Annotated in this window: 48 protein-coding genes and 2 pseudogenes (1 of these 50 running past the window's edge); 33 read left to right on the top strand and 17 right to left on the bottom strand. The window is 43.1% G+C overall.

Going from position 1 to position 57,671, the window contains the following annotated elements:
• Window positions 1-38, bottom strand: the 5' portion of a protein-coding gene (locus LYNGBM3L_RS22555; protein ID WP_009149154.1) for a hypothetical protein. Its footprint begins 388 nt before the window's first position; the window shows 38 of its 426 coding nt (coding positions 1-38); it begins with the start codon at window positions 36-38; its stop codon lies beyond the left edge, outside the window.
• Window positions 39-582: 544 nt separating this feature from the next.
• Here LYNGBM3L_RS22555 and LYNGBM3L_RS22550 point away from each other — a divergent pair.
• Together LYNGBM3L_RS22550 and LYNGBM3L_RS22545 are read left to right on the top strand one after the other, a co-directional pair.
• Window positions 583-2,802 carry a pentapeptide repeat-containing protein gene (locus tag LYNGBM3L_RS22550; RefSeq protein WP_009149153.1) on the top strand — a complete coding sequence of 740 codons (2,220 nt, stop codon included), beginning with the start codon at window positions 583-585 and terminating at the stop codon, window positions 2,800-2,802.
• A gap of 681 nt (window positions 2,803-3,483) precedes the next feature.
• Entirely contained in the window at window positions 3,484-4,002 is a 519-nt protein-coding gene (locus tag LYNGBM3L_RS22545; protein ID WP_009149152.1) for a hypothetical protein, read from the top strand.
• A 219-nt stretch (window positions 4,003-4,221) separates the two neighbouring features.
• Here LYNGBM3L_RS22545 and LYNGBM3L_RS22540 read toward each other — a convergent pair whose 3' ends face one another.
• Both LYNGBM3L_RS22540 and LYNGBM3L_RS44105 read right to left on the bottom strand, forming a co-directional pair.
• Window positions 4,222-4,677, bottom strand: coding sequence for a hypothetical protein (locus LYNGBM3L_RS22540; protein ID WP_009149151.1), 456 nt, complete (start codon window positions 4,675-4,677; stop codon window positions 4,222-4,224).
• 221 nt (window positions 4,678-4,898) lie between these two features.
• Window positions 4,899-5,042 (bottom strand): hypothetical protein, encoded by a 144-nt coding sequence (locus LYNGBM3L_RS44105; RefSeq protein WP_154659880.1) that lies wholly within the window; start codon window positions 5,040-5,042, stop codon window positions 4,899-4,901.
• A 64-nt stretch (window positions 5,043-5,106) separates the two neighbouring features.
• On the opposite strand from LYNGBM3L_RS44105, the gene LYNGBM3L_RS22535 reads away from it, so the two are divergent.
• Both LYNGBM3L_RS22535 and LYNGBM3L_RS22530 read left to right on the top strand, forming a co-directional pair.
• Complete coding sequence (locus LYNGBM3L_RS22535) at window positions 5,107-5,979, top strand: S-methyl-5'-thioadenosine phosphorylase (protein ID WP_009149150.1); 873 nt, start codon at window positions 5,107-5,109, stop codon at window positions 5,977-5,979.
• A 414-nt stretch (window positions 5,980-6,393) separates the two neighbouring features.
• On the top strand, window positions 6,394-6,945 hold the full coding sequence (locus tag LYNGBM3L_RS22530; RefSeq protein ID WP_009149143.1) for a chorismate--pyruvate lyase family protein: 552 nt from the start codon (window positions 6,394-6,396) through the stop codon (window positions 6,943-6,945).
• On the opposite strand, the gene LYNGBM3L_RS41490 is transcribed toward LYNGBM3L_RS22530, so the two are convergent.
• Window positions 6,902-7,114: a hypothetical protein gene (locus tag LYNGBM3L_RS41490; RefSeq protein ID WP_131826887.1), complete on the bottom strand. Its 213-nt coding sequence runs from the start codon at window positions 7,112-7,114 to the stop codon at window positions 6,902-6,904. The genes LYNGBM3L_RS22530 and LYNGBM3L_RS41490 overlap by 44 nt on opposite strands.
• 13 nt (window positions 7,115-7,127) lie before the next feature.
• Here LYNGBM3L_RS41490 and LYNGBM3L_RS22525 point away from each other — a divergent pair, with 13 nt between their 5' ends.
• From LYNGBM3L_RS22525 to LYNGBM3L_RS46025, 6 genes and pseudogenes are all read left to right on the top strand, one after another.
• Window positions 7,128-8,219 carry an effector-associated domain EAD1-containing protein gene (locus tag LYNGBM3L_RS22525; protein WP_009149141.1) on the top strand — a complete coding sequence of 364 codons (1,092 nt, stop codon included), beginning with the start codon at window positions 7,128-7,130 and terminating at the stop codon, window positions 8,217-8,219.
• Window positions 8,220-8,585: 366 nt separating this feature from the next.
• On the top strand, window positions 8,586-10,205 hold the full coding sequence (locus tag LYNGBM3L_RS22520; protein ID WP_009149140.1) for an effector-associated domain EAD1-containing protein: 1,620 nt from the start codon (window positions 8,586-8,588) through the stop codon (window positions 10,203-10,205).
• 46 nt (window positions 10,206-10,251) lie between these two features.
• Window positions 10,252-11,754 (top strand): VMAP-C domain-containing protein, encoded by a 1,503-nt coding sequence (locus tag LYNGBM3L_RS22515; protein WP_009149139.1) that lies wholly within the window; start codon window positions 10,252-10,254, stop codon window positions 11,752-11,754.
• Window positions 11,751-12,722, top strand: coding sequence for an AAA family ATPase (locus LYNGBM3L_RS22510; RefSeq protein WP_009149138.1), 972 nt, complete (start codon window positions 11,751-11,753; stop codon window positions 12,720-12,722). Before LYNGBM3L_RS22515 ends, LYNGBM3L_RS22510 begins: the two co-directional genes overlap by 4 nt.
• Window positions 12,723-12,727: 5 nt before the next feature.
• Window positions 12,728-14,296, top strand: a pseudogene (locus LYNGBM3L_RS50515) (SAV_2336 N-terminal domain-related protein); the annotation flags it as partial.
• A gap of 222 nt (window positions 14,297-14,518) precedes the next feature.
• Entirely contained in the window at window positions 14,519-18,181 is a 3,663-nt protein-coding gene (locus LYNGBM3L_RS46025; RefSeq protein WP_207554331.1) for a CHAT domain-containing protein, read from the top strand.
• A gap of 258 nt (window positions 18,182-18,439) precedes the next feature.
• Here LYNGBM3L_RS46025 and LYNGBM3L_RS41480 read toward each other — a convergent pair whose 3' ends face one another.
• Both LYNGBM3L_RS41480 and LYNGBM3L_RS22500 read right to left on the bottom strand, forming a co-directional pair.
• Window positions 18,440-18,691: a hypothetical protein gene (locus tag LYNGBM3L_RS41480; protein ID WP_131826888.1), complete on the bottom strand. Its 252-nt coding sequence runs from the start codon at window positions 18,689-18,691 to the stop codon at window positions 18,440-18,442.
• An 18-nt stretch (window positions 18,692-18,709) separates the two neighbouring features.
• Window positions 18,710-18,943 carry a hypothetical protein gene (locus LYNGBM3L_RS22500; protein WP_009149134.1) on the bottom strand — a complete coding sequence of 78 codons (234 nt, stop codon included), beginning with the start codon at window positions 18,941-18,943 and terminating at the stop codon, window positions 18,710-18,712.
• 273 nt (window positions 18,944-19,216) lie between these two features.
• Here LYNGBM3L_RS22500 and LYNGBM3L_RS22495 point away from each other — a divergent pair, with 273 nt between their 5' ends.
• Window positions 19,217-20,119, top strand: coding sequence for an Rpn family recombination-promoting nuclease/putative transposase (locus tag LYNGBM3L_RS22495; RefSeq protein ID WP_044494368.1), 903 nt, complete (start codon window positions 19,217-19,219; stop codon window positions 20,117-20,119).
• A 125-nt stretch (window positions 20,120-20,244) separates the two neighbouring features.
• Here the strand turns inward: LYNGBM3L_RS22495 and LYNGBM3L_RS22490 are convergent, their stop codons facing one another.
• Both LYNGBM3L_RS22490 and LYNGBM3L_RS22485 read right to left on the bottom strand, forming a co-directional pair.
• A complete protein-coding gene (locus tag LYNGBM3L_RS22490) occupies window positions 20,245-21,678 on the bottom strand; it encodes a 16S rRNA (cytosine(967)-C(5))-methyltransferase (RefSeq protein WP_009149128.1) in 1,434 nt (477 codons plus the stop codon).
• 198 nt (window positions 21,679-21,876) lie between these two features.
• Window positions 21,877-22,128 carry a hypothetical protein gene (locus tag LYNGBM3L_RS22485; RefSeq protein WP_009149126.1) on the bottom strand — a complete coding sequence of 84 codons (252 nt, stop codon included), beginning with the start codon at window positions 22,126-22,128 and terminating at the stop codon, window positions 21,877-21,879.
• Between the two features lie 71 nt (window positions 22,129-22,199).
• Between LYNGBM3L_RS22485 and LYNGBM3L_RS22480 the strand changes: the two genes are divergently transcribed.
• A complete protein-coding gene (locus LYNGBM3L_RS22480) occupies window positions 22,200-22,652 on the top strand; it encodes a SufE family protein (protein ID WP_009149117.1) in 453 nt (150 codons plus the stop codon).
• A gap of 410 nt (window positions 22,653-23,062) precedes the next feature.
• Here the strand turns inward: LYNGBM3L_RS22480 and LYNGBM3L_RS48880 are convergent, their stop codons facing one another.
• On the bottom strand, window positions 23,063-23,194 hold the full coding sequence (locus LYNGBM3L_RS48880) for a hypothetical protein (protein WP_009149116.1): 132 nt from the start codon (window positions 23,192-23,194) through the stop codon (window positions 23,063-23,065).
• Between the two features lie 241 nt (window positions 23,195-23,435).
• On the opposite strand from LYNGBM3L_RS48880, the gene LYNGBM3L_RS44100 reads away from it, so the two are divergent.
• From LYNGBM3L_RS44100 to LYNGBM3L_RS35040, 19 genes and pseudogenes are all read left to right on the top strand, one after another.
• Window positions 23,436-23,603, top strand: coding sequence for a hypothetical protein (locus LYNGBM3L_RS44100; protein WP_154659879.1), 168 nt, complete (start codon window positions 23,436-23,438; stop codon window positions 23,601-23,603).
• 47 nt (window positions 23,604-23,650) lie between these two features.
• Window positions 23,651-24,641: pseudogene (locus tag LYNGBM3L_RS22475) on the top strand (hypothetical protein).
• 196 nt (window positions 24,642-24,837) lie between these two features.
• Window positions 24,838-25,914 carry a coiled-coil domain-containing protein gene (locus tag LYNGBM3L_RS22470; protein WP_009149110.1) on the top strand — a complete coding sequence of 359 codons (1,077 nt, stop codon included), beginning with the start codon at window positions 24,838-24,840 and terminating at the stop codon, window positions 25,912-25,914.
• Window positions 25,915-26,305: 391 nt separating this feature from the next.
• Entirely contained in the window at window positions 26,306-27,037 is a 732-nt protein-coding gene (locus LYNGBM3L_RS22465; RefSeq protein ID WP_081431833.1) for a response regulator transcription factor, read from the top strand.
• A gap of 166 nt (window positions 27,038-27,203) precedes the next feature.
• Entirely contained in the window at window positions 27,204-27,437 is a 234-nt protein-coding gene (locus LYNGBM3L_RS41470; RefSeq protein ID WP_131826889.1) for a hypothetical protein, read from the top strand.
• A 415-nt stretch (window positions 27,438-27,852) separates the two neighbouring features.
• Window positions 27,853-28,473: a hypothetical protein gene (locus LYNGBM3L_RS35045; RefSeq protein WP_052308473.1), complete on the top strand. Its 621-nt coding sequence runs from the start codon at window positions 27,853-27,855 to the stop codon at window positions 28,471-28,473.
• 129 nt (window positions 28,474-28,602) lie between these two features.
• Window positions 28,603-28,932 carry a hypothetical protein gene (locus LYNGBM3L_RS22455; protein ID WP_009149104.1) on the top strand — a complete coding sequence of 110 codons (330 nt, stop codon included), beginning with the start codon at window positions 28,603-28,605 and terminating at the stop codon, window positions 28,930-28,932.
• A 5-nt stretch (window positions 28,933-28,937) separates the two neighbouring features.
• Window positions 28,938-31,745, top strand: coding sequence for a putative type IV secretion/conjugal transfer ATPase (locus LYNGBM3L_RS22450; RefSeq protein WP_009149102.1), 2,808 nt, complete (start codon window positions 28,938-28,940; stop codon window positions 31,743-31,745).
• 223 nt (window positions 31,746-31,968) lie between these two features.
• Window positions 31,969-32,676, top strand: coding sequence for a hypothetical protein (locus LYNGBM3L_RS22445; RefSeq protein ID WP_009149100.1), 708 nt, complete (start codon window positions 31,969-31,971; stop codon window positions 32,674-32,676).
• Between the two features lie 417 nt (window positions 32,677-33,093).
• Window positions 33,094-33,300 (top strand): hypothetical protein, encoded by a 207-nt coding sequence (locus LYNGBM3L_RS41465; RefSeq protein WP_131826890.1) that lies wholly within the window; start codon window positions 33,094-33,096, stop codon window positions 33,298-33,300.
• Between the two features lie 7 nt (window positions 33,301-33,307).
• Window positions 33,308-34,306, top strand: coding sequence for a hypothetical protein (locus LYNGBM3L_RS22440; RefSeq protein ID WP_009149099.1), 999 nt, complete (start codon window positions 33,308-33,310; stop codon window positions 34,304-34,306).
• Window positions 34,307-35,104, top strand: a complete 798-nt coding sequence (locus LYNGBM3L_RS22435) for a hypothetical protein (protein ID WP_009149098.1) — start codon at window positions 34,307-34,309, stop codon at window positions 35,102-35,104. It abuts the gene before it with no gap.
• A 131-nt stretch (window positions 35,105-35,235) separates the two neighbouring features.
• The gene (locus LYNGBM3L_RS22430) at window positions 35,236-37,050 is read left to right on the top strand and encodes a TrbI/VirB10 family protein (protein WP_009149097.1); all 1,815 of its coding nucleotides are present in this window, start codon (window positions 35,236-35,238) and stop codon (window positions 37,048-37,050) included.
• Window positions 37,051-37,323: 273 nt separating this feature from the next.
• The gene (locus tag LYNGBM3L_RS22425; RefSeq protein WP_009149096.1) at window positions 37,324-38,178 is read left to right on the top strand and encodes a hypothetical protein; all 855 of its coding nucleotides are present in this window, start codon (window positions 37,324-37,326) and stop codon (window positions 38,176-38,178) included.
• Complete coding sequence (locus LYNGBM3L_RS22420; RefSeq protein WP_009149095.1) at window positions 38,168-39,553, top strand: hypothetical protein; 1,386 nt, start codon at window positions 38,168-38,170, stop codon at window positions 39,551-39,553. Before LYNGBM3L_RS22425 ends, LYNGBM3L_RS22420 begins: the two co-directional genes overlap by 11 nt.
• A 137-nt stretch (window positions 39,554-39,690) precedes the next feature.
• On the top strand, window positions 39,691-41,637 hold the full coding sequence (locus LYNGBM3L_RS22415) for a type IV secretory system conjugative DNA transfer family protein (protein WP_131826891.1): 1,947 nt from the start codon (window positions 39,691-39,693) through the stop codon (window positions 41,635-41,637).
• 582 nt (window positions 41,638-42,219) lie between these two features.
• Window positions 42,220-42,552, top strand: a complete 333-nt coding sequence (locus LYNGBM3L_RS22410) for a hypothetical protein (RefSeq protein WP_009149093.1) — start codon at window positions 42,220-42,222, stop codon at window positions 42,550-42,552.
• Between the two features lie 4 nt (window positions 42,553-42,556).
• Complete coding sequence (locus tag LYNGBM3L_RS22405; RefSeq protein ID WP_009149091.1) at window positions 42,557-44,080, top strand: hypothetical protein; 1,524 nt, start codon at window positions 42,557-42,559, stop codon at window positions 44,078-44,080.
• Between the two features lie 406 nt (window positions 44,081-44,486).
• Window positions 44,487-46,181 (top strand): ATP-binding protein, encoded by a 1,695-nt coding sequence (locus tag LYNGBM3L_RS35040; RefSeq protein WP_009149089.1) that lies wholly within the window; start codon window positions 44,487-44,489, stop codon window positions 46,179-46,181.
• Window positions 46,182-46,566: 385 nt separating this feature from the next.
• Here the strand turns inward: LYNGBM3L_RS35040 and LYNGBM3L_RS22395 are convergent, their stop codons facing one another.
• A complete protein-coding gene (locus LYNGBM3L_RS22395; protein ID WP_075873593.1) occupies window positions 46,567-47,373 on the bottom strand; it encodes a hypothetical protein in 807 nt (268 codons plus the stop codon).
• A gap of 336 nt (window positions 47,374-47,709) precedes the next feature.
• On the opposite strand from LYNGBM3L_RS22395, the gene LYNGBM3L_RS22390 reads away from it, so the two are divergent.
• Entirely contained in the window at window positions 47,710-48,600 is an 891-nt protein-coding gene (locus LYNGBM3L_RS22390; RefSeq protein ID WP_009149086.1) for a DUF6753 family protein, read from the top strand.
• Between the two features lie 100 nt (window positions 48,601-48,700).
• Here the strand turns inward: LYNGBM3L_RS22390 and LYNGBM3L_RS22385 are convergent, their stop codons facing one another.
• From LYNGBM3L_RS22385 to LYNGBM3L_RS22365, 5 genes are all read right to left on the bottom strand, one after another.
• The gene (locus tag LYNGBM3L_RS22385) at window positions 48,701-49,783 is read right to left on the bottom strand and encodes a tetratricopeptide repeat protein (protein WP_009149084.1); all 1,083 of its coding nucleotides are present in this window, start codon (window positions 49,781-49,783) and stop codon (window positions 48,701-48,703) included.
• Between the two features lie 894 nt (window positions 49,784-50,677).
• On the bottom strand, window positions 50,678-51,553 hold the full coding sequence (locus LYNGBM3L_RS22380) for a 6-carboxytetrahydropterin synthase (RefSeq protein ID WP_009149082.1): 876 nt from the start codon (window positions 51,551-51,553) through the stop codon (window positions 50,678-50,680).
• A gap of 90 nt (window positions 51,554-51,643) precedes the next feature.
• Window positions 51,644-52,345 carry a J domain-containing protein gene (locus LYNGBM3L_RS22375; protein WP_009149080.1) on the bottom strand — a complete coding sequence of 234 codons (702 nt, stop codon included), beginning with the start codon at window positions 52,343-52,345 and terminating at the stop codon, window positions 51,644-51,646.
• A 133-nt stretch (window positions 52,346-52,478) separates the two neighbouring features.
• The gene (gene cysK, locus LYNGBM3L_RS22370) at window positions 52,479-53,429 is read right to left on the bottom strand and encodes a cysteine synthase A (protein ID WP_009149078.1); all 951 of its coding nucleotides are present in this window, start codon (window positions 53,427-53,429) and stop codon (window positions 52,479-52,481) included.
• Window positions 53,430-53,577: 148 nt separating this feature from the next.
• Window positions 53,578-55,488: an iron uptake porin gene (locus tag LYNGBM3L_RS22365; RefSeq protein WP_009149075.1), complete on the bottom strand. Its 1,911-nt coding sequence runs from the start codon at window positions 55,486-55,488 to the stop codon at window positions 53,578-53,580.
• Between the two features lie 226 nt (window positions 55,489-55,714).
• Here LYNGBM3L_RS22365 and LYNGBM3L_RS41460 point away from each other — a divergent pair, with 226 nt between their 5' ends.
• Window positions 55,715-56,014: a hypothetical protein gene (locus tag LYNGBM3L_RS41460; RefSeq protein ID WP_131826892.1), complete on the top strand. Its 300-nt coding sequence runs from the start codon at window positions 55,715-55,717 to the stop codon at window positions 56,012-56,014.
• Window positions 56,015-56,178: 164 nt separating this feature from the next.
• On the opposite strand, the gene LYNGBM3L_RS22360 is transcribed toward LYNGBM3L_RS41460, so the two are convergent.
• Window positions 56,179-56,460, bottom strand: coding sequence for a 4a-hydroxytetrahydrobiopterin dehydratase (locus LYNGBM3L_RS22360; protein WP_009149074.1), 282 nt, complete (start codon window positions 56,458-56,460; stop codon window positions 56,179-56,181).
• Between the two features lie 512 nt (window positions 56,461-56,972).
• On the bottom strand, window positions 56,973-57,671 hold a 699-nt coding region (locus LYNGBM3L_RS22355; RefSeq protein ID WP_044494365.1), incomplete at its 5' end, for a photosynthetic reaction center family protein.

The following is a 57,671-nucleotide window of genomic DNA, read 5'->3' as shown; positions in this document are numbered from 1 at the left end:
ATCGGAACAATCATCCACTGTGGGAATAGTTTAGTCATTGTCATCCCCTAAAGTCTTGTGATCTATTACTAATACACTTGTCCTAGATTACTTGACTATCTAGAATTAAATTTGTTTCGGGTAAGCTATCAGCTATCAGTTATCAGCTATCAGCTATCAGCTATCAGCTATCAGCTATCAGTTATCAGCTATAAGCTATAAGCTATAAGCTATCAGTTATCAGCTATCAGCTATCAGTTATCAGTCAAAGGCTGACGGCTGACGGCTGACGGCTGACGGCACCTCAAGTAGCTTGCGCGTAGCGCATATGCTTACTCTAGTCCCATTAACCCCAAGGGCGGGGTACCTCACCCAATTGAAAACTGCTATATAATAATGAGGCTGATTTCATAGCGGATCAGTGCTCTCGCCGGTATTCAACCGGTTGAGTCTGGACGTACTTATATATAGTCATCAGGTGTTTGCCCCAAAAAATGGTATGAAGCAAAATCTGCGATAATCTCGCCCTTATTTGCTTACTGATCCTTGAAATCAGTGTTCACAGTCATTAAAAAGCCAAAAATCGCAGCCTGAGTATTAAATATGGCTAGCCCCACTCTAAAAACAGGTCAACACCGAGAAGGTAGCTGGTATTTTCCGCTGCGACTGAACTTGGTTCTGCCACTGGTGACTAGGCGTTGCGTGGCAGCGCTTTTGGAAGTATCGCTGGTAACTACTAGTGCATTGCTCCCTTACGGGATTGGTTTGTATGCAGAAAAATACTCGAAGGCAGAACCGGTTCCCCTTAACCCAGTTTTGGGGGCAACCCAGAATGCGATCGCAAAAACTCTAGCTTACCCCCGCCTACAACTAACCAAGCGAGTCACTCCCCTGACCAATTTTTTTTGGTGTGCTTCGTTAGTGATGCCAGTAGGAGTAACCCTATGGCAACTTTATCTGCTGGGAAAAACTGGTCAAACTACTCCCAAAGGTTGGTTTGGAGTGCGAGTGGTTACCGCTTCGGGAAAACCCCCTGGTTTGATCGGTGCGGTGTGGCGTGAGGCAGTGGGACGCTGGGGATTACCACTCGGAAGTGCTTATTTACTCTGGCGCTACACTGGAGCGTTTCCTGACTTGTTAATTTTGTTGGGATTGGCAGGATTGATGCTATTGGCAGAGAGTTTTTGTTCTGTATTAAATCCTCAACATCGCAGCCTCCACGACTACATAGCCGGAACTTATGTCTCGGATTCCTCTCGGTTGCTCTTACCGTACTGGTCAAGTTTTGAATCCTCCCCAACACCCGAGTATGAAGAGGTTGAGCTAGAGGAGGAAACTGATGGGCAATGGTCTAATCACCAGGAAGCTACCTCGGGTTACCGTAGCGCAACAGTTAATCCCATTACCCTGATCTCATTATCGCAACAGCACTCCCCCAATCTTTGGTTGTGGATGCGCCGACATCCCGGTCTTACTCTGCTAATTGTTACCTTTGGCGGGATGGGTTCTGTACTGGGCACGTTTGTGGGAACCCAAATCTATATTCAAAGTCAGGCCAATTGGCGAGCGTTCAATCAGCAGAAAAATGAGGTCTTTCTGACCTTAGTGAAACAATTAAGCTCTACTGATAGCACTGCTCAAGAAAAACGTTTGGGATCAATTCTGGCTCTAGGTAGGATAGACGACCATCGTGCTGTACCGTTTCTGGTGGATTTGCTGGGTCAGGAAAATACCCCTAGCTTGATTGATACCCTCCAACAAACTTTGGTCAGTAAAGGTGTTCAACCCCTTCCCCATCTACGAATATTGAATCAATCTTTGGCAAACGACCAGAAAACCCTAACCAGGGAAGGTAAACCAGGGGTTGGGGGAGTGCTAGCGGTGCGGCACCGAGCAACTAAGCAAGCTATCTCGAAAATTCTGACTATCTACGACGGTCAAGTGCATAATGCTAACCTGAGCTATATTAACCTCAGTAAGGTTAATCAGGGTTATGGCTATTTTAATCCAATTCTGGACAACCTGAATTTGTCGGGCATTAATTTCCGCTACGCTAATTTGTCCGGTGCTAATTTGCAGGGTAGTCGCTTCTATGGCCCTGGTGAGGATCAACATTTTGGCACTTTTGATGATTGGGTCAGCGACTTCAGCGGAGCTGATCTGAGGGCAGTTAACCTCACTGGTGCTATTCTCGATAATGTCTTGATGAATCGCACCAATTTAATCGGGGCAACCCTGAACCGAGCTAGATTTTATAACAGCAGCCTGATCGGTGCCAATCTCAGCAGTGCCCAGTTGATTAATGCTGATTTCCGTAGAGCTATCTTAGAAAATGCTAGCCTGACAGGAGCCAATTTGGGGGAAGCAAAATTCAGTCTCTCTAGTCTCCATGGTGCTCGTTTGGGCAAAGTTAGTGCTGTGAGGAGTGATTTCTCTTCTGCTGATTTAAGTCAATCAAGCTGGCAAGGAGCGAATCTTTCTAGGGCAAATTTGAGTAATGCTAATCTCAAAAATGTTGATTTCAATTCAACCCAATTGGTAGGGGCTAATTTACGCAATGCTAAGCTGTACAATGCTAAGCTACGTTACGCTAATCTCAGTGCTGCGGATTTGCGAGGGGCTAATTTAGCTGGAGCAGATTTTAAGGGAGTTACCTTTGCTATGGCTAAACAGACTAAGGCTAATCAATTTATTACTTTGCCTCCACCTAAATCGAATTTAGCCCGGATCAAGGGGGTTGATTTTGCTAATGTTAAAAATTTAGATGAGCAGCAACTTCGATATATTTGTACCTATGGTGGACTTCATCCTCGATGTTTGTGACACTCTTTTAGAGTAGGGAACAGGGAACAGGGAATCGGGAATCGGGAATCGGGAGTCGGGAATCGGGAATCGGGAGTAGGGAGTAGGGAGTAGGGAGTAGGGAGTAGGGAGTAGGGAATCGGGAGTAGGGAATCGGGAGTCGGGGTAAGCTATCAGCTATCAGCTATCAGTAACGGGCAAGATGCCCGTTCCACCCACCGGGTCAAAAAGCTTTTAGGAGATGCACCCAACAAGGAAGAAACAAGTGGTAATAAACAAGTGGGAAAAAATCAAGTAGGCTAAAGTTTTTAACAAGAGAAAAAATTAGCGATGCTCGGTAAGATCCGCTACGCGATGCTCGGTAAGATCCGCTACGCGATCGCATAAATTCAAAAGTTACTGAGTCGATTCACTATCTTCGAGTTGACTTCAGTTTAAAACCCGCTTAACCACCATAGTTATTGCTTAATTGATTGCGTTTGATGTCAAGTTAACTATCAACAGTAAAAAAAACAAACATCAACCTGTATATTAGGTTTGTATAGCGTTTTTCATAGCTATGAGGTATATTCAATTTTATTACCTCTGTTCCCTGTTCCCTATTCCCTGTTGCCTTTGCTATATTAGTTTCACCGCAGCAATTAAGCTAAGATAAGCGAGAAAGCAGCCATCATTAGAATTAGGTATTGAGGAGTTGAGGAAATGGGTAATGCTATTGGTTTATTGTCCACACTAGGAACGCTAGTGCTGGTGAGTCTGGCTAGTTTAATGATTAAGTCGCAACCAGCATTTGCTCAAGCTGCCTACGGAAGTTATGTGGGAATCGGTCCTACGTTTGGTATTACAAAGGATGATGATGGAGAAGGTCAGCAAATTGGTGGATTAATTGCGTTTCGCTACAAATTCCTAGAAATCCCCATTTCCTTCCGGACACAAGCCCTGATTGGTGCTGGCACTGCTATTGTGCCAACAATTTCCTACGATTTCCCCCTTAACTGGCAAACCGATGCTTACGTGGGAGCAGGGGCTGTATTTGCTAGCGGTCACTCTCCCTCACCAGTAGGAGATAAGACAAGTTTTGCTATACAACCTGGTATTGATTTTATGATTCCTAATAGCCAAACGGTTTTGTTTGGTAATGCGATTATTGCTTTTGATGCCTATCGGGAGGGTGGCGGCGTGGCTGCCTCTGTTCAAGGTGGATTTGGTTTAAGATTTTAGTTTGAATCGTCGGGAGTCGGGAGTCGGGAGTCGGGAGTCGGGAGTCGGGAGTCGGGAGTCGGGAATATTTGCTCAGAAATGTTGAATCGAGTAGTAAACGATTACCAACATGGCTGATGTCTGTCTATCGTTGTTGTCAACACAGACATTCTTCCCCCTGTTCCCAGATCCGCTGTTCCCTATTCCCTATTCCAAAGTTCAACAAGTCTGCTTTTTACTTCAATTCAAAATAGCCCCGTCCGGTATAGTTTCTTGTTTCATTGTCCAAAATTGGCTCAGTACATGAATTTGCTTTAATCCCACAATTAAATTCAAACCAGGTATGAAAATCCACCACACTACCAGAGGTTCTGTGAGTCCTTCTTGTCGATACAGTTGGTTAACTGTGCGGTAAAGCCTGAACTGCACAATGTAAATCCAAACGATACCGACCAGGGAAAACCAACCAAACCACCCAGGCACATCGGGATCTAATATCCATAAGGCTTGTGGAACGGCGACACCTAAAAGGAACGGTAGTAAACACAGGTTACCGGACCAACCAGAATTGTTATAGTCTCGCAACTCTTCCTGAATGATCCACTTGTACCAACCGTAATACAGCGTTAATGTGGCTACGGATAGCAGCATCACTTTTACCAGAGGACGGGGTTTCCCAAGAGGTTGGTCAGACATAAGGCAAAACTATTGGATCGGAACATCACTCTGTATTTTAAAATCCCTTAACGTAAGCATTCAGCTATCAGCCTAAGCGCTACGCGCACGCTACGCGAACAGCTATCAGCTATCAGCCTAAGCGCTACGCGCACGCTACGCGAACAGCTATCAGCTATCAGCTATTAGCGAACAGCGATTAGCGCTACGCGCACGCTACGCGAACAGCTATCAGCTATCAGCTAATGCACTACAGATGGTGCACTACAGATGGTGCTATCAGCCATTCGCGTAGCGTGGCCTTGGCCTTTGGCCACGCTACGCGAATGGCCAAGGCTTGTGGCTGACGGCTGACGGCTGACGGCTGAATGCTTACCCCTTAACAAAAATTAATACAATTTAAGGTAGAATGACTAAACGTTGGACTGAGGCAGAGTAAGAACAAACACCATGGTGAAAGCACAAATTGGGATTATTGGCGGTAGCGGACTTTACAAAATGGCTGCTCTCAAAGATGTGCAGGAGGTACCCATTGACACCCCCTTTGGTCCTCCGTCCGATGCGATGATGGTGGGAACCTTAGAAGGAACTACTGTAGCTTTCCTAGCTCGTCATGGTCGCAATCATCATTTGATGCCTTCGGAGTTACCCTTCCGAGCCAATATCTATGCCATGAAGCAGTTAGGCGTAGAGTATATCATCTCTGCCTCAGCAGTGGGTTCTCTCCAGGAAGAGGTCAAACCCTTGGATATGCTGGTACCGGATCAGTTTATTGACCGCACCAAGAATCGGGTTTCCACCTTTTTCGGGGACGGGATTGTGGCTCATATTGGGTTTGGACACCCGGTGTGCAACCAACTGGCGGGAATTTTAGTGGATGCGATCGCAAGTTTGGAATTACCAGAGGTGACTGTACATAACGGTGGCACTTATCTGTGCATGGAAGGGCCAGCATTTTCCACCATGGCCGAATCTAATCTCTACCGCAGTTGGGGCGCAAAAGTAATTGGCATGACCAATTTGCCAGAGGCCAAGTTAGCACGGGAGGCCGAAATTGCCTATGCTACCCTAGCCCTAGTCACCGATTATGATTGCTGGCATCCAGAGCATGACCATGTCACGGTGGATATGATAATTGATAATCTACAGCGCAATGCGATTAATGCTCAGAAGGTGATTCAAGAGACAGTGCGCCGGTTAGTTGATAATCCACCCGTTTCTAAAGCCCACTCTGCCTTAAAGTATGCTATTTTCACTCCCTTAGATCAGGCTCCAGAAGCAACTAAGGAGAAGTTGGAGTTGATATTGCGGAAGTATTTGTAAAATCGCCAAGAGCTAAAGGTGGCGCTGGATATATATAGCAATTCTCTTTCCCATGAGGTACAAAGGGATCCCCCTAAATCCCCCTTTTTAAGGGGGACTTTGAGGTTGATAAGTGTACCTGATACATGCAATAAACGCTATATATAGCGTTTCTATCAAGGAAGCAGGGACTGAGGCCGTGGGCCACGCTACGCGAAGGGAACAGGGAAAAGTAGGAAAGAGCTTGGATAATTTTTTCCCACTCCCTCGGTGCGCTTGACCCGTAATTAAATTCGCCACGGGTCGCACCGCTCCCGATTCCCGATTCCCGATTCCCGATTCCCGACTCCCGATTCCCGACTCCCGATTCCCGATTCCCGATTCCCTAAAAACCAAATAATTAACACCTCACCCCAATAATAATTGCTATTAAAAATGAGGAATGATCTACAGCAATCCCTAACTCGAAGTTATATAGACCCCTCGAATCTGAGTATTTTCCAAAGAATTCTGTTAACGACAGATGGCACAGTAACCGATATGTTGGAAGCCTATCTGTTTGAACAGATTCGTCTAGTTAAGTTGTCGGAAGAATTGGTGACAACAACTGATGATATAGAGCCAATGGAATTAGATAAAGGAAGCTCAGTACTTGATAGAAAAATACTGTTACAGGGGAAAATAAGTCGTAAAAATTATATCTATGCTGAGTCAATAATTGTTATTGATCGCCTAGATGATTACTTTCAAAAAGATTTACTTAAAACTAAAACCCCTATCGGCAAAATCTGGCGAGAGCAGAGATTCGAGACCTTTAAAGAAATTGTGGATACTGGAAAAAAGCCAGCTAACCAATTAGCTGATTATTTCCAGATTGAACCGGAAGCAAATTTACTGTTTCGTACCTATTGCGTCTTTTCTAATCGCCAATCGGTGATGATGATTAGTGAACATTTTCCTGAAAGTTATTTTTTGAATAGACTATAGGGAGTAGGGAGTCGGGAGTCGGGAGTCGGGAGCAGGGAGTCGGGAGGGTGGGAAGTGTGGGGAGGGTGGGGAGCTTGATTAACTCTTGCCTTTTGCCTTTTGCCTCTTGCCTTTTGCCTTTTGCCTTTTGCCTTTTGCCTTTTCCTAAGGGATTCTGTTCACAACTCAAATGGAAATTCTAAATGAAACTAACTGGACAGCAATATCAACAATTAACGAATGCTTTACTTGATGCTTTCCCATTAAAAATAAGACTTGCTGAATTAGTTGAATATAAATTCAGCAAAAATCTAGATTCTATTGCGATGGGAGATGACTTAAAAGAAATTGTATTTAAGTTAATTAAAGCTGCTCAAGCAGAAGGATGGGTTGATAAATTAATTGCAGGTGCCCGTGAATCGAATCCAGGTAACCCAGCGTTATTCGCCTTTGCCCAGGAGTTTAATATTGCGATTGCTATGCCGCAACCGCTATTAGCAAAAGGTCGATTAGAAAGACTGATTAAGAAAACTAATTCTTTTTTAGATGTAAATCAGTGGCGGGAAAAGTTAGGTCAAATTGAAGGGCAAGTCTGTCGTGTAGAAGTTACGAATAAGGATAATAGTCTGGAATTTGGGACAGGTTTTCTGATTGCTCCCAATGTGGTTATTACTAATTACCATGTGGTGGAATCGGTAATTTTAAAACAAGCAACGTCTAGTAATGTTATCCTGCGTTTTGACTACAAGCAGTTAGGGGATGGTAAAGTTATCAATCCTGGTAAGGAGTATCGCTTAGTAGAGGATGACTGGCTAATTGATCAAAGTCCTTATACCAACAATCCATTACCAACCCCTGAGCAATTGGATTATGCCTTGCTGAGAGTAGATGGAGTTCCTGGGGAAGAACCGATTGGGAAAAATCCCGATCCCAATTCTCCAAAGCGCCAGTGGATTGAGTTACCCCAACAGCCATATTATCAGTTTGTGCCCAATACTCCACTGTTTATTGTGCAGCATCCCCAGGCCGAACCCTTAAAATTGGCCTTTGACACCGAGGCTATTATTACTATTAACGAGAATGGTACAACGGTTAAGTATAAAACCAATACCGAACCCGGTTCCTCTGGTTCTCCATGTTTTGATATTAACTGGAATTTAGTAGCCCTGCATCATAGTGGTGACCCAAGCTGGAATCCTAGTTATAACGCTGGCAGTCCTTTCAGTGCTATTTGTGAGCGGTTAGAGAAGCAAGGGTTATTGACAGATTTACTTAAAGGTGAAGCAATGTGGTGAATGGTTGTCTGTAAGCTATCAGCATTCAGCTATCAGCATTCAGCTATCAGCATTCAGCTGATGCGCTACGCGCTGCATCGCTACTTGAGGTGCTTTTGAATACAACAGGTAAGCATTTGTTTAATCTGAGTTAACTCCCAGGGTCGAAGCCTGTGCCACGGCTGACCGCTGACCCCTGACCGCACCTCAAGTAGCGTGCGCGTAGCGCATATGCTTACGGTTGTCTGAACCTGTAAACCACCACCAGGTTGCCAAATGCCAGGAAATCAAGGAAAATTTACGGAACTCGGTCTAATCATAGTATAGATACTTAATTAGAGTCAGAATATCAAGTTCTATTTTTCACAGGTATTGAAGTAACCATCAATGAATGCTGGACATACCCCTGGTTATCTACTCGCGCAAATAGAGTCAGCACTGTGTAGTGCTTTCCCTAGTAAAACTAAATTAGAAATGATGCTAGGACATCAATTAAATACAAATCTGGAAGAGGTTGCTAGTGGTGGCAATTTGAAGGAAATTGTTTACAAAGTAGTACAAGATTTTAAGAGTAGCAATAAGAGTTTAGCAAAATTAATTAATAAAGCTCTTCAAGAAAATCCATATAATCCTGACTTAAAGGCAATCAAGGAAAAATTTAAAGTTACGACTAGTTTAGTCAATATCTTGCTTCCTTTAGAAAACAACTTGATGAAGCAAATGCAACAGGCTTATAGAGGTTGTTGTGCTGATAACTTATTAGATGATTCGGCAGAGGAAATCCCTGAAAGTTTAGAGGAAATTCTAGAGAGTTTAGATAAAATACCTCAATACTACAATGATCAGGAAATACCTATTATACAATTTGGCGCTCGTTTATTAGAAACTGAAGATATTCCCAACCCAATTGGTGTTCAACTAAAGCAATGGTTATACGAAAATGCCAAGCATGATTTGAGCCCTGGGACGGGGAGGACTGGGAAAAAATCCTGTCAAACCACCCATATCCTCCACCTCTCGGACCTCCACATCACCACCCCTAAGCAAGCTACCCTTTGGTCAAACCAACTCGCCCAAGACCTCAGCTACGAACTTCAAATCCCTGACCTTGATGCTCTGATCCTATCGGGTGATATCGCTAATTATTCCACTCCAGAAGAATACCAGGCTGCACAACAGTTTCTCGACAACCTCGGCAAAGACTTCCCCCTAGACCCAGAGAAAATTGTTATAGTTCCGGGTAACCATGACCTCAATTGGGAACTAGCAAAGCGGGGTTATCAGTTATTGGATCTCGAAGACTACGATGGTAAACCCAAAGAGGGTCACTACATCGAAGAGAGTCCAAATGTAATTCGAGTCCGAGATGAAGCCAAATACCAACAACGGTTTGCTCACTTCAGCCAATTCTATCAAGCTATCAAAGGTCAACCCTATCCCCTCGACTATGACCAGCAAGCCATTATCGACCATTTCCCAGAGCAAAACTTGCTGATCCTAGGACTAAACTCCGCTTGGGAACTGGATCATCACTTCAAAACCCGTGCTAGCATCAAATCCGGTGCTCTGGCCAACGCCCTGACCAAGATTCGCCGTAACCCAGACTACCGCAACTGCCCCTTGAAAATAGCGGTTTGGCACCATCCCCTCAATAGTGACGGAAGCGATCGCATTATTGACAAAGGCTTCATCGAACAACTGGCCGTTGCTGGATTTCGCTTGTTCCTCCACGGACACATCCATAAAGCCGAAACCAGTCTTTTCCGTTACGACCTCAGCCCAGGTGGACGGAAACTCGACCAAATTTGTGCTGGTACCTTTGGCGCACCGACCTTTGAACTACGATCTGCTTATCCCTGGCAATATAATCTACTGACATTTGAAGGTAATCAGCTCACTGTCCACACTCGCCGTCGCGAAGAACCCAATGGTGCTTGGAAACCTGATTCACGGTGGAGTCAGGGCGCGGGAAAAAATTCTTTGGATTATTATCGTATTGAGTTGTAATCAATTTTTGGCAAATCTATCCCTTAAACTATTGAAGTAACCGTAAATGAATGCTGGACATACCCCTGGTTATCTCCTCGAAAAGATAAACGAAGCACTGTGTAGTGCTTTCCCTGATCAAGGGAAATTAGAAATGATGGTGCTTTATAAATTAAATATAAAGCTGAACAAGGTTGCTAGTGGTGAAAATTTAAAGCAAATCGTTCACAGTTTCCTAACTTATTGTGATGCTCACAATAAGTTAGGAAACTTACTTGATGGAGCACTTAACGAAAATCCAGGTAATTATGAATTAAAACAGCTCTATTCCGAAGAATTTAAAATTCCGCCTAGTTTACTTTCCATATTATTTCCTTTACCAAACAATATTATCGAAGCAATGCAACAGGCTTATCAAGCTTGTTGTCCTAATAACTTATGGGATGATTGGGAAGATGAACTCCCTGACAGTTTCTATGAAATTCTAAAAAACTTGGATGATATACCTCAAGCAACTAATGATGAAAAACGTATTGTCAAATTTGTAGCTCGTTTATTAGAAACTGGAGATATTCCCAAGCCAATTGGTGATCAACTCAAGCAATGGTTAGAAAAAAATGCCAAGAGCTATTCTGATTTATTATCTCAGACTAGCAGTCACTCTCAAAATGATCAGCAACAAAATGTTGCACAACCTTATCTGCTTGTCAAGCTGGATTCCAGTAAGCAATATCACCAACAACGTCAACCTAATTATTTAGTCTCAGCTTGGTTCATTGCTGACCTAAGTAATTATGATTATTCACAAAAGAAAAAGGCTATTTTGTTAGGGACTCCACCAGCTCATGGAGAATCTGAAGGAAATGTCTTCTCTCTTAAAGATTTAGAAACTTTAATGGAGTTTTTTCTAACGCGGCAAATTTACAAAGACTATTCCTATGATCCAATTATTGTATTTTTATTGCCTGATCAACTATTGAACCATGATTTTGAAAGCATTAAGATTAAAATTAGGTTTTCTGAACGTACTATTGGTAGCAAGTATTACGTATATATTCGATCGCTGGAACGTTTTAAACATTTTTTTAAAGATATTCATCATAATCCTGAAGAAAAATATGACAAGCCTTACAACACACAATGCATCGAAAACTGGAAACTACTAAACTCTAGTTGTGAAATTCAATGCCATGATTTTTTTGTTGATGTTAGTAATTTTAATAATTACAATAAATTGCTTGCTGATTTAGAACAAAGAAGAAGTAAAAAAAAAGCTATAGCATTAAAATTAAATACCCCCCCATGTGTTAATATAATAAAAGTAATTAACGAGAGTGCAATCCCAGTTGCTTTATGGCTGAGAAAGAATGATTTTAAAACTATAAATTGTCAAGAGGAACTCGATAAAATACTCAATTGTAAAATAAATCAGCTTCCCGAAAAGGTAAAACAACAACGTTTAGACGCTTTTGGCGAAGGGAATCAACAAGAACATATTGGACACCATCTTGCTCTTTTGTGGGAAGACCCCGATCTACTACCACCCCAGATTGACTATACAACGCTATGAGTAATAAATCTTGGAAAATCTTTCGCGGAACTCCCGAACAACCCCACAATGGCATTGAACGCCTTCCTGATCCTCCTAGCTGGCGGAAATTTGACAAAAAAGAACGGGGTACAACCTATCAGACTAGGCCAGAGGAAATAGAGTTAGTCAATGCAGCGTTGTATCTGCGTCGTCCTTTATTAGTAACGGGAAAGCCAGGCACAGGAAAAACATCTTTGGCCTATGCAGTTGCTCAAGAGTTACAATTAGGAGAAGTGTTACGCTGGAATATTACCACTCGCTCCCATTTACAGCAAGGACTTTATAGTTATGATGCCATTGGTAGATTACAAGATGCTAAAGGCAGCAGCAAGGATAATTTAGGGGAAATTGGTAAGTATATTCAATTGGGTCCCTTGGGAACAGCGTTACTTCCCTCAAATTATCCCAGGGTATTATTAATTGATGAAATGGATAAAAGCGATATTGATTTACCCAATGATTTATTGACTATTTTTGAGGAAGGAGAATTTGAAATCCCGGAATTAACACGAATCAGTGACCAGTTTCCAGACATTGTTGTCAAAACCTGGGATAATCAAATTACAACCATATCCAACGGAAAGGTCACCTGTCAAGTCTTTCCCTTTGTAGTTCTGACCAGTAACGGAGAGAGGGAATTTCCCCCGGCTTTTTTACGACGCTGTTTACGATTAGATTTACGGGAACCAACTCCCGAGGAATTAGAAGCAATTGTCAAAGCTCATTTAGGGGATACTCTTAAACAAGCAGAAAAGATTATTGAAAAATTTCTCAAGCGACGGGATAAAGGAGACTTGGCTACAGACCAATTGCTCAATGCCATTTATCTGTTAACTAACACAGTTAATACAGAGGATTCTCCCATGGGTGACTCTCAAGAAGAAGACAAAGACCATAAAAAAGCAAGGTTAATTGACCGATTACTCCAGTACCTCAGTAGTACCTAAGGGCTATGGTTGAAGAAGCGATCGCTATTCTACAACAAGCAGGATTTGATTTAACTGCTCGGGAAATAGCAGAAATTTTTTGGTTGGCTATTCATCTAGATCAGCCCATAGACCAGTCAGAGGAACCAGAGCAGCCATTACCACAGCAGCCATCCCAATCATCAACGGTATCTCAAGACCAATCACAGCAACCACAAAAGCGATCGCCACCATCAACGGTATCCCAAGACCAATCACAGCAACCCCCAAATAAAACTCCAGATATCCAAGCAGATACCCAAGAATCACCGTTACCTGAAGTCACAAAACCTGGTGCTGATGTTTATCTACGCTCTTCCAAACCTAACAAGACTAAAGAAAGTAGAGAAGCAATTCCGATTAAAGTACCAGCAGCGGTAGCATTGAGAAATAGTCTGGCGTTGGGACGGGCACTTCGTCCGTTAATGCGGAAAGTCCCATCTGCTACAGAAACGATATTGGATGAAGAAGCTACTGTTTACCAAATTGCCGAATCAAACATTTGGCTGCCAGTTCTGAAACCTGCTTCCGAACGATGGTTAGAGTTAGCGTTGGTGGTTGAAAAAACTAGTTCAACTGCGGTTTGGAAACAGACAATTACTGAACTTCAACATTTAGTGAAGCATCATGGAGCGTTTCGAGATGTACGCACCTGGGAATTAAGGATTACTGAAACAAAAGTCAACTTATTTCCTCAAACTAGCACGGGTCGGTATGATTCCACTCCCCATCCTCCCCAGGTATTAATTGACCCCAAGAAACAACGTTTAATTCTATTGGTTAGTGATTGTATTTCTGTGGCTTGGCGCAGACAATTAATTCAGCCAGTGCTAGAGTTGTGGGGACGCAATGGTTTACTGACTATCCTTCAGCTACTTCCTGAACGGCTTTGGGAACGCACGGCTTTAGGTTCAGAAACACCAGTGCAATTGCATTCTCTTAGTCCTGGAGTTGTCAATTCTCAGTTGATTGTTAAACCTTGGGATGAAGATGACATTGGACTTCTTTTAGAAGTCGGGAACAGGGAACAGGGAACAGGGAACAGTAAGTCTATTCAGAATAAATCCTCTATAAATGTTCCCGTGGTTACGTTAGAACCCTACCCCCTACTGGCGTGGTCACAGGTAATAGCTGGTCAGGGGAATGTTAGTACAGTGGGGTTTAACTTTGATGTATCCGAAAAGCCCCAAGCACAGAGAATAGCAGTAGATGGTGAACTTACTCAAGCCCAACTCACAGCACCAGCATTAGTTAGTCGATTTCGTGCTACGGCTTCTCCGATGGCGCGTCGGTTAGCTGGATTAATGGCAGCTGCTCCGGTTAGTTTACCTGTAGTGCAACTCATTCAGCAAACCCTGCTACCAAAATCCGCCCAAATTCATGTAGCGGAGGTGTTTATGAGTGGACTGCTCCAGTCTATAAAACCTGTAGACCAAGATTCAAATCCCGATTATATTGAGTACGACTTTAAGCCAGGGGTAAGGGAATTATTAGTAGATTCTGTACCCATTAGTAAAACCGTTTCAGTTATTGATAAAGTATCTGAGTTTGTCGCTAATCAATTAGGCTTATCAGTACAGGACTTTGAAGGGCGTTTACTTACACCGAAAACTGCAAGTAATGATGGGTTAGAAGCAAAAATTCGTCCCTTTGCACACCTAAAGGCTCAAGTATTACGGCGATTAGGAGGGGAGTATGCTCGTTTGGCTGAAGAACTCCTAATCTCAGAAACTCCTACCTCAGCTAATCCTTCATCCCAAGACTATCTGCAATTCTTGATGGAGGTATTTCAGGCAACCGTAGATAGCAATAGCGACCCCACAGTCGTCTACCCACTCCTGCAAGCCAACCTAGACAAACTCGATGATAACTTGATTGATATCCTGCAAACCTGGGCAAGTGCTAGATTCTCAGAATTGGAACCAGAAATAGCAGAAGACATCGCTAATACTATCTGGGAATTCAGCAACCTGATCAAAGATTTTCCTCTCGGGAATAAAGCCAGTAACATAGAAATCGCCATTGCTGGTTACGAACAGTTGCTAATAGTTTTTACCCGTGAAGTTTTTCCTGTTGATTGGGCAACGACTCAAAACAATCTCGGTAGTGCTTACTATGACAGAATCACAGGTCAGAAGGCACAAAACCTAGAAGAGGCCATCGCTTGCTACCAATCCGCTTTAGAAGTACGCACCCGTGAAGGGTTTCCTATTGATTGGGCATCCACTCAAAACAATCTCGGTATTGCTTACTCAAACAGAATCACAGGGGAGAAAGCACAAAACCTCGAAGATGCGATCGCTTGCTTCCAATCCGCTTTAGAAGTACGCACCCGTGAAGCTTTTCCCATTGATTGGGCAATGACTCAAAACAATCTCGGTCTTGCTTACTCTGAGCGAATCACAGGGGAGAAAGCACAAAACCTCGAAGATGCCATCGCTTGCTACCAATTGGCTTTATCAGTTTTCACCCGTGACGCTTTTCCTATTGATTGGGCAACGACTCAAAACAATCTCGGTCTTGCTTACTCTGAGCGAATCACAGGGGAGAAAGCACAAAACCTCGAAAATGCGATCGCTTGCTACCAATCCGCTTTAGAAGTAGGCACCCGTCAAGCTTTTCCCTATGATTGGGCATCCACTCAAAACCATCTCGGTAATGCTTACTTATACAGAATCACAGGGGATAAAGCACAAAACCTCGAAGATGCCATCGCTTGCTACCAATCCGCTTTAGAAGTACGCACCCGTGAAGGGTTTCCTATTGAATGGGCAAGGACTCAAAACAATCTCGGTAGTGCTTACCATGAAAGAATCACAGGTCCCAAAGCACAAAACCTCGAAGAGGCCATCGCTTGCTACCAATTGGCTTTATCAGTTTACACCCGTGACGCTTTTCCTATGGATTGGGCATCGACTCAAAACAATCTCGGTAGTGCTTACTTACAAAGAATCACAGGGGAGAAAGCACGCAACCTAGAAGATGCGATCGCTTGCTACCAACAGGCTCTTAGAGTCACAACCTTTGAGGCATTTCCTTATGAATGGGCAACGACACAAACTAATCTCGGTAATGCTTACCGTAACAGAATCAGAGGTGAGAAAGCACAGAATATTGAAGAGGCCATCGCTTGCTACCAACAGGCTCTTAGAGTCACAACCTTTGAGGCATTTCCTTATGAATGGGCAACGACACAAACTAATCTCGGTAATGCTTGCCGTAACAGAATTACAGGTCAGAAGGCACAAAACTTAGAATATGCGATCGCTTGCTACCAACAGGCTCTTAGAGTCACAACCTTTGAGGCATTTCCTTATGCATGGGCAACGACACAAACTAATCTCGGTAATGCTTACCGTAACAGAATTACAGGTCAGAAGACACAAAACTTAGAAGATGCGATCACTTGCTACCAACAGGCTCTTAGAGTCACAACCTTTGAGGCATTTCCTATTGAATGGGCAACGACACAAACTAATCTCGGTAATGCTTACCGTAACCGCATCAAAGGTGAGAAAGCACAGAATATTGAAGAGGCCATCGCTTGCTACCAACAGGCTCTTAGAGTCACAACCTTTGAGGCATTTCCTATTGAATGGGCAACGACACAAACTAATCTCGGTAATGCTTACCGTAACAGAATTACAGGTCAGAAGGCACAAAACTTAGAAGATGCGATCGCTTGCTACCAACAGGCTCTTAGAGTTTATACCTATGAAGCATTTCCCCGAGAGTATCTAGATACTCAAAATAAACTTGCTTTCGCATACCAATATACTCAAAATTTTCCTGAAGCTTACAAAACTTTTGATGCTGTCATTAAAACAGTAGAATCCTTGCGTGAGGAAATTATTTTTGGTTCTGGAGTGGAAGAATACAAGACCAAACTAGCTGAAGAATGGAATAAAGTCTATCGAGGGATGGTGGAAGTCTGTTTAGAATTAGGTAACATCAGAGAAGCAATTGAATATGTTGAACGGAGCAAAACCCGCAATTTAGTTGAACAGATCCTCAGCCGTGACCTGAAAACCATCTTTCCTCCAGATGTTGTCACTCAATTAGAACAATATAGGGATGAAATAGCAGCAGGTCAATATCAAATCCAACATGGTAAAGCTGACAATCCAACCGCCCTGGCACAACATCTCCAAGAATTGCGACAGCAGCGGAATGATTTACGAGACCAATATTTACCTATTGGTTATAGCTTTAACTTTGATAAATTTCAGAACAATTTAGATGACCACACTGCCGTTGTAGAGCTTTACATTACAGGGGATAAGCTGCTCACTTTCATCTTCACTCGTCAAACTAAGCAGCCAATAGTTTGGCAATCTGCTCCACAAGACTTAGACGAATTGGTAAATTGGAGAAATGAATATCTTCAAAGCTATCACACCAATAAATCTGATTCGCAAAATGACCTGAATAACCGCCTACAGTTGCTGAGTCAAATTATTCATATTGATGACATCATTCAGCAAATTCCAAGAAATTGCGATCGCTTAATTTTAATTCCTCATCGATATTTACATTTGTTCCCGCTTCATGCTTTACCTATCAACAGTCACCAGGGAGAAGCAACATCTGGAATTCTGATGGATTGCTTTCCAGCAGGAGTAAGTTATGCCCCTAGCTGTCAACTACTCCAACTTCTCCAAACCAGAAGACGTCCGGACTTTACCCACCTGTTTGCAGTTCAAGACCCCTTAAATGACTTGAGTTACAGCAAGATGGAAGTAGAAGTCATCAAAAGCTACTTCAATCCACCACCAGATACAGAGGTTCTTGTGGAAAAAGCTGCGACCAAAGCCGCCATAGATCACAAACCTCTCAACACTTACCACTGTTTACATTTTAGCTGTCAGGGTTATTTTAATTACCAAGAACCACGTAAATCAGCTCTCATCCTGGCAAATCCTCTACTTAGCCGTGCATCGGCTGAACTTGATCCAGAACAACATCTAGTTTTGAATAACGATAACGTAATTGACTTAGACAAATGCCTCACCTTAGATGACATCTGTGCCCTGAAATTAGACCAATGTCGCCTTGTCACTCTTTCTGCTTGCGAAACAGGATTAATAGATTACACCAACACCAGCGATGAATACATTAGTTTTGCCAGCGGTTTCCTAGTTGCGGGTAGTCCAGCGGTAGTTAGTAGCTTGTGGACGCTAAACGATCAATCTACTGCGTTGTTGATGATTAAATTTTATCAGAATCTGCTCAACCAGATGTCTTTAGCAGTTGCCCTTAACCAAGCGCAACTTTGGCTGCGGAATAGTACCGTGTCTCAGTTGTTAGCCTGCAGTAGGCAGTTACCTCTAGACAAATCTTCGATCAGAAACATTGAACAATCACTGGATTGGTTTGACCCCGATGAGCAACCCTTCCAAAGCCCCTACTACTGGGCAGCTTTCTTTTTAATTGGAGAGTAAAATCATGATTTCTGACAACACTTAGGCAAAAAAAGGCAATAGGGGAAAGAGTGTAACAAGCTCCCTACTCCCTAAAACCCAAGACAAAGTTACCTCACCCAATTAATAATTATACATACCAATAAAAAAAATCGGTCAAGTTGTGGTTAACCCCAATCATTGACCGAATTCTATAGTGTAAGCCACCAGAAATACAGCGGAGCTCAACTCAAATTTAGATACTGCTGATCAACTAATACATTCCTCAGTGGTCAGTGGTCAGTGGTCAGCTTTGTGGCACAGGCTTCCAGCCTGTGACCTAACCCATAAGCTGATAACTGATAGCTGTTCGCGTAGCGTGCGCGTAGCGCTTAAGCTGATAGCTGATAGCTGTTCGCGTAGCGTGCGCGTAGCGCTTAAGCTAATAGCTGATAGCTTAAACATAACCGCCACAATTCCTAGCCGCCAGGGCGTCAAAACCCTGTCTTGATGCAGTCGCTCATGGGGGAAACCCCCAAGACCGCGCTGCATCGCTGGCAAAACCCTATCCTAGTCTACATAGAAATATCGAATCAAAAAAGTCATAACCTCACCAGGCTTTTCAGTAGGTTCTGGAGTGCTCCACTCGTCGGGATAAGCGTATTTCAGGCCATAGATGGCATTAATCGTATTCCGAACTTGTTCAGGAGAACCGATCAAAACGTACTTGACTTTCTTAGGTTTACGACCAGGGTTTTCAGGAGTCTGATTGTCATCGGAGTTAGGCGGAATGTTTTTAGTCATGATCAACAGTAGTTTTAAATGCTGTACATTATTAATATATAAATAAATTAATTAAATGTCAAGGGGTTTAGGATTTTTTTTATTAGGAAAATTGAAAATAGCTATAATAGTAAATAGGGCATAAGTAAGATATTATTTTTGTAAGTGCGGGGATGGTATTCAGGGTGAATAATGTTAACAAAAAATTACCCAATTACAAAAGCAATTCCTTTTAATCCCTGCTTCCTACTCCCTACTCCCTGCTCCCTGCTCCCTATATCAACCTGTAAAACCATGAGATTCATCAGCCCAAAAACTGACTTTGCTTTCAAAAAAATCTTTGGCTCAGATCAGAGTAAAGATATTCTGATTTCCTTCCTCAATGCCATGATATACTCTGGTAATTCCGTCATCCAGGATTTAGAAATTATTGATCCCTATAGCGCCGGGGATGTAGTAGATTTAAAAGACACTTTTCTGGATGTTAAGGCAGTATTAGAAGATAAAACGACTGTCATCATTGAGATGCAACTCTGGAATGTGGAGGCTTTCGAGAAGCGAGTAGTTTATAACTTGTGCAAAACCTATGGGAATCAACTGAAATCGGGACAGGGGTATTTCGATTTAAATCCGGTTATTGCTTTAACTATCACAGATTTTAAGTTATTCCCCTCAAGCCAGAAAGTAATTAGCTGTTTTTACTTTCAAGAAGAAGAAGACCACTTGCCTTATCAGGAGAACGAATTAAAGTTGGTGTTTGTGGAACTACCCAAATTTACTAAGCAACTGGAAGAATTAGAAAGTGTGATAGATAAGTGGATATTTTTTATCAAAGAAGCGCCCAACTTAGAAATCATTCCTGACAAGCTCAGGGAAATACCACAGCTAGAACAAGCCTTAACCATAGCGAATCAAGCGGGGTTGAGTGTCTCAGAAGTGGAAAAACTCCGCAAACAGGAGATGGCCTTGGAGGACGCGCGACGTGCATGGAGTTTCGCGAAAAGGGAAGGACGAGAAGAAGGTAGACTAGAAGGCAGACTTGAAGGACGAGAAGAAGGAAGAATAGAAGGACGAGAACAAGGTAGACTTGAAGAAAAACAGCAGATTGTTAAACAGATGAAGGCCGCTGGGTTACCCCTGAATGATATTGCTCAATATACGGGGTTGACTATCGATGAAATTAATCAGTTGTCCTAACAGAGTAAGAAAACGTTAAAAAAAATACCAATTAAAGTAGGGTGGGCAAAGTAATATAATCATTAATACTCAACAAAACCAAACTGTTTTTGCCCACCCTACAAGCTCCCGACTTCTGACTTCTGCTATATCATTCGTTTCAAGCGCACCATAAAAAAACCATCCATCTGGTCTCGATAGGGCACAACTTTCAGCCAACCTTCCGGTGTTGAAAACTCCTTAAGAAACGAAACAGTAGGGGGTTCAATTTGCCACTGAGAATGACCTTCCAGAAACCATTGTATTACCGCCTCATTTTCTTGAGGATTTAAGGTACAGGTAGCATATACTAAAACACCTCCGGGCTTGACCCAAGTTGCGGTATGCTCTAACAATTCTTTTTGCAAAACAGTAAGTTCCTGGACTTTTTCTGGAGTCATGCGCCAACGAATATCAGGACGTCGGTGAAGGGTACCATTACCGGAACAGGGAGCATCTAATAACACAGCATTAGCGACGTTAGTAAATTCAGGGCAATCCCGACTATCACCAGTACTGATCTGAATCGATTGTAATTCTAACCGTTGGGCATTCTGTTGGACTTTTTTGAGGCGGGAAGCTGAGCGATCGCATGCCCAAATTTTGCCCTGATCTGCCATTAATTCTGCAATATGAGTTGTCTTGCCCCCTGGTGCAGCACAGGCATCAATCACCACATCACCAGGTTGAGGGTCCAACAGATAACTGACCAGCTGGGCACTACAATCTTGAACAGTCCACCAACCCTCCTTAAATCCCGGTAGCTCTTGAATCGCACCAACACCACCCACAATCCGCAGTGCTTGGGGGAGCTGAGCTGGGTTGCTGAACATAGGGATAATCTCACCATTCCCCTCGTCCTGGTGGGAGACCAAGGTCGGTACCCGCTGAATAGCCAGTTCAGCAGATTGCATCCCTGCCTCCACTTCCTCAATGGACACCTTGAGGGGATTTATCCGTAAGTCAATGGTAGGAGATTGGTTAAACCATTGACACAGCTGTTCTGTTTCCTCTAGTCCCAGCTGTTGTAACCACAGCTCGATCATCCAATCGGGAAAACTGTGTAAAATGCCCAGACGCTCCATATCCCCTGCTGGCAACTCCAAAGGGTCAGGGGAATTGGCAGCTAAACGGGCATAGTTTCGTAGTAAACCATTAACCACCCCTGCCAGTCCTTTGAAGCCATTGTTCTTCGCTAGGTCAACGGTGGTATTGACCGCTGCTGAAGCAGGAATTCGGCCTTGATAGCGCAGCTGGTATAGTCCAAGGTGAAGTATAGTGCGCAAATCTGGAGGTTGTTGATTCGCTTTCTTTTTCCCCAACTGGTCAAGTAGAGCATCCAGAGTGCGCTGTCGTCGGACACTACCATAAACTAATTCTGTCACTAAGCCCCGATCAGCACCAGTTAACTGAGCATTGTGTAGCACTCGATTCAGGGCAATATCAGCAAAAGCACCCCGCCGATGAATATCCCGGAGGGCTAGGAATGCTAACTGGCGAGGATTTTGTTTATCAAAGGTTGACGATTTATCTTGGCTCACAAACTCTGTACTCCTCTGGGTCTTACCTGATCAGCTATCAGCTATCAGCTATCAGCTTTCAGCTTTGAGCTTTCAGCTTTCAGTTATCAGCTATCAGCTATCAGCTATCAGCTATCAGCTTTCAGCTTTCAGCTATCAGCTTTCAGCTTTCAGCTTTCAGCTTTGAGTTATCAGTTATCAGCTTTGAGTTATCAGCTTTCAGTCAAATACTGACCGCTGACGGCTGACCACTGACCGCTGACCGCTGACCGCTGACCGCTGACCGCTGACCGCTGACGGCTGACCACTGACCGCTGACCGCTGACCGCTGACCGCTGACCGCTGACCGCTGACCGCTGACCGCTGACCGCTGACCGCTGACCGCTGACCGCTGACCGCTGACCGCTGACCGCTGACCGCTGACCGCTGACCGCTGACCGCTGACCGCTGAATGCTCACGCTAATATGCATTTATAGCAGTGATCAATTCGGTATTGATAACTGCTATAAATAAAATGGTTAATCCTTTTTAAACATTGGGTATGTCAGCCACCTCAAGCCCTTTACCAGAAGCTCTTGCTCGGATTGTAGAACGCTTTCAGCGCCGCAAAGACCCCAAGCAACGGTATCAGCAGTTGCTGTGGTACGCCAAGAAGCTTCAGGCCATGCCAGAAACCGATAAAGTGCCAGAAAACAAGGTTCCTGGCTGCGTGTCCCAGGTTTATATCACTGCTAACTTGGATGATGGCAAAGTCTTGTATCAGGGAGACTCAGATGCCCAATTGGTTAAAGGGTTAGTAGCGTTGTTGATTGAAGGCTTGAATGGACTGACGCCAACAGAGATTGTCAACCTATCTCCTGACTTTATTCAAGACATAGGATTGAATGCTAGTTTAACCCCTTCTCGCGCTAATGGATTTTACAACATTTTCCAGACCATGAAGAAAAAAGCCCTGGGATATCAGTTGGGAATGTCTTCGAGAGAATTAAATTGAGGGATTTTCCCTTCTATTTTCCCCACACCCGGTCACCCACCCCGGACCGAGGATTAACTGACAAGACCCTTGAAATGCTGATTGTCCCGTAGGTTGGATTACGCGATCGCTAACCCAACGAACACCTCACGCTTGGTTGGGTTTCGTTGCCTCAACCCAACCTACGCCATGATCTAAAGTCAGTCAACCAGCTCTGTTCCCGATTCCCGTTCCCCTCCTGGGAGGGGTTAGGGGTGGGTTCCGATTCCCGTTCCCCTCCTGGGAGGGGTTAGGGGTGGGTTCCGATTCCCGTTCCCCTCCTGGGAGGGGTTAGGGGTGGGTTCCGATTCCCTATATTTGAGTAAATCCAGACTAAATTAAGCCTGAAACCCTTGTATAAACTGGGTTTCAGGTGTTTTTCTATGACAAAGCTACTTGAGTTCCAGCCTAGCATGGGCAATTTGCCCTTGACTTATCCATTGGAGTTTCAGGACAATAAAGTAGAACATTTGTACTACTATAGTCTTTCCTCTTAACCATTGCACCCACACCCCTAGAGCCATCACATCCCTCCTACAACGAACGATTCTAGAGCAGCGATTGGCCGTAGGCCACGCTTTGCGAACGCGTATCGCTGTGGGTAGTGTCGGGTACTGGCCATTAGCCACTGGCTGATAAAGAAACCTCTTGTTTGGGAATTATCTCAGATAAGAGCACTGTTTTAAGAGCACTGTTCTAGTAGGGAGTAGTTAGTGGATGAATATTGCTAACCAGCCACCAGCTACTATAGCGTTTTCCATATTAATGAAATACACACACCTATTTTTTCCCGATTCCCGATTCCCTACTCCCGTTCCCCTCCTGGGAGGGGTTAGGGGTGGGTTCCGATTCCCGTTCCCCTCCTGGGAGGGGTTAGGGGTGGGTTCCGATTCCCGATTCCCGATTCCCAGCGCTATAGCAATTTTAAAGTAATCATTTTCAATTAAAAAAATCTAAATCTCGTCAAAGGAACACACTATATGGTTGCCACAAAAGACAGCAAAGACCAGATTTTCCAAGCCTTTGAGCAAATCCTAAAACAGCGGCAAAATATTGACTCAAAAATTGCGACCAAAGAAGAAGAAGCAGAAAAAGCTAAAAATCAACAAGTCCTGGAAACTGCATCAAATTATACCGTTGATAATATTGTCAAAGGAATGGCTGATTTACAGCTGGAGTTTGGCACCATTGTTAATGAATTGTCAGAAAAATTATCCTCAGAAGCATCTAAACTTGATGAGCTAAAGCTGGCGATTAAAGTAGAAACTGAACACTTGCAATACCTTCAGCAAATTCGAGTTGTAGCTGATGCCTTACATTTGCTCAATCAAGAGCACCAGGAAAAGCTAAAATCCCTAGAGCAAAAAGCAGATCAACAGCGAGAAGAGATCGAAAAAGACCAAGAGCAAAAACGTAAGCTTTGGCAAAAAGACCAGGAATACTTTGAAATAGCACGTCAAGAACAAAACGAATTATTGGCTCGGGAACGACAACGCCAAGAAGCTGACTATCAATACGAATTAGAACGTCAGCGTAAAATTGAGACGGATCAGTATGAAGAACTGAGCCGTAACCAGGAGCGAGAATTACAAGAGTCCAATCAAGAAAAAGAAAAGCAATGGTCTGAGCGAGAACAGAAGCTACAAGAATCTCAAGACCTGTTTGAAGAGTATCAACAGAAAGTGGAAGCTTTCCCCGCTGAGCTAGATGAAATCGTTAAAAAAGTAAAAGATAAAGCAATTAAAAAAGTCCAAAACGACGCTAAAGTACAGGCTGATTTACTCACCAAAGGCTGGGAAGTTACTCAACAGGGTTATGACGTTAAAAATTCAGTCCTTGGAGCAACACATAGAAAAACAAAATAAACAAATTGAAAATCTATATGGTCAGCTACAAGAGACCCTGAAACAGTCCCAAGCCCTGACTTTGAAAGCTTTTGATGGGTCTTCAAGAAGCAAGGATCAAAATTAGTGACTATTTATAGCAATTATTAGACTCATGAGGTACATTCAATTTTATTCCCCCCTTATTAAGGGGGGCAAGGGGGGATCCCTACTCCCTGCTCCCTGCTCCCTGCTCCCTAAAACCCAAAACTTTGTACCTCACCCAAATAATAATTGCTATATAGCAGTTAAGAAATTGTCAAACAGAAGATAACGTTGAAAGTATGACACGCAAACCTAACAGCAAGAACACCAAAGCAGAAATTTTAGAAGCTTACAAGGAATTACTAGCAGAACGAAATGCTTTGGAAAAAGAAATGAAGCAGATGAACAAAACGGAAACTCCTCAAGTATCCACGGTGGAAAAAAAGCAAACTAATGGATCCGTACCAGCAAAAGTCATGAAAGACAAAATGATGTATACCCTAGACAGCCTGGTTAAGCTGCAATTAGGGTTTGGTAGTAGTGTCAGTGAGTTGTCGGAAAAACTAACATCAGAAGCCGCTAAACTAGAAGAATTACGAACAGCGGTTACTGAGGAAACTCAACAACTCGCTGAACTCCACAATTTATCAGAAATTCAAGACGATACCTTAGATACGTTAATTGAAAACTATCAGAATAGCTCTAAAGCTTTCGATGAAGAAATTTACCAAAAACGGGAAGAGTTAGAGCTGGAAATAAATCAGTTAAAACAATCCTGGGACAAAGAACAAGAGGAACAGCAACGAGCTATTAAAGAACGGAATGAAGAACAAAATAAAACCCGTAAGCGAGATGCTCAAGAGTATGATTATAATTTAGCCCTACAACGCAGCTTAGATAAAGAAACCTACAACCATAACCAAGAACGTTTATACAAAGAATTGGAGGAAACGAGGCAACAACAAGAGAAACAGTGGGCAGAGCGGGAAAATGCGATCGCAGAGCGAGAGAAGCAGTTTGAAGAATTAAAAACTAAGGTAGAAGCCTTCGACCAGGAAAAATCAGTGGCTATCAAAAAAGCCCAAGAAGAAGGCAAAGCGATTGCTAGCCACCAGGTCAAAATTCAAGCCGACTTACAGAATAAGGAATTAGAAGGAAATAATCGTGTCTATCAGCTAAGAATTGAATCCCTGGAACAGACAATAAAGGAATCATCAGCACGGATACACAGTCTTTCCCAGCAACTCGATACTGCCCTCAAACAAGTTCAGGATTTAGCGGTCAAGGCAATTGAGGGTGCTTCTAATATCAACTCTTATCAAGCCCTTAAAGAAATTGCCTTAGAGCAAGCCAAAAATCCAACTAAGGGTAAATAAGCCCAAAAAGGGAAATATTTTGGTGGTTTTGAAGGTTGACGACATGGTGTTGTCAACCTTCAACTATTAATAGTTGCGTAGGGTGCGTTAGGGACGGGCCGGGTCTGAGCGCCTCTAACGCGCCTTGTTAGGTTGCTGCCCGTAACGCACCACCTCATATTCATTCTGCCCCTCAGCAATGCCGGTAAAATAGTCCGGAGTTGTATCATCAGTAATATTGGGTCAAAGCGCTAATCAACCGATGGAAACAATTTCGGTAGGTGGCGACTCGTGATCACAAGCTTGCTGACCAATCTTGAGCTATGGAGCGCGATCGCTTCCATTTTTTTTTTGGTTGTGAGGTCAGCAAACACATCCTAAGTTGTCAATTTCGGTATCAGTGTTCTAGAAAATGGTTATGAACGTAATCAAAAAAATTCGGGTGTTACTGATTGAGAGGGGTGATTTAGCGCAGTTGGGTCTCAGAAAAGTCTTGGAGCAGTACAAGGAAGTCAGTTTAGTGTCTCAAGTTTCTAGCTTGCGTCATGTGGCCGCCCTTTTAAAAAAATCTAACCCGGACGTAGTAGTCATTAATTTAGAGCCTTCAACCAATACTGATGCGTTATTGCGCTTAGTCAGAAATTGGAAAGTGGCATTTTTTCCTAACATATTGCTGCTATCTTGGGACACATCAGAAGAATTTGTGATCAGCGCTTTTGGGGCTGGGGTAGATTCCTATTATCTAAAACGGATCAATTTTCCGAAAACTAATGTAGATACCAGTACTTTCTTAGATGCTTTAAAAGCTACCTATGAAGGGCAACACTGGATTGATCCAGAAATAGCTGGTTATCTCCTAAAAAACAGTATCAAGTCACCGGGTAATAATTTTTCTGGGATTACTTTAATCAATTCCTGTGAGCCTGACTATTATCAGATTCTTAGGGAAAATCCACTGACTGAACGGGAGCTAACTGTCTTGGAATTGATCGTAGCCGGTTATACAAATGACGAAATTGCCGAGCGATTATTACTAGGTCTTGGCACAGTTAAAACTCACATTCGGTCTGTGCTGTGGAAACTGTGCTGTGACGATAGAACACAAGCAGCAGTACAAGCACTTCGCAGTGGTTTGGTGAAGTAGATACAGCAGTTCTTAATTGGGTGAGTTACAAAGTTCTAGGTTTTAGGGAGTAGGGAGTAGGGAGTAGGGAGTAGGGAGTAGGGAGTAGGGAGCGGTGCGACCCGTGGCGAATTTAATTACGGGTCAAGCGCACCGAGGGAGTAGGGAGTAGGGAGCGGTGCGACCCGTGGCGAATTTAATTACGGGTCAAGCGCACCGAGGGAGTAGGGAAGTCAGAAGAAGGAACTTTGGAATAGATAATAGCAATGCAGCGGTTTTTAATAACACCAAAAAATCCTCCAAGCTCTTTCCTACTGCTCCGAACGCGCCCCGCGTAGCCCACGGCCTCAGTCCCTGCTCCCTGCTCCCTTTTACTTCAATCCTATGTTCACAACTCAAATATAAATACTTGATCCATTAATATCTTAAGTTTAATTGTTACACTTTAATTGCTTAGGTTTACTTTTCAGCAAAATAGCTTATTAACTACTAAGCACTAACGCCTCTACCTATAGGTTGGGTTTCAGCGTTTTTTTTGTTAAGTTTTTTTTCTTTTCTCAGAGTTTTCTTAAAATTTAGTTTATTTATCTATTCCTTTTGGACGAGTAACATTTTGAGACTTTTGACGAGCTGTGCCAATGATATTGAGAGGTTAAGTAATTGTAATGCTTGAGGTGAAACAATTACAATCATTTAGCTTATTCAAAATGCTCCTTAACTCAATAACATTTATTAATGAAAATAAATTGAACTATTCCTCTGGGATCGCTTTTGCGATTTAAAAATTTTCTGTATCACAAGAAGAGTCAGAAAAATTACGGAAAGAAAAATCCACCATGGTGAACAAGTCCTCTGTTGCGATGTCACCTCGTCAACAACAGCGTTGGAAAAGTAAAGAAACTATGTTTGCTAAGTTGCTTGCTCAGTTGTTTGCTCAGTTGAAGCAAGTGCCCTTGGGCTATTTAATGGTCATGGCTGCGATCGCCATGGCATTGGATCTCTATATCAGTACCTCCGTCACTCCTTTGATGGGTGTATCATTTTTGATGTGTCTAGTTGTGGGAGTGAGGTGGATTGGAGTCCAACCTAGTAATTCTGGGAATCAAATTCAACGGCTAGTCAGGAAATATGGTTTAGGAGCCTGTCTTTTCCTATTCACCTTTCTGTGGTTTATGTTGGACTTTACCGCTGCGCCAGCCCATGCCCAGTTTTTCCAAGTCGCAGAAGATTGGCTAACTAGTGCTATTCCTGAAGTAGACGCCGATTTGGTGTCCCTGGTGTTTAACGTTTTACGAGCACTATTCCTAATTTATTTGGGCATTTCATTGGTCAAAGTAGTCAATGCTGCCCAACAAGATGATGACTGGAAAACCCTAGCCCGTACTCCAATCATCATTTTGATTGTAGTTACATTGGGTGATCTTTTAGCAGGCTACATCACTGGCACAGGAGCATAAACTACGCTATATCTAATTTGCCTGTTGAGTTTTATCTAGCTGAAGGGATGAGTAGTCAGGGTTTTATTGAGATTGAAAGTTGTTTCAATCACTGATAGTTGGCAAGTCTGATCCAAAATAGCTTGACCTATGGCAAATAATTCACAGCAACAATTCCGTCGTGTTAACCGAACTCTTGATGAAAAACCGAAAATTGGTCCTATTCCAGCCGATCAGTTTATCCCCTGGGCAATAATTTGGGCAATTGCCTATTACATCGTCAAGGGAGTACTAGGAGCTAGTTGGGTATGGACATCTTGTTTCGGAGTTTGGGGTATGTCTACTTGGTGGGTGCTAACTTCCTCTAGCCATTGGAAATTTCTTTCTAAGTTTATACCTGTACCTCAATGGACAAGAGGAATGGGTAGATACCAAAGGCTTTTAGAGATTAAACGGGAAAAAGCAAAGGGCAAAGGCTAAAAAGTATGACAACAACTCAAGCTCACGATCAAGCTAAACAAAAGATGGGAAAGAAGCGGGTTGATGTAGGAAATGGTAAAAAGAAAACCTTAAAGCCGTTCGAGGATGACTGTAAGTTAGCTAGTTTCCTAGAAGTCAGACTTGATGGGTCTGATGTTGGGGCATACATTCTCAGAAAAGGAGAAGCTTCCTATAAATTTGTGTTTGGTTTTGAATGTCGAGGCATTCACACCACCTTACGGCAGGAGTTAATTGACCCGGTTTTTGATGCCATCGAAGCTGGGTTAAAAGATTTCCCAGAGCAGGAAACCCTCACGATTCACCTAAAGTCTTTCACTGATGACACTGATAGACAAAACACGTTGAGTCAGTTGATTAAGGGTACAGACTCTAACGAGTTAAAGTACCTAATCATGGGAGAAAAGAAGCGAATTCAAGACTTGACAAAAGGGGGGATTAGAAAGCCCAAGACATTGTATTTATTTGCTACCTATACCGTAGAATCAGGTCGAGAGGGAGCATCTGATAAAATCGAAGAATTTTTGATGACAGCTACCAAGTGGTGGAACGGATTTATTGGCAAGCTGGATGAGTATGAAAAACAGCAGATCGAGAGAGTGATAGAGATTGCCTTTAATAATGGCTATCAATTTTGGGAAAGGCTGTTGAGCAATCAAATGGGTCTATCGATTCGCCCTCTTTCTGCTCAAGAGTGTTGGAATTATGTGTGGCAGCGATTTAATGATACACCACCTCGTTCAGTTCCCCAGTTGCTTTCCTTAACTGAAGCTGGAGTTACCGAAGAGGTTTACTCAGAAATCCACCCGGTTTCTCTGTTAATGGAAGACTATACCGCTATTCCATTTGCTGATCGACGTTGGATTAATCTCAAAGACCAGTATACCGCAGTCATGCTCTTTTTAGACAAGCCTGAGGGGTGGAGGAATAAAGAATCCCAAATGCGCTATCTCTGGCAAGTCATGGCAAAAGATGAGGTCTATGACACCGATTGTTTTTGTGAGATTTCCAAAGCGAACATTAAGACAGTAACCAGCAAAATGCATTCGCTGACGAAACAGGCAAATGTCTCCTCAAAATATGCAGAGGAGAAAAATACGATTAATGTTAAAGCACAATTAAATATTCAGAAAAATGTCGAGGCTCAGGCGGCTATCTATGAAGGAGCCGTGCCATTTAATGTCTCGGTTGTTTTCTTAGTTCATCGCGATTCTCCACAAGATTTAGATCAGGCGTGTTATACTTTAAAATCTTATTTTCCGCCACCAGCTTGGATGGTAAGGGAGAGCGAGTATCCTTGGAAAATATGGCTAGAAACCTTACCAATTTCCTGGAGCAGACTATTAATGCGTCCGTTTAAGCGATCGCATACCTATTTAAGCCATATTGCACCAGGCTTAATGCCAGTAGTCAAAACCCGGACAGTGGATAGAACGGGATTTGAATTAATCTCTGCTGAAGGGGGTACGCCAGTTTTTATTGACTTATTCAAACAGCATAAAAACCTAGGTATTTTCGGAACCACCCGCAGTGGAAAATCTGTTTTGGCATCAGGAATTATTACCCAAGCCTTGGCTCATGGTATACCCATCTCAGCTATGGATTATCCAAAACCCGATGGCAGTTCTACCTTTAGTGACTACACCGCTTTTCTCGGGGATAAAGGAGCTTATTTTGATATTGGTCGAGAGGCAGTTAATCTTTTCGAGTTGCCCAATTTAAAGGGATTAGATGGTAAACTACAACAAGAGAGACTTACAGAATACAAAGAATTCTTAGTCGAAGCACTAATGCTAATGGTTCTTGGCTCCACGACGTTTCATGACCGGACTTATACGGATAACATCAGAGCCATGTTAAGCTTAGCAATCAAAGCCTTTTTTGATGATGATCAAATCCATGACCGTTATGTAGCAGCAAATATCAATGGCTTAGACTCTCAAGAATGGCAATTAATGCCTACCCTTGCAGATTTTATTGATTTTTGTTCCTTAGAGAGATTGCGAGTTACCTCTGTATCTGGGGATATCCTTCAAGGCTTGGATCAAGTCAAATTGCGACTGAGGTATTGGATCAATAGCCGAGTAGGACAAGCGATTAGTCGTCCTTCTACCTTTAGAAGTGATGCTCAGTTATTAGTCTTTGCCTTACGGAATATTAGTAGTGACGAAGATGCTGCACTACTCTCCTTAGGGATTTACTCAGCAGCCTTAAGACGTTCTTTAGCCTCGCCGGTGAGTATATTTTTCATCGATGAAAGTCCGATTCTGTTCCAGTATAATTCCATTGCTGAATTAATTGGCAGATTGTGTGCTAATGGAGCTAAAGCAGGAATTCGGGTAATTTTATCCGCTCAAGATCCAGATACCATTTCCAAGTCTCCCAGTGCAGCGAAAATTTTTCAGAATATAACAACACGCTTAGTAGGGAGGATTCAACCAACAGCAGTGGATAGCTTTGTTAATATTTTGAAATATCCTTCAGAGATTATTAACAAAAATGCCACAGAAGGATTTTTTCCTAAACAAGAAGGAATGTATTCTCAATGGTTACTCGATGACAATGGGATTTACACCTACTGTCGATTTTATCCCGGTTCAGCACTGTTAACAGCTGTTGCTAATAATCCTGAAGAATCAGCAATTCGTCAGACAGCAATGCGCTTACATCCCCAGGATAAAATTATGGCTATGCATTATGCTAGTAAAAAAATGGCAGAAATGCGTAATTCAGAAGTCCAAGTTGTGAATTCAAAGTTACCCGATCCGAGAGCAAAAGTTCGACTTCATAATTAAGCCATAAAAATAGGATATAATCTAGGTAAGTCAGGGATACGCTTTTATAGCGCTACGGGCAAGTAAGAAGTTAGAAGTCAGAATTCAAAAGTAAGCGATTACTTACGTTTCGGAGTTTAGGAATGTCCTAATCTCAATGGGTAGTGCTATATGGTTTAGCTTTCAGTTTTCAGTTTTCAGCCTTCAGCATTTTTTCGTAAATATTCAATCTAGGAGTTCAATCATGGCTAAAAATGTGACCAAAACTTGGATACAGTTGTTAATTATTAGTACCCTAATTACAACAGTTCCTAAACCAGCCTATGCTTCTGGTGGAATTGTCGATAGTTTTGTTGACTCGTTTGTTGAGGAATTTCAGAAGGTTAAGTCTTACTTTACAAATTTCTTAGATGAGTTTACCAATCTACCAGAAACCATAGACAACGATTTGAAATCAGCATTGGAAGATTCCATGGGAGTTTTAGGTATCCCCGATGTGGAAGACGTCAGAGCGTCAATTGAGGAAAGTCTCCAAACAAGCGATTACCCAATTTATGAAGGAGACAAACTTGCTAATGAAGTAGAAAGGCAAGTTGCTAGAGCCTCAGCCTCTCGTGTTCTGAGTCAAGAAGGACAGGAGCAGTCAATCCGGGAGCTAAAGCAAATGCAGAATACCGTTTCAGAGGTAGAGCAATCAGCACAAACAGCTCAAAATCAGACAGTTACCCAGAATGTGATCAAAGAAGTCGCTCTTCAGAATGCTCGTCAAGCCGCCATACTCGGCTCCTTGCAAGCCGCTACCGTTGAGGAAGCGCAACGACAGGAAATTTCTAACATGCTCCAGAGCAATATCTCTCGTGCTTTGGATGGACAAACTCAGGCAGATCAATACCAAAAACTGGGCGCTGGTATGGAAACTTTGAGAATTACCTCATTAAGTGGCTTGTTTTAGTTAGCTAGGGTGTTGACTGTTGGCCGTTGACTGGTAAGAATTCAGCTATCAGCTGTCAGCCGTCAGCTAATCAACAGGAGGTAGTAAACCAAGCTTACGGGCTGGTACGGCTGGTTGAAAATCCCTGCTCGTTTTACTCATCCGACCCCGTGCAGTTAAAGCGCTTGCTAGCACCTCAAGTAGCGTGGCCTAGGAGCAATAGCTGATAGCTGATACCTGACGGCTGAATGCTTACGTTGATCGTTAATTGTTAATCCTTAACCGTTGACCGTCAACAGTTATCTGGATGCAGAATTCTTCAATTATTATCAATTCTGAACTCACGCACCCTCCGCACTTAACACTTAGCACTTAGCACTCAATACTCCCCACTCATTACTCCGCACTCAATACTTCCCACTCAAAACTATTTCTCCTATGTCTCCTTGGTCTGGCTTACCTGCTTGTCCCTATTCCTACCTTATTTGTTTATCCCCATGTGTAGCGATCGCCATGTCTACTTGTCCTTATCTTCCGGATTTCCTCCGTCTGCCGATCTCTGTGAATTCCTCATCTACCCACTCTCCCCACTCTCCCCACTCTCCCCACTCTGCTCATCCCATCACTAATCACGTCAAGAGGTAGTCATTAAATGATAGTCACCCCCAACTTAATCGCTCAATTTAGTAATGGAGCCTCCCAAATTATCCAGAATGGTCGTACCGGACAAATTGCGATCGCACAAGCCATGGATGAGCTGTGGAGTGAAGTCCTCGGAGGTGGGTTGTATGCTGTGATCACTAAACTGGGGGTGTTTTTTGCCGTGGGAAGCTTAGTTCTATTCATGACTCAATGGGCAAAAGCCTTAATAGAATACGATGAGCCAATTATGTGGTCTGAGATCATCTGGCCCTTATTAGTCGCGGTTTTGTTAGCCAATGATGGAGCAATGTTAGCCAATGGCACCCAAGGACTCAGAAGTGTAATCAACAATACGTCTAATTCACTACTGCAAAACGCATCTGCCAGAATTTCTTTGCAAGAATCCTACCAAATTGTGACAGAAAATATTGGGGCGAAGGCGGTTATTGATTCCTTGGTTTCTCAATGTGATGCTATCGTCGATGTTCAACAACAGGTGGATTGTTTAACAAATGCAGAGCAACAAGCACAGGAGTTTTCTAGAACGTTAAACCCATCATCTCAGGCATTTCTCTCTCAAATTGGTTCATTGCTTAACCCTCTCAATGTTACTGAACGAGTTGGCTTTGCTTTACAAACCGCAGTAACGGGTTGGTTAATGTCGATTGGGATGGCATTTCAGTGGGTAGCAGAAGTTTCCATGTTGCTAACCGGACTATTAGGTCCATTAGCGGTTGGGGCCACATTATTACCTGTGGGAGCTAAGGCGATTTACGCTTGGTTAATTAGCTTTTTCTCCATCGGTTTAGTTAAAATATGCTACAACATTATTGTTGGTTTAGTCGCCACCTTAATTGTTAATGCTGAGAGTTATAACCCATTAGTTTTTGCTTTTGTAGCTGGATTGATTGCCCCCATCCTAGCGTTAGTATTAGCCGCTGGAGGAGGTCTAGCTATTTTTAATAGCTTAAACTCCTTCAGTGCTTTTGTATTAGGAGGCTTGAAATAAATGGACAGCACGAATAGTTCTCCTCAGAATAAGCTTAAATTTCTCCAAAGAGGTAAGAAGAGTACTTGGTTATCCAGTTTCAATGTGACGGATAGTCTGGGAATTATCTTAATCAGCAACTTTGCTTACAATACCTTAATTCTGTTTTTCCTAGCCCTGTTGTATGGCGCTCAAGCAAGGCTAGCTAATAAGCCAGCTCCTTCCTTAGTGCAATTGAAGACTGGTGAAACCACTGCCGTAGAAGCCATTGGGAATAAAGAACGGACAGCAGAGGTAATTAAAGCATTTACAATTAAAACCATGAGTGACCTGTTTACTTGGACAGGGCGATTACCTGGAAAAGATGGCGTTCCCTTTTCTAACTTAGACTCTGATCCAGGAGTAGAAATTCATGGCAAAGGTAGGCGTCGAGGTAAAATATCTACTCAAGCCTGGAAAGCTAGCTTTGCCTTAGCCGATGATTTTCGTGATCCGTTTCTATTAAAGTTAGTAGACTTAACGCCATCCAACGTATTTAAGGGCAAAACACAATTTGCTTTTGTCCCCCAATTTGTCAGAGAACCTATTAAAATAAAAGAAGGGGAATGGACAATCGATTTGGTTGGCACGTTAACCGTTCTAGATACTACCAATAATTTGCCTACCTATATTCCCTTCAACAAACAGGTGCATGTACGGGCAGTGGAGCCTCCTAAGTATTCACCAGGTATGGCAGACGATAGTCTACCTCCAATTATTGCTAAGGCTAGAGAGAAAGGTTTGGAGGTGGTCAGTATCAAGGATTTAGACTCGAAATAAACCTGAATCCTGAGTCGAATAGTCCTGATTCCAAGAGTCCAATAATCCGTGCATCCGTCCCTGTTTATACATCAGTGTTGTGCGACTAATGACTACAGCAACTGGAATAACTACAGCAACTGGGAGAAATTATGAAGCTATCAGATCTCAAAGACTTTGATGTCCAAAGCATCGAACATAAATCTGAAGAAGAAATGAGTAAAAAAACTCTGATTCAGCAGAACAGTGGTGCAGAGAATACCGCCCCGACATGGACAGAAGAATCATTAGCGGAGTTGTTACAATTTGATACTAGTTATGACCAAGAAAAAAATCCTAGCAGTCAGGGGGTAATAGCATCGACTGATGGTACCGCTGATTTAGATCCAGACTTAAATGTTACCCAAGCGGAATTCGCCAAATCTGGTTGGGCAAAAGGTGCTTCGGTTGGTGCAGTAACTGGGTCAATTGCTGTAGTCGCCGGATTAGTTTTTACAGGGATGACCTCCTTGTCTTCTAAGAAGAAATTGGTCGAAAAAGTTACTCCGATTCCCACCAGTGTTGATAACGAAGCGGAAAACGCGACCGATTCTGAAATCGGACGACTGAAGACTGAATTAGCCCTAGCCAAGCAACAAAAACAGATCCAAGCCATTCAAGAGAAAAAAAGACCAAAAACAACCATAGAGCTTGCCAAGTCAGAAGAACCCCCATCACCGAAAACAGCTCCACCACCTCGTCCTAGGCCAGCAGTGCGTTCAGCACCACCCCCTCCTGTGGTAAGAGCATCAACCCGTCCAGCACCCCGTCCAGTACGGCAACCGGTGGTAATTCGTCAAGCTCCCCCACCACCGCGTCCAGTGCAGCAACCAGTAGTAATTCGTCAAGCTCCCCCACCCCGTCCAGTGCGGACAGCACCAGTGCGGAGAGCACCAACACCACCCCCTGTGGCAAAAGCACCAACACCTCCTCCACCTCCTCCAGCCCCAGCACCAAAGATAGATCCCATGGAGCAATGGCTGGCTTTGAGCCAACTGGGAAGTTATGGTTTGAGTTCGGTGAATACTCCAGAAGCGCCACAGGAAAATGTGGCGATGATGGAACCAAGCCCACAAACACAAGCAGTAGCCCAACGAAACAATGGGATCAGGGGACGCTCTACTATTGCTAGTACATACTCAATTCCAGCTGTACAGAGAGTTTCCAACTCTCCCAATCCTCCCCAACCCCTTAATGGATCTCCCGTTATCTTTGCTGATCAAGTTGCTATCTCAGAAGAAGCCAGTATTTTAGCTGGGAGACCGATCAGACGGAAGCTATTTTCCTTTGGTCAAGAAGCAGCTGGAGAATTAATTACACCAATTGTTTGGACAAAGTCGAACCTATCTCGAAATTCTCAACAACCAAATTTGGATGAACGATTTGTGGTGCGTCTGAGTGAGCCTCTAGTGGATCAAGATAACCAAGTTTTGCTCAAAGCTGGTACCAAAATTGTCTTTCTCTGTGACATGGTTGATGATAGTGGACTAGTCAATAGTGATGCGATCGCATTAATCATCGATGACCAAGAATATCAGTTACCCCTAGGAGTGATTAGTCTCAGAGGAGATAAGGGTAATCCCATGGTGGCGAATGTCTGGGATCGGGGTTCTGATGATATCGCCAGAAATGACATGATCGCCTTCTTGTTTGGTTCTGCTGCCAAAGTCGGAGAAGTACTCAATCAACCTGAACGGAGTCAAATTATCACCTCCAGTGGTTTTGGCTCAAGCCAGTCTAGCACCTTCACTAGTCGAGACCGCAACCTATGGGGAGCAGTGCTTGAGGGAGGGTTTAAACCTCTTGCTCAGGACATTGTAGAGCGTAATGCTTCAGCAACACGCCGACTACAAAATTTGCCCAAATTGTGGTATATGGGTGCCGGGAGTTCCGTACAAGTTTTTGTCAACACACCCTTTGAGCTGTAGTAGCCTGTCTTCTGAATTCATAACCCTGAATTCAGAAGACGGACTTAGCTGATAGCTGAGGGACTGGATCAAGACAATACTTATAGCAATCGAAGTAAAAGTTAAGACATATTTCTGTTCCCTGTTCCCAGATCCGCTGTTCCCCCCTTCCGCGCGGGGGGTTAGGGGGGATCCGCTGTTCCCTTTAAAACACAATAGTATGTCCTAAACTATACTGCCATTGCTATACATTTTGACGTTTGAATTTTTCATTTTAGGAGCTTGTAAGTAGCCATGACTAATTTTTTTTCAGCCTTGGAAATCAAATTAGGTCAAGAGTTAAAAATTACCCCAGCCAAAACTCAGATTTTTTTACTATTTGCTTTATCCCTTTTTCTAGCTAAGCCAGCTTGGGCAGATCCTGGTAATTCAGCTATAGCAGTCAAACGGGTAAGTCTAACCTCTTCTGGGCAATCTTCAGTGCCTCAAAATAGCCCAATTCCAGTAGCATTGGCTCCAGGATATGGAGTAAATATCAGTTTCATTTCTACTGGGGAAGTTATTGAAAAACTCTGGATTGATAATCCCTCATTCGTTGCTGTTGATGTCGATGGTTGCTTAGATAACTTAGTTGCTAAAAAAAACTGTGAGTATAATCAGGCAACTGTAATTCATTTGCGCCGGATTGAACAACTTGATATTCCTGGTATACCAAAGACAAATAGCACACTTTTGACAGTAGTTACTCGTTCTGTTGAGGGTAGGCAAATTTACTTATTTAAAGTGACTCCAGCTGACCGACCTAGCGAAGTAGTCATTGAGTTTAATAAGCCTACTCCTTCCGTAGACTTTATAGTCGTCGATGCCATAGAGCGGGGGATCTTTCGAGCAACCTTACAAGGACTTTTAGTCAAGGGTTCAGAACTTCATAGAAAGTTAGATAATTTCGTAGTTTTTATCAAAGACGGTCAGACTATTTCAAATGCCGCCACTCAAGCCGGTATTTCTTTGGAATTGGCAGATAAATTGCAAAAAATGGGTCGTCGTCCAACTGTTCCAACAGCCATTTCACAAATGAATGAACAGAAAAACACCATTGAAGTCCTAACTAAAGAAGTCGTAATCCAGGAGAAAAATAATGAGCAGTAAGCATCAGAGAAAATCCAATAAAAATAAACCTTGGTTGCAAATGGATAAGCATAGGCGAAAAGGGTTTATTTTACTATATTGGTTCGTCACTGGCTTAGGTCTTTGCTTTTTACTTTCTGGTATTCTTATTGCCTCTGGATTAAGAATGCCAACAGCGGTCGCAACTCTTACTCCTGTTCAAAACAGTAAACTACCAGTAAAAGAAACGAAAATTGAACCCAAGGTAGAAGCACAAGTAAAACCACACGTAAAACCAAACGTAAAACCCAAGGTAGCATTAAATGCTGCAAGTTATCCTCTGAAAGACTATCTGCCAACCACCGCTTGGGAGGGAACTAAACTACCAAATTGGAATCAAGTCACCTTCGGAAGTTTTCCCGGTATTTCTCAAGGGGGTTCTTTTCAAGCCTCCTCAGACGTGATTAAAGCCGTAGGTTATGACCCATCAAGGATATGGTTAGCTGGTCAAACACCAGACCAATATATGAAATTAGGAGACTTTCAGCAGATATTTGAGCTACAAAATTTTAGCTTGAATAACATTATGTCCCTAACCGGATTCGACTTAGGAAATCTTTCCTTAGCAGATTTTGGGTTAATGAGCTCCCAAACCTTAGGTAGCTTAGTAGACGCCATCCCTGATTTGGAGAGATATACTATAGAACAGCTGCAACCAGTCTTTGGTTTACTATCGATCAATTTGGCCAGTAGCTTTGACCCAACAGAAACCTTAGGAGACTTTTTAGCATTCTCACCCCACCTCAGAGACCTTTCCTTTGACACCCTTGACCTATCAGGTTATACCTTAGATTCCCTACCTGGTATTGATGTTGCTCCCTTGGCTGCATTTAAGGATTGGCAGAATACCAATATCGCTCAAGTTCCTGGCTTATCCCAAGTACCATTTTCCCAATTTCCCAATCCGATTCAAGCACAAGGAAGCGCCATTGGTATTTTGGATATTGCCTTTGGCATAGCTGAATCTCAACGCTATAATACCATTTCCGGTAGTGATCAAGAAGGATTTAAAGTTCCCTGTGACAGTGAATGTGCTCATATCGAATTAGCTGGTCAACCAAGTATCAAAGGTAAGCAGTGGATTAGTGGTAAATATCAAGAAGTTCAGGGAGGTTCCGGTTTTTTAGGACAAATAAATGATGGGATGGAACCCACTGGTAGACACCCCTTTGGCGATGCCTTTAAGGTAGTAGTTTGGGATACATCAGAAACAGAAGGCTCTGCTGGTACAGCCTTGTTTTTCCGCTATTGTATCCGTAACACTTTTGTGGATTTAGGTTGTACACCCTATTTCATTGGTCCTGTACCATTTCTATCCTACCAGGAGAAAGATCCAATCTTTTTAGGCTTACTTTAGTCATTAATTTGAAAATTGTTAATTGTTACAGGACTTACGCAAAATTAGTATAATTATTTAATAACGCACCCTACCGAGAGATTGATTGCATAAGTCCTGTGTTTATTGTCCTTTTTCAATTTTCAATTAAAAAAAAAATGAAACAGACTCCAAATCATGTTGTTAGTCTACCTCCGGGATTAATTTATCAGCAACTTACCAAAGAAAATCTTATAGATTTTTCCCAAACTAATCAGGGAATCACCATCACCAGCTGTTTGATAGCTTTGGGTTTGCTAGCGATAATACCGGATGGCAAGAAAGGTCAATTAGCTACAGGTTATTGGGGAGGGAAAAAGGAGAAAAAAGCTGCTCGTAAAAAAGCTCAGGCACAGATGGCTAATCTTTCCAGAAACTCCGTTGCTCTCTACGTCGGCACTCCCGAAGACATTCAGAAGCGTCAGGAGCAAGAATGGATAAAGCAGGGGAAATTGAAAAAGCAACTGAAACCTGAAGCTTTCAATTGGTTTAAGCCTGCTGCCGAGTCCTTATATCTTCCCGATGCCCAACGAGGAATTGCCGCCATTGGAGCCAGTGGTTCAGGCAAATCCTTTTCAGTCTGTGACCCTCTAATTCGTTCATCCCTTGACCAAGGATTTCCTACAATTATATATGACTTCAAATATCCAGCGCAAGCAAAACGAGCTGTGGGTTATGCTTTAAAAAGAGGTTATAACGTACATATTTTTGCCCCTGGTTTTCCCGAGTCAGATGTCTGTAATCCCTTGGATTTACTCAAAGATGAAGAAGATGCGATCGCAGCCGGTCAAATCGCCCAAGTCATTAACCGAAATACAGATTTAACTGGCGGAAAAGCCAGTGGTGATAAGTTCTTTGAAGATGCGGGTGATAGTTTAGTCGAAGGAATCTTTTTGTTAACAAAGGCAGTTGGTACCTTAGTAGAAAATCAGCGATATTGTGATATAATGACAGCACAGGCAATTTTAAGTTTGCCTGACCTAGTTAGCCGATTGGAATTTGCTTCCCAGGAGAAATTAAATGTCTGGACCACTCGCCCCCTATCCCAAATCATTAGCATCAAAGAAAGTGAAAAAACCGTAGCCGGTATTATCGGAATTGCTCAGAGAACCTTCCAAAAATTCTTGAAAAAAGACTTTATGGGAGCATTTTGCGGAAAAACCACCTTACCTTTAGATTTAGAAGGAAAACAACTCATCGTCTTTGGGTTAGATCGAAATAACCGGGATATTGTCGGACCACTATTAGCAACAATCCTCCATATGGTAATTAACCGAAATGTATCCCGAATTAAACCTCGAACAGACCCTCTAGTTGTTTCCCTAGATGAGCTACCAAGTTTGTACTTACCCCAGCTGGTAAACTGGTTAAATGAAAACCGAGAAGATGGGTTTTGTGGTATTCTAGGCTATCAAAACTTAGGACAATTAGAAAACAGGTATGGCAAAGAGCTGACCAGAGCTATTCTAGGAGGTACAGCTACAAAGTTCATCTTTAATCCCCAAGATCCAGACTCCGCTAAAACCTTCTCTGACCTATTAGGAGAGTTTCAAATTCATTTCAAATCCAAATCCAAGAGTAGTGGTACAGGGGGCAGTTCTCACTCTAAATCCGATCAAAAAAACAAGCGACCACTTTTAGAGCCCGCTCAGTTTATTAAATTACCTACTGGTAAAGCAGTGATCATCAATCCCGCTTATCAAAGAGCCAAAGAAAGCTATGTGCCTTTGTTAGAACAAATTCAAATTCCTGAATCTGATCTTAAAGAGCAGGAGTGGTCAGAAAATTTATGGGAGAGTATTCGAGAGCATTTAATTAAAGTCAAGAGAGCATCTCACCGAGTTTCTAATCAGCAAAGGGTGCGTCAACTTAAGGAGAGAATGGCATTAGTAGAGCAATTATTTCCATTGCCAACAGATGGAGCTAGACAAGCACCAGCATCATTTTCTCCTACCCCAGCACTAATCCCAAAATCTGGATCTATGTCATCCACGGCAACTTCTCATTGGCCTCCACGTCTATCTGATCAAGATGTCTCACCAGACCTTCTGGAAGGAAGTTTTTAATGAGTTACTTTCATAGAAGTTACAGGTTACAGGTTACAGGTTTCAGGTTTCAGGTTGCAGGTTGCAGGTTGCAGGTTGCAGGTTGAAGGTTGCGTAGGGTGCGTGATAAGACGGGCTCGCCCTCATTTTCCGCCTCAACGCCCGGGTTGGGACAGCCCGTTCGATTGTAACGGGCAAGATGCCCATTCCACCCACCGGGTCAAACAGTAAAAGCGATGCAGCTTCGGAACAGGGGAGGCAGCGCGGTCTTGGGGGTTCCCCCGGAGACGAAACCTGATTACGTTGAGCCTTTATGGTTGGTAGGTTATGCAAAAAAGGGTTAAAACTTGAGGCGCGACCCCGTAATTTAATTCTTCAAGCGGAAAGCGCGCCTCCATTGATTAAGGCGAGCCTGTCTTACGGTAACTTCAAACCACTCGCGCTTTGCCGTGGTTTCCCCCACTCGCTATTGCATCAAGACAATGAGATGCACCCTACAGGTTGCAGGTTGAAGGTTGCAGGTTGCAGGTTGTTCGCCTTTGGCGTTCGGTGAAGGGTAAGTTGCCATCTGATAACTTTAAAATTGTGTAATTGGAGGAAGCCATGTTTTCTAACTATAAAATAAATCCTGTAGAGGATTTAGATAGGGCAACAAATAACTTATCGGATCTACCTTCATTACCCATCGACTATTTTCCTAATGTGATTGAGATTTTTGATCAATATGGATTGTTAGCTGGCGTAGTGGTGTCCAAAGGCATACCCTATGAAATGCCTAGGCACAACGATCAGGTCAGTGACTACAATGCTTGGTATTTCGATGGACAGCTTTGCGTGTTTTATCGAGGAAAAAATATTTTGCTTGATCGCACTCAGAACTTGCAGCACCGAGCAGCAATTTTTGGAGCCTTAGGGTTGGGAGCATTAGGAGTTTAAAACCATGGCAAAAGTAACAATAGTCAGTGAGTCCTATGTATCATCTTTACAAGGACAATACCAAGGTGTCATTTCCAAATGGTCAAGTGGACTGGCAGCATTTAAGCAAAAGCAGCAGCAAAAGCAAGAACAAAATCGACAGGCTCAACAACTCAATGGTCAGGTATACAATAGTAATCAAGAGCCTGAAATTAAAATTACCGATGAGGATAAAGTAGTCTATGGTAAAGATGGAGATAAGTTGGTCAATGACTTGAACTCAGACATCATTGGTCAGTTGACTTTAGCCAAAGAGTCATCTGTAGGAGAGATGATTGGAGTCACCAATAAAAAAGTAGAATTGGATGGAATCGTTATTTTACAAACTAATGATGAAGGTGTGGTAAAGGTTAACGCTTTTGATGAACAACAGCTACAGGGGCAAAAACAAAAGATATCTAGTCCAATTCAACCACAAAACCAATCTTTAAAACCAAAAGTCCAACCCGTAAAAGCTAATACTGAAACCAGAGGTGGATTATATTCAGTACGACGCTCAGTGCAGGCTTTAGAGAATACACCACTAAAGCAGTTTTTGCAGTGCCAGGTTAATGAGATGCGTATGCTTCGTAGTGCTCAAAAACAAAAACAAGAAGCTATGCAATCGGAGTTTCTATCTGAATTGATTGAAGCCCGAATGCTTCAATCCAAGCAGCCGAGTTGGTGGGAAAAGGTTGTTTCACCGATTTCAGAAAAAGTGGAAAAATTCAAAAATGCTGTGTCTAATTACCATGAAACATCCCGTCAAAAAGAAGCTGCTGCTACCTTAGTACGCTTAATCAATTCTCAAGCATCACCAGGACAAGATACCTATGAATCAGCAGAGTATACGATTCATCGCGAGGATAATTCCTATGCAATGAGGGACAAAAAAGGTAAGGAATTGATAAAGTTTCGCGCTGGTGCTATGGGGGTCACTGTACAGGGAGAACCCAAACTCAATGAACAGCAATATCAAGAAATTTCACAGGTAAAAAAGCAGTTAGATTGGGGACAGAAACCTGAGGGAAAGTTTCGGCAATTAGGAGCTTCTGAGGCTGACTACTTTAGCCGTGTCAAGGCAGTTGCAGATACATTGGTCGAGTATGCCCAATCACAAGGAAATACTGTCCAGGTTGAAGGTAAACTCAACTATAACTGGAGAGCAACTCCCAATGGCGATATCACAATTGCGGCTAAGGACAGACGAGGAACCATCTTTTCACAGCAGAAAGGACAATTTATGTCCCAGATGACACAACGGGATTTATCCTACTTTGAGCAAGCCTTAAAACCTTTAATGAGCCAAGCGCCACAACGACTAGTTCAGCCCTCTCGATCATCAGTGCAGTCTCTAAAATCTCAAAGCCTAGGTGCTCCTAACCCCTTTGCTCACTCCAGTTTAACAGCACTAGCTTCAAGCAATGGACAGGCTTTTCAACCGCCAGCTAAAACACCTTTCTCGGAACCGATTAATCTCAAACAGAAATCAAAGGAGCTATCTTTGTAAGGCTTTTTGTTAACTGTTAACCCTCAACAATAAACAACCTGATCTAGCAATCCTCTATAATTCGTGAACAGTCACAGGTCTTACTCAGTAAGGATTCAGCTATCAGCTATCAGCCATCAGCCAAGGCCAAGTTGGCCGTAGGCCACGCTACGCCAATGGCCACGCTACGCGAACAGGTATAAGCTATAATGTATTAGCTATAATTTATAAGCTATAATGCATCAGCTATAATGTATTAGCTATTAGCTATCACCCAAAGGCTGACTGCTGACTGCTGACTGCTGAATGCTTACCTTACTCAGGACTCATTACTTTCTTAGCAAAGACTAGTTTAAATGGAAGTATTGTTCACAAATTATTTAGGATTGCTATAATTTCATTTTGAATCAATAACGTTTGCTTGAAAATGAATATACCCGAAGTTGGGACATTATTAGAATGCTATGGAGCAGTATCTATAGGAATTCCCTTGATTGAAAGACACAATGTACTCAGGTGGATTTGTCAGAGTCTTACTCACCATGGAGTATTCCTGGTTTACCTCTGGAATTTAGCTAGTCGTGGATTTCAGAAAATTGAATGGGATGGAAATTATGATACCTTAGAAAGTTCAATGGTTAATGTCCTAGAAGAGCGTGAGCCATTTGCACAGGTTGTTGAAGTGTTGAATTTTTGTCAAGCCTATTCTGGTAAAGCTCTATTTATCTTAGAAGATTTACCGTCTTTACTCGATAGTGCTGACAGTGGGCAAACCATAACCATCAGAACCTCATTGTCTAATGTTCTCTACAACTTTGGTCTCTCAAGCGATAAGTTTCTAATTCTTTTGGATACGGGGGAGAATGAGTTACCTCGAATTTTAAACTCAATTATTCCTGCTGCCGAATTTCCTTTCCCAGAACCCAAGGAAGTCACGGCATTATTAAAAACTCATTTAGTAGAATATGGTTTGGCTGACCAAGAAACACCTCTAGACGACAGACTAGCTCGGTCTATCGGGGGATTGACTCCGGAAGAAATTCGGATGGCAGTCAAACTGGCGGCGAAAAAAAATAAATACGCCCCCATAGTGTCTTGCCTGTTAAGCGATCGCTCTGAAGAGCGCGCCAAAGGCGAACGCAAGCAATTTCATATAGCAGTCAACAAAGCCCAATCTCAATCAGAGCTAGCCAAGCAATTAATCAATTACAAAATTCACAGACTCAAAGGATTTGGTTTAGAGTTCCTCAAACCTGATGTTGGGGAATTTGGGGGATTAGATAAACTGAAACAAGCCTTGGAATGGGTGAAACAAGATTTTTCTGATCAAGCCAGAGCTTATGGGATTCCATTGCCCAAGGGATGGCTATTGATTGGTCCTCCAGGAACAGGAAAAACCTTTGCTGCCAAAGTCTGTGCTCAAACCTTAGGATTTCCTTTAATTAGCATGGGAGTGGATTTAGTAATTGGTAGTAGTCCAACCCATTTAAAACGACTCTTGCGTCGAGTTGAGGCCGCGAGTCCTTGTGTTTTGTTTCTCGATGAATTGGACAAGTTTTTTGATTCCCAAACAAATAACACCAAACAAATTCTAGGAATTCTATTAACCTGGTTGCAAGAGAAAACAACTCCCACATTTGTGATTGGAACTCTCAACCGATTAGATGCTTTGCCTCCAGAATTAACTCGTGCTGGCAGATTTGACAAACTGTTTTATGTCGGTTTTCCCAAAGAGATTGAGCGGTTTGAGATTTTTAAACTCCATGCTAGCCGATTTGATCCTCGTTATCGGGAGGGAAATGGACCATTAACAGAAAAACAATGGCGTCGATTATTGAGTGCGACACGAAAATGTACTGGAGCAGAAATTCGTGCCATTGTAGAATCAGCAGTGCAGCGAGTGTTCCATCAAGGTCAGAGAACTCCTTTTAAAATTGAATTGGAAAATCTATTAGAGCAGCGAGAAGCAATGACTCCCTTGTATTCTCAGGATACCGAGAGAGTTTTAGCAATGGAAAATCGAGCAGAAGGGGTTTGTAAGCCTTCCTCTTCACCAGATAAATCAATTTTTGCTAGGGAAATAACTACCTTGTGGGGAGAACGATTAAATGTTGGGTCTTAAGTGATATCATGTCCCGATAATTATCCTTAATACCAATTTTTACAGCACACTATCTCCCCATCAATCTTCTTTATTATGGGTATTCAACCGGACTTAATCTGATATCTAATCCGATGTAATGAGTAATGGGTAATGGGTAATGGGTAATTGTGATTACTCTCGTACCATTACCCATTAACACTTAAGCCTTACCGATTACCAACCAGTTTAATCAAGGAATTTTATACCTTGATTAGGTTTAAATATAGCAGTCGAAGTAAAGGTTAAGACATATTTTGTTCCCTGTTCCCTTCCCCCCTTACTAAGGGGGGTTAGGGGGGAACCCTGTTACCTTGAAAACAAAATACTATGTCCTAAACTATACTTTCCTTGCTATAACTGCTGATTAAGACTTAAATTCCAGCAGAGAATTTATCCCCAGTTTGCTGCAAGACGATAGGAGATAGACAGCTTTAGTATTGCCTTTCAGGGCAAAGTATTCCCAAATATGAAGACAATCTCCTAAACTCATAGTTTTCATTATCCCTTGAGTTTCTGTATAACAGTATAGTATCTTACCCGAAAAACCTTTGGCTTTCAATTTTTTTAGTTTTCTCCTTGAGTTAATAATTCCCACCAGTAAAGCAACCGATGAGCCTATGGCATCCATGGCAGCGGATAAACTAACCCGAAACTCCTGATCATCCTCTGTCTTTAATATTTCTAATTGGGATTGACCAATTGTAATCCTAGTCGGGGTTGCTTTTAGCAAATCTGAATCTTGGTTAATTAAGTTTACCCTTGGTTGGATTAATTGATTTGGGTCTTTCTCTAATTGTTCAATGAGTTGCTTTAAGGAAACTGTTTGATTTTTATCCAGGTAGGGGGGGATGAGATTGTCTGAAACTAAATATTTCCAATAAGCCAGTAAGCTGTTGAGAGGATAAACAGTCAAGTTTCTCTGGGAAGGAGTAGTAACCCATAATTTTTGATAGCCATTTTCTTCAAGAAATTTTTGAGCTTGTCTTGGAGACTGTCTAATCGGTATAGACATTTGCCGTAAGCTAAAAACAATTTGGTTATCAAGGCTATAAGCTCCTAGGGTGACTTCCTCTAATTGAAGACAGATATGATCTACGTGGGGATAATCCAAAAAATCATCATCAATTATCTGAGGATCAGTGTGATGAGTTTGAGCAATTAGGTGGGTCATAGCCATAAATTCCTTCTTCTAAATCCCTTGATTTAAGTAAGCATATGCGCTACGCGCAGGCTACGCCAACAGCTATTGGCCGTAGGCCACGCTACTTGAGGTGCAGTCAGCCTGAGCGTAGCGCGTTAGCTAACTGCTGAATGCTTACTGATTTAACCTGTTCAAGTTTTTGACTGTTTCTCTTTCTTGGTAGTACTCTCTAAGCAGAGCAACGGATTGATTATGTACATATAACCCCTTATAGTAACGTTCCTTTTTTCAGAGAATTTTTATCGTTTCAGGATTTTAACGTCTCTATGTAACAAATATTTACAAATCTTGTTATTATCGAATTTTATGGCTATTTATAAAGAAGTAAGCAAACAAGGAATTAGGGAAATGGTAGGAAGTAATCTTTCTCAAGAAAACCTCTCCCACATCAAGCAACCTGAAAGTCTGTCAGATTTAATTGACGAGAGGGATAAGACGGATTACTCTCTATTGGAAAAGCTGTTAGAAGGACGTTCCGATAGCTTTAAGGCAAAAATTTTAGATTTAGTTGTTGCGACAGAATTGGACGCTAATGACCCGCTATTCCTATTTTTGGTAGCAACGTCCAGTTTGGAAACAATGTTAGCAGATACTCCTAAATCCTTAGAGCAGTTATTCCGAAGTTGGGAAAAGGATATCCAGCAGATGATTGATGTCGTGGGGCAATCCACCGTGGATATTCAGCGCCAAGAAATTGCTAAAGCGATCGCTCTTCAGAGCGCGCCAAAGGCGAACGCGTCTGCCATAGAGCAATCAAAAGTAACCATAGAATCCAAGTCAGAAAGACAGCCCTGTTCCTATCCACCCAAAGGGTCAATGGATTTTCCGATTGTTAAGGCATCTCCTTTTACAAACATTACAGCCATTTGTGGAGCTGTGGTTTTGTCATTGGTTTGTGGACTAGGAGCGGGTTGGGGGCTATCTGAGTTAAGTCAACCAAAATTAGACCCCAATGGTTCTAGACAACTAACCCTAGACGAAGCAGCTACCTTAAATTGGGCAATCAGTAAAGAGGGCAAATTAGCCAGAAATATAACCAAATGGAATGCGGGCTATTTGGATAACTTAGAGTGTCAAAAGGATGCCATAGAGGCAGGAATCCGGTTAAACTTTGGGGGAAAAAAAGCCACTAGCGGCTATTGTCTACTTTGGGTCGCCCCTCCGAGCCAGCGCAAGTATATAGACGACAATAAATAAGTGAACCCTATTTTATCGCTATTTTGATAGAGATCAGTGTCGGTGTTTTGGTAATGGCTAATAAGTACGAGCCTTATCCCGACCAGAAGTACCATTTCTCTTATGGATTAGTGAGTGCTAAATTTTTCTGATGGTACTCCATAGCTTTAGTGTAGTTTCCTTGAGAGTAATAAGCGGCTTTCAGACTAGCTATGGCTTTTTTTGCTGCCTTCCGGTCACCGATGGCTTGGGCAATACTCAAACGTTGTTCATAATATTCAACCGCTTGGCCATAATTGTCTAAAGCATCATAAGCCTTTCCCAAGCGACCTAAAGCTTGTTGTTCTAGACGGCGATTACCTATTTGTTGAGCTTTGAGCAATTGCTGCTGAATATAGTAAATCCCTTGAATATAATCTCCTAGTGCCAAGCAAGCATTACCCAACTTGCCCAGAATTTGTCCTTCTAGGGGAAGATCACCCATCTGCTGTGCGATCGCAAAACGCTGCTCGTAATAGTCAATAGCTTGAGCATAATCACCGATGGAGTAGCAGGAGTTACTAAGATTTCTCAGAATTCGCTCTTCCAGCTGCGGTAACCCAAGACTCTGGGCAACATAGAGGCTCTGTTGCTGGCAAGCTATTGCTCGGGGCAAATCCCCTAGTGCCTTATGGGCCAATCCTAGATTGTTCAAGGCAGTCACCTCTCCCAGTCGGTCTTGGAGTTGCCGCATAATAGTTAGGCTTTTTTGACCATAGTCAATGGCTTTGAGGTGATTTCCTTGGTGACGGTAGGCATTTCCCAAAATTCCCAAAACCTGGCCCTCAAGACGCTGGTCTTTGATGTCTTTTGCGATCGCAAGACTTTTGTTACTATATTTTATGGCTTGTTGAAAGTTGTCCAAGGAATAAGCAGTCAGGGCCATACCACTCAGAGCTTTTCCTTGACCCCGTCTATTTGCCAATTGCGCATACATTGCTAGTGCTTCTTGAAACGACTGTCTTGCTGCGGATAATTGACATCGCTGGTGCTGCTCAATCCCTTTCTCTAAAAGTTGAGCAGCTTCACCGGTGCGATGGTTTGACGCAAGGTCATGAACATTATCTGGAATGTTGTCAGGTAATGTAGGAACGAAAGTTTGGCGTGCTGCCTCTACTAGACGCTCCCTATATTCGCTGTCATCACACGGCAACCGGCTCTCCATTCCTATTGCCTCTTAAGGATCATCAAGAGTTTTGTAGTTTTCTAAGTTTGCGCAATCGAGTAAAATCCTTTGCCATATATTCCCTTGTTTTGAATTGCTCAAGGTCGGATCTCATCCTTTGAGTGAGATACCACAGGGCATTAACGAGAATATGACGGTTTTCAGATTTAGCGCAGCTCAACCTAACAGTACGAGTGCGGGTACTTGACTACCATGATAACCGCATTAATGGTGGTTACCGCAACTTTACCAATATCATAACAAATGCTATACTAAATCTAACTTATGGATGATTTAATCTCAGCAAATAAAAATCCCTAGGTCAGCATTCAGCCTAGGGCTAATGGGCGTAGCGCATGCTACGCTTGCCAGCGATGAAAGCACGCCACTGCCCATCAAAGATTGTAGGTAGGGACTGTGCTAAACTTTTTTATTGAACTACATCAAGCTCAGATACATTTAACCCGGTATTTCCGCCCCATAACGGTAAGCCGTGTATAGCACATCAATTTACCAATTGATGAGGACGCATCTCTCAAAGCTGTCGAAAAAGCCTGACAGCGCTTTTGCCCCAAGCGCGAATTGACCAAGCGCGAATTGACATTTACTACAGAACAACCTAGATTGATTGTCTGATGCTTCAATGCTTTGAAGCTTACTTCTGTTATTTTCCGAATCTTTTTGTGAGCGGACGGTTAAGCTTGCAAGCTATGTTAGCTGTGTTTTGTTCATCAGCTATTTAATACTAAGCAGGTGCACAAAATTCATTCACATTTTGTAAAACTCAAATCCTTACAATATAAGGGTTACAGAGATTGCGAGTAGGTAATTAATTCGGCGATCGGTGCTTACCAGATTTTCCCGAGGCTTTCGGTGAAACTTCGCAAGATTTTATTAATTAGTTCTTTCCAGCAGAGTTTCTCTAGATGATGTTACTGCTGACTTGGTAGTCTCTGGTGTGCAGTAGACTTCGCAGGAGTTATTGGGACTTTCACTCAATTTCACCTTATGAAGTTGGACATCCAATTCTTGAATTGGTTGTTGCAATAACTGACAAATATAGATAGCAATATTTTCGGCAGTAGGAACAACCCGGGCAAAGTATGGAATGTCTTTATTGAGGAAAGTATGGTCAAAAGCTTCCAGGACATACTCATCCATGACTTGCTGCAAGGAGCCTAGATCAACAATCATGCCAGTGCGCGGATCCATTTCACCCTTAACTGTCACTTCTATGTGATAGTTATGTCCATGTCCGTTGGGACGAGCACACTTACCGTAAATCTGGTAGTTTTCCTCGTCACTGAGGTCAGGATGAGCTAGTCGGTGAGCAGCGCTAAAGTGGTTACTGATAGTCAGATATACTTCCATACCGTTTCCTTGATAGTCAGCCCAGAGTTTTGGATGTTCAAATAGCTGAATCTTCAGTAGTGGTAGATAGGTAACCAAGCGTTGCCAAATTACTCGTGCTATGTTTTCGGTAGTAGGTAAGGTTTGCTGAAATTCTGACCAAACCTCATTGAGATAAGCGTAGTCAAGTTGGCTGGTGACCTCTCGTTGGATCACCGTTTTGACTTTAGACAAGTTTTTCACCATGCCATACTTATCCAACTGAGCGGTCAGGGAAACGAACAGAACGTAGTTGTGTCCGTGTCCAGGAAATCTGCTCCCCAAACCAAACCGCTGAAGGTTCTCAGCTTCACTCAGTTCTGGTAACCAGTATCGGTGGCTGGCTGAAAACTCAGCACGGCGCTTAATGACGCATTCCATGTCAAGTTAGGTAAACTAGACTTATTTTCAGGATAAACTAATTTGGATTAGTGGTCGTTGGTAAGCTAAAAAAATAATATTGGTTACCCATTAGCAAAAATCTTTAACTGTGTCTTTAGCTTCCCAGAGCAGATGGGAAGCTATTCTGAACAGTTCTTGACCTGTGTGTAGGTGGTAGTCGTCGTAGTTAAGGGTAAACAGCTTTAATTCTTCTATCCCATCTCCTAACTGATTAAGACAGTAGTAGAGGTTAGCAGCAGCACTGGCAACGGTGGCAGGATTAGGTTGAGACTGAAACAGTCTCTGAGCTTGATGGAGATGATCACCACACTCTTCCAGATAAGCTTCAAACTCTGCCATGAGTTCATCATCAAACGGGTCAGCGGAGAGTTCATCAAGTTGAGCCTCTAGAGGCTCAAGGATATGACTAATCCGGTGGTTTACAGGTTGATAAATTTGCTGCAACCATTCCCCTAGCTGGGCATCAGTCTTTTTTCCCTTTTGCCGATGATGCTGGTAATGTCTTTGGGCATGAGCTGTTCGCTGTTGTCGATTCTGAGGCTCTAATGAATCCTGAAAGTAATTCCTCTTTTGGTCATAGGAACGCCGTCGCTCAGGGTTACTGAGTACCTCATAGGCAGCATTAACTTGGATAATTTTTTCCGGATCAGCGGTGGGGCTGTTGCTATCTGGATGAAAGCGCTTGGCTAGCCGTCGGTAGGCTTGTTTAATTTCTAGGGTCGTAGCGTGGGGATGAACATCCAAAGTTTGGTAGTGATTCGAGTCTGACATGGGCTACACTAAACCTACTGAAACCGGCAGCGATAGTATAATTGAGGTAGCAACTAAGCTCAATCCTTATATTTCCATCGATTTCCAGAGGTTTTAGGATAACTACTGAACCGAAGCGCCTTGCCCCATAACACTAATCAGTGGTGGCGGTTGGCTCTTGGAAGAGGGGGGTGCTTAGGTACCGTTCCCCAAAACTCGGTTGAATCATGACAATCAGGCATCCCTCATTTTCTGGACGTTTGCCAACTTCAATAGCCGCTGATAGTATGGCTCCAGTGGAAATGCCGGAAAGAATTCCTTCTTCACGGGCTAAACGACGACCGTATGCGATCGCATCATCATCCGTAACTGTAATCACCTCGTCAAGAAGTTCAACCTTGAGTACTTCTGGAATAAAACCCGCACCGATACCCTGAATTTTGTGAGGTCCTGGAGACCCTCCAGAAAGTACAGAACTACCAGCTGGTTCAACTGCGATCGCTTTAAAACTGGGCTTGCGTTTTTTGATCGCTTCAGCAACACCAGTAATTGTACCACCCGTACCAACTCCAGCCACCAGGAAATCCACCTGTCCTTCCGTATCGTCCCAAATTTCTTCAGCGGTGGTACAATAGTGAATTTTGGGGTTAGCTGGATTACGAAACTGTTGCAGCATATAGGCATTGGATGTGGTTTCTACAATTTCCTGAGCTCGCCTAATACAGCCACCCATGCCTTCACTACCTGGTGTCAGTTCCAACTGAGCACCATAAGCTCGCAACATAGCCCGTCGCTCGATGCTCATTGTCTCTGGCATGGTTAGGATCAGTTGGTAACCCTTGGCTGCCGCTGCCATTGCTAGAGCAATACCTGTGTTTCCCGAGGTCGGTTCCACCAAAATAGTTTTGCCGGGGGTAATCCACTCATTCTGCTCCGCTGTGTTGATCATGCTAACACCAATCCGGTCTTTAACAGACGAAGATGGATTCATGCCCTCTAGCTTGGCTACAATTCTAGCGACACAGCCTTCTGCTTGAGGAATACGGTTTAATTGTACTAGAGGTGTCCGACCAACCAGTTCGGTAATATTTGGAGCAATTCGCATAACTGTTGGAAATTCTGAGTTATTAGTTGTTATCCATCATCCATCCTAGTATTTTTTGACACTCCCACCCCTTCAAACAAAAATCCCCGCCTAGGGGCAGGGAAACCTAACTAATTCTCAATAGTCCTTGGGCAATTAGCCAGGGTCTTTAGAAGGTGAATGTGGTTCTGATGGTACCAATCACAGCATCATCATTACCGTCACTCTGCTCTGGATTAATCACCCAGATCACACCAGGAGTGATAGAGATATTATCGGATAGCTGATACTTGTAGAAGCCTTCTATGTGAATGGGGGTATCAATCTCATTCAAATCCGAATAGGGGACTGCACCACCAAAGAAACCTAACACACTACCTTCTTTCCCAAAATCGGGGAAGGCTAAACCACCGCCGTAACTCCAAATTTCACCATCTCCTTCACCAATCACAATCACATCGGTGTAGTTGAAAAATCCACTAAAGGAAATCTTGTCGGTGAGGCGAAACGCTAATTCTGCTCCGTAGGAGTTGGTTACCTTGTCAGCTGAATCAGCTATACGACTAGCAAGAAGTGCTTCTTGATTTAAGTTGGCAGCACGAGTACCTACTATACCATCTTCTCCAGCGCCTTTGCTGAATATGGCACTGTTCTCTTTATGGAAACCATGGACGTAAGTAAAGCCCACACCAATGCGGTCGTTGACGTTGAAGTTCAACTGACCCAAGGCAGAATAATCACCATTGAACAGACCTGAACCTTCATCAGGATCTGACGCATTGCCAGCTAGGTAACCCAGTGTGACAGTACTTGGTCCAATCACGCTCTCTAGTAAACCGAGTTGGAAGCTAACCCCTAAACCAGCACCACCACCAATCCGATAGATGGGGTTTTGTTGAGAAAATGTGGATAGAGAGCCACTACCACCATCGAAGTCTTGGAAATAGGGATTGAGTGTAGGAACGTAATCATCATGCCGACCACCAAAGGCAGCAATGTAAGTTGATACTTGACCAAACGGACCAATAGGAATGTCACCGTAATAGGCTAACCAGTCAACTCCTATATCGTTCCCGTCACCAGTACCATCAATCTCAGTGTTAAAGGTCTGGGTGAGTTCTGGGGTAATCTCACCCCCCGCTGTGAAGGCATTCAGGTTACCAGCACTCAGACGAGTTACTAAACTGTCTTGACCAGTGAAGCTGGTGTCGAGAACTAAACGAACCCTGTCACCAAAGACAACTTGGTTATTGTCATCTTCCCCAAAATCACCAAAGTTATTGGTCAGGGCGAATATGACTTCCCCTTCCAGTTTCGTAGTAGTGGAGAATTGGTGATCCTCTAGGAATGCGACTCGACCTTCGAGGTTATCGACCCGTGCTCCGAGGGTAGCCAGTTCTGCCTCAAACTCTTGAATCAGCCGTTGCAGCGTTTCTAAGTCTTCACGGGTAATAAAGTCAGCAGTACTAGCAGCAATTAAACGCTCAATCTGGTTCAAACAAGCGTTCAAGCCAGCCGCAAATTCGTAACGGGTGGTAGCACGGTTGCCACGGAAGGTGCGGTTTGGGTAACCAGCGATACAACCGTAGCGCTCTACCAGACTACGCAGAGCTTCATAAGCCCAGTCTCCAGGAGAAACATCCCGCAGTTGGGAAACACTAGTTACCTGATCTTGGCTGTTACTGCCTTCTTTACCGTAGCGTTGAATTTGATTTAACAGCTGGCTGTTATCTGAGGCTGAGGGGACGGCTTGGGCTATTTTTGTTTCTGCCTCCGGTACGTCTACCTTAGGAACTAGGGTATCGGCCTTTAAAGTTAATGATGTTCCCTCACCCAAGGTGGAGCCCATCGACCTGGAAAAAACTGGGGTATCCTTTACTTCTGGAGCAGTGGGGGCCGCCGCGATCGCCATTGTCTTTACTGGGACAGCTTGAAGTGGGGCAGCTTCCGTAGTAACTTGATTCTCAACTGTTAAGGAGTTGGCCTTGTTGGCTGCCTGTACCTCATTGGTACCAAAGGCGAGAGCAGCACCCACTACAGCAGGACTTATCAGTAGGGACTTCAACAGTAGTTTAGACATCTTCTCTTAATCCTCACACCTTTACAATTATTGAACTCTCCCCCGGATCAATCACGGAGGATGGTGACATACTCCCGACGCTGACAAGCACGCGACAGCACGGGCTTCTTACCAACACCAGCTACTGCTTAGGTTACTCGGTAAGCTTTATTAACGACACGGGATGCCCCTCCGCGCCGGAACAATACAAAAAAGTTCTATTTTCTTTGTACTGCAGGTGCGACCCGTGGCGAATTTAATTCGCCGACGGAAAGCGCACCTATGGAATTTTACCCATCCACAGATAACTCAAACTATCAAGTTTTTTCTGAAGGTCACCCCATATTCGTTGGTTGTCAAGGTTCAGGCGCGTAGGTGGCGGTTAGCTCTTAATTTGTTTTTCCCTACTATCCCTAGTACATCGCATTGGAAAGCTCTGTTCCGACCCTTGCCCCGCGCTCCATCCCTACACTTACTCTATACGGTAAAGTACGGGGATTCTCGCGGTTTAGATAAGAATCAGCGCTATTGCGATGAAACCTATTAACCTATTACAGGAACAATTTATTAGAGGAACAATTCTTATACTATAGCCTTTATCGACAAAGTGCTATACAAACTTTTTTGCCAATGCCTGTGAATGAACTTCTGCGCTAGCTGCGGGTCTATTGCTAAAGCAATTGTCACTTATTTAGAGTTATTGAAAGGATATTAACCCAGCTCTGAAATAACTTGCGCTAGGTCAAAATCTTTTGAGGTTAAGCCACCACTATCATGAGTGGTTAGAGTAATCGTTACCTTATTGTAAGAAATCTCTAGGTCAGGATGGTGTCCTGCAACTTCAGATGGTTCAACAAGTTTATTCACAAAAGCGATCGCTTCTACAAAACCCTTGAATGTCTTTTTACTACGCAGGGTTTTCCCTTCCACACTCCAGTCTTCTAGCTGACTCGCCTTGGCTTGAATTTCTGCATCGCTGAGTAGTTGAGCCATGATGGTTAGATCCACTCCTTCAACAATCCCAAAAAAAGACTATCCGCTCTCACGGCTAGTGTTTTGGTTAATCCATAACACCTGGTGTGAGAGCGGTCTAGCGGGTCTTCTGATTGAAACCAGGCTGCCGAGAGGAACTCTTAGGTAGCCCTGCCTAAGCAGTCATATAGATTCTCCGTAGAGAATCCAGCTAACTCCTAGAGAACAGCCCCGGCGCACAGCCGGCTAACTCCAACCAGATGACCCATGAGTTTACTACTATCTTCCATGGGCATCACCTCCTTTAATCCCTAAGCGGTTTTTTTGTACCTTTCCAGGATTATTACCTTTTCTTACAATAACAGAGTATCCCTCAAATGGCAACCTCTGGAAACTAGCATAATTATAAGTTCAGCGAAGATTGCTCAGAACGTTCCAGTTTTCTGTTTCTAGAACTGCTCAAAGCCCCACCTCCAGGTGGGGCTTTGAGCAAATCCAAGCGCTAACCTTAATTCGGGATCAGCCTTGGAGTGTTACAGAGCGTTACCGCGAGGCAGTACTTCCTCAGGGAACTCAAAGTTTTGGTGAGGTTGATCTGCTGGAGCCATCCAAGCCCGCAGACCCTCGTTCAGCAAGATGTTCTTAGTGTAGAAGGTTTCAAACTCTGGATCTTCTGCTGCCCGGATTTCCTGGGACACGAAGTCATAGGCTCGTAGGTTCAATGCTAAACCTACAATTCCCACTGCACTCATCCACAAGCCAGTTACTGGCACAAACAACATGAAGAAGTGTAACCAGCGCTTGTTAGAGAAAGCAATTCCGAAGATTTGAGACCAGAAGCGGTTGGCGGTGACCATTGAGTAGGTCTCTTCCGCTTGGGTCGGGTTGAACGCCCGGAAGGTGTTGGCTTTGTCCCCATCCTGGAACAGGGTATTTTCTACCGTTGCCCCATGAATGGCACACAGCAGAGCACCACCGAGTACTCCAGCTACGCCCATCATATGGAAGGGATTCAGTGTCCAGTTGTGGAAGCCTTGCAGGAACAGGATGAAACGGAAAATACCCGCTACTCCGAAGCTAGGTGCAAAGAACCAGCTGGACTGTCCCAACGGGTACATCAGGAACACGCTGACAAATACTGCAATCGGCGCACTGAATGCGATCGCGTTGTAGGGTCTGATGCCTACTAGACGAGCAATTTCAAATTGCCGCAGCATGAACCCAATCAGGCC

Source organism: Moorena producens 3L (assembly GCF_000211815.1).
GTDB lineage: Bacteria > Cyanobacteriota > Cyanobacteriia > Cyanobacteriales > Coleofasciculaceae > Moorena > Moorena producens.
Note: the sequence above shows the minus strand (reverse complement) of the source record. Positions and strands in the feature narration are given on the sequence as shown.

Excerpts from the sequence above, each read along its gene's own strand:
- LYNGBM3L_RS22550 (WP_009149153.1), top strand. The coding sequence starts at position 583 with ATGGCTAGCCCCACTCTAAAAACAGGTCAACACCGAGAAGGTAGCTGG.
- LYNGBM3L_RS22545 (WP_009149152.1), top strand. The coding sequence starts at position 3,484 with ATGGGTAATGCTATTGGTTTATTGTCCACACTAGGAACGCTAGTGCTG.
- LYNGBM3L_RS22540 (WP_009149151.1), bottom strand. The coding sequence starts at position 4,677 with ATGTCTGACCAACCTCTTGGGAAACCCCGTCCTCTGGTAAAAGTGATG.
- LYNGBM3L_RS22535 (WP_009149150.1), top strand. The coding sequence starts at position 5,107 with ATGGTGAAAGCACAAATTGGGATTATTGGCGGTAGCGGACTTTACAAA.
- LYNGBM3L_RS22530 (WP_009149143.1), top strand. The coding sequence starts at position 6,394 with ATGAGGAATGATCTACAGCAATCCCTAACTCGAAGTTATATAGACCCC.
- LYNGBM3L_RS22525 (WP_009149141.1), top strand. The coding sequence starts at position 7,128 with ATGAAACTAACTGGACAGCAATATCAACAATTAACGAATGCTTTACTT.
- LYNGBM3L_RS22520 (WP_009149140.1), top strand. The coding sequence starts at position 8,586 with ATGAATGCTGGACATACCCCTGGTTATCTACTCGCGCAAATAGAGTCA.
- LYNGBM3L_RS22515 (WP_009149139.1), top strand. The coding sequence starts at position 10,252 with ATGAATGCTGGACATACCCCTGGTTATCTCCTCGAAAAGATAAACGAA.
- LYNGBM3L_RS22510 (WP_009149138.1), top strand. The coding sequence starts at position 11,751 with ATGAGTAATAAATCTTGGAAAATCTTTCGCGGAACTCCCGAACAACCC.
- LYNGBM3L_RS46025 (WP_207554331.1), top strand. The coding sequence starts at position 14,519 with ATGGAGGTATTTCAGGCAACCGTAGATAGCAATAGCGACCCCACAGTC.
- LYNGBM3L_RS41480 (WP_131826888.1), bottom strand. The coding sequence starts at position 18,691 with ATGCAGCGCGGTCTTGGGGGTTTCCCCCATGAGCGACTGCATCAAGAC.
- LYNGBM3L_RS22500 (WP_009149134.1), bottom strand. The coding sequence starts at position 18,943 with ATGACTAAAAACATTCCGCCTAACTCCGATGACAATCAGACTCCTGAA.
- LYNGBM3L_RS22495 (WP_044494368.1), top strand. The coding sequence starts at position 19,217 with ATGAGATTCATCAGCCCAAAAACTGACTTTGCTTTCAAAAAAATCTTT.
- LYNGBM3L_RS22485 (WP_009149126.1), bottom strand. The coding sequence starts at position 22,128 with ATGCATATTAGCGTGAGCATTCAGCGGTCAGCGGTCAGCGGTCAGCGG.
- LYNGBM3L_RS22480 (WP_009149117.1), top strand. The coding sequence starts at position 22,200 with ATGTCAGCCACCTCAAGCCCTTTACCAGAAGCTCTTGCTCGGATTGTA.
- LYNGBM3L_RS48880 (WP_009149116.1), bottom strand. The coding sequence starts at position 23,194 with ATGGCTCTAGGGGTGTGGGTGCAATGGTTAAGAGGAAAGACTATAGTA.
- LYNGBM3L_RS44100 (WP_154659879.1), top strand. The coding sequence starts at position 23,436 with ATGAAATACACACACCTATTTTTTCCCGATTCCCGATTCCCTACTCCC.
- LYNGBM3L_RS22470 (WP_009149110.1), top strand. The coding sequence starts at position 24,838 with ATGACACGCAAACCTAACAGCAAGAACACCAAAGCAGAAATTTTAGAA.
- LYNGBM3L_RS22465 (WP_081431833.1), top strand. The coding sequence starts at position 26,306 with ATGGTTATGAACGTAATCAAAAAAATTCGGGTGTTACTGATTGAGAGG.
- LYNGBM3L_RS35045 (WP_052308473.1), top strand. The coding sequence starts at position 27,853 with ATGGTGAACAAGTCCTCTGTTGCGATGTCACCTCGTCAACAACAGCGT.
- LYNGBM3L_RS22455 (WP_009149104.1), top strand. The coding sequence starts at position 28,603 with ATGGCAAATAATTCACAGCAACAATTCCGTCGTGTTAACCGAACTCTT.
- LYNGBM3L_RS22450 (WP_009149102.1), top strand. The coding sequence starts at position 28,938 with ATGACAACAACTCAAGCTCACGATCAAGCTAAACAAAAGATGGGAAAG.
- LYNGBM3L_RS22445 (WP_009149100.1), top strand. The coding sequence starts at position 31,969 with ATGGCTAAAAATGTGACCAAAACTTGGATACAGTTGTTAATTATTAGT.
- LYNGBM3L_RS41465 (WP_131826890.1), top strand. The coding sequence starts at position 33,094 with ATGTCTCCTTGGTCTGGCTTACCTGCTTGTCCCTATTCCTACCTTATT.
- LYNGBM3L_RS22440 (WP_009149099.1), top strand. The coding sequence starts at position 33,308 with ATGATAGTCACCCCCAACTTAATCGCTCAATTTAGTAATGGAGCCTCC.
- LYNGBM3L_RS22435 (WP_009149098.1), top strand. The coding sequence starts at position 34,307 with ATGGACAGCACGAATAGTTCTCCTCAGAATAAGCTTAAATTTCTCCAA.
- LYNGBM3L_RS22430 (WP_009149097.1), top strand. The coding sequence starts at position 35,236 with ATGAAGCTATCAGATCTCAAAGACTTTGATGTCCAAAGCATCGAACAT.
- LYNGBM3L_RS22425 (WP_009149096.1), top strand. The coding sequence starts at position 37,324 with ATGACTAATTTTTTTTCAGCCTTGGAAATCAAATTAGGTCAAGAGTTA.
- LYNGBM3L_RS22420 (WP_009149095.1), top strand. The coding sequence starts at position 38,168 with ATGAGCAGTAAGCATCAGAGAAAATCCAATAAAAATAAACCTTGGTTG.
- LYNGBM3L_RS22415 (WP_131826891.1), top strand. The coding sequence starts at position 39,691 with ATGAAACAGACTCCAAATCATGTTGTTAGTCTACCTCCGGGATTAATT.
- LYNGBM3L_RS22410 (WP_009149093.1), top strand. The coding sequence starts at position 42,220 with ATGTTTTCTAACTATAAAATAAATCCTGTAGAGGATTTAGATAGGGCA.
- LYNGBM3L_RS22405 (WP_009149091.1), top strand. The coding sequence starts at position 42,557 with ATGGCAAAAGTAACAATAGTCAGTGAGTCCTATGTATCATCTTTACAA.
- LYNGBM3L_RS35040 (WP_009149089.1), top strand. The coding sequence starts at position 44,487 with ATGAATATACCCGAAGTTGGGACATTATTAGAATGCTATGGAGCAGTA.
- LYNGBM3L_RS22395 (WP_075873593.1), bottom strand. The coding sequence starts at position 47,373 with ATGACCCACCTAATTGCTCAAACTCATCACACTGATCCTCAGATAATT.
- LYNGBM3L_RS22390 (WP_009149086.1), top strand. The coding sequence starts at position 47,710 with ATGGCTATTTATAAAGAAGTAAGCAAACAAGGAATTAGGGAAATGGTA.
- LYNGBM3L_RS22385 (WP_009149084.1), bottom strand. The coding sequence starts at position 49,783 with ATGGAGAGCCGGTTGCCGTGTGATGACAGCGAATATAGGGAGCGTCTA.
- LYNGBM3L_RS22380 (WP_009149082.1), bottom strand. The coding sequence starts at position 51,553 with ATGGAATGCGTCATTAAGCGCCGTGCTGAGTTTTCAGCCAGCCACCGA.
- LYNGBM3L_RS22375 (WP_009149080.1), bottom strand. The coding sequence starts at position 52,345 with ATGTCAGACTCGAATCACTACCAAACTTTGGATGTTCATCCCCACGCT.
- cysK (WP_009149078.1), bottom strand. The coding sequence starts at position 53,429 with ATGCGAATTGCTCCAAATATTACCGAACTGGTTGGTCGGACACCTCTA.
- LYNGBM3L_RS22365 (WP_009149075.1), bottom strand. The coding sequence starts at position 55,488 with ATGTCTAAACTACTGTTGAAGTCCCTACTGATAAGTCCTGCTGTAGTG.
- LYNGBM3L_RS22360 (WP_009149074.1), bottom strand. The coding sequence starts at position 56,460 with ATGGCTCAACTACTCAGCGATGCAGAAATTCAAGCCAAGGCGAGTCAG.